The organism is Paenibacillus sp. FSL H8-0282 (assembly GCF_037963825.1).
Classification (GTDB): domain Bacteria; phylum Bacillota; class Bacilli; order Paenibacillales; family Paenibacillaceae; genus Paenibacillus_AQ; species Paenibacillus_AQ odorifer.
The window spans coordinates 57,672-115,342 of sequence record NZ_CP150146.1 but is presented as its reverse complement, the minus strand read 5'-3'; the positions used below and the strand labels follow the sequence as shown (position 1 = coordinate 115,342).

Sequence of the window (57,671 nt, the reverse complement as noted above, 5' to 3'; positions counted from 1 at the left end):
TAAAAATGTGGGGAATCTCTGCACAATATCATCTATGGCGTAGCAAAGCATTTCCACAATAAATTAACCTTATTTGACATAATAAAAAGGTCCCAATTCCTGTATTTAGGAGCTGGGACTTTTTCCCATTACGGATAACTTAAGAGTATTTGCAAAATCATAAAAGCTCTGTTACAATAAGTCCTGTGCTATTAGTAACAATTTTGTAATCAATTGAAACGATTCCTACATAACTAAATGTATTTATCGTAAGTGTAACTGTCGAAACGTCATTCTCTTGGTGCTTAACACGCCTAATTCCTTTGCACCGGGAAGTGGGGGAACCATATTTTGGGTGAATTGATCTCGCTTTACAGGGATCATAGGGAATCTTCTACCGAACCCTTAAGCTAACCTCGCAGGCCTTGGAAGGAGTACATCTTTTGAAAAGACATAATTTAAGAAAAAAATGCGTCGCTGCGGCGCTAGGACTTGTAATGGCATTATCTATTGGTGGAGGAAGCGCCTTTGCCGACTCTAAGATGGACACTGTAATCTCAAAGACTATTGGAGTTGCCTATAAAACCGGAGGTACAAGCACTGCCGGATTTGATTGCTCTGGATTTACAAAATATGTATTCAAGAATGTGGGTCTTACTTTACCTCGTACATCAAAAGCTCAATATAGCGTTGGAACTGCTGTATCCAAAAGCAATCTGCGTTCTGGTGATCTAGTGTTCTTTAACACACTTGGCAATGGAGTATCCCATGTCGGCATTTATGTTGGAAACGGAAAATTCGCACAATCGTCCTCTTCGCGTGGAGTGACCATCACTTCACTCAGTCAGGCCTACTGGGCCAATCGTTATGTTGGCGCTAAAAGAGTAATGAGTACTTCAGCTTATCAAGCTGTAGCCTTCGATTGAAACCTTCCTCACAACTATAACCTCATAATTACAACTATATGAACCTGAATCTGATTATGCCCGTAATCAAATTCGGGTTTTTCTTTTTCCATAATATATTTTTACACTATTAGAGCCCGATTGAAACACGTTTATTTGATAAAAATTGCAATTATATTAAAAATTAGGTCATTATTAACGCTTACATATGCCTTTCTACCGTAAAAATGCCAATTTTTCTGCATTAATATGTTAAAAACGATTGCCAAGCGGCTTTCTGTTTGTTACAATTAGCGCAGTGAGATTTTAGTAACATTTTTGTAATCATTAAGTTGTTATTTACAAAGGTTTTGTCATGTATTGATTACAAGCTAATCCTAATCAACAGTATGAGCCGAGTTTCCTAACTATTAGGAAAACGGGGGAACCAACTTTGGGTGAATTGACCTCCATTATATAGAGGGGTCATAGGGGACCTTCAACCGAACCCTTAAGCTAACCTCGTAGGCATTTGGAAGGGGTATACACTTTTGAAGAAGAAGTTAGCAGCAGCAGTACTAAGCTTTTCCATCATCCTCACCATCGGAGCAGGAAGCGCTTTCGCAGATTCCAAAATGGATAAAGTGATTGACAAGGCCATCGGTACTAAATACGTATCCGGCGGTATATCCACTAACGGATTTGATTGCTCCGGATTTACAATGTATGTGTTTGATAAGATTGGCATTAACCTTCCACACCAATCAGGTTCCCAATATCAAATGGGCACAGCAATCTCCCGTGATGATATAAGAGCCGGAGATCTTGTATTCTTCAATACAAGTGGCAAAGGTGTCTCCCATGTCGGCATTTATGTCGGTGAAGGTAAGTTCGCACACGCTTCTACCTCACGCGGTGTTACGATTAGCTCTCTGAGTGATAGCTACTACGTGAAACGCTACGTTGGTGCTAAGCGCATTATGAGCACAGACGCTTACCAATCGGTTGCTGCTGAATCGGAAGACAATGATGATGTTCAATAAGTAACGTACATAGGCTCTTTTCCAAGGTAACTCTTGGAGGAGAGCTTGTTTTTTTGTCTTATTACTTATTTACCCCTCTCATAATTTGTAAAACATTCCTCTCATATAAAGTTTCTGAGTCGAACCTCCCCCATTTTGTATATAATTAGTAATATAGCAATGTCCTCGTGAAAGGAGATCGTTGACCTTATGATAAATCCCTCGGTAACTTTTCATGTTGTTCCTATGGAGGCAATTCACGGAGAAGCTATTTGTAAGTGGAGCTATACGCCCCCATATAATATTTATGGCTGGATGCCGTGGGAGCAGATGCAGGCTCTTGGCATCGAGTTTGGCGATCCGCAGCTCCGGGAGGAACAATATATCTCCATATTAAATGAACAAGAGATTTTGTGCGGATTCGCACAGTTGTTCCCGATGGAAGGAGTCGTTCGTTTAGGAGTTGGGATGCGCCCCGATCTATGCGGCCATGGTTTAGGCAAACTATTCGTAGATGCCATCGTCCAGACAGCCTTGAATCGTTATCCTGATCGTGAGATAGATCTAGAAGTCCTGACCTGGAACCAACGCGCCATTCGAACTTATCAAAAATGTGGATTTACGATTACAGATACGTATGAACGCCGCACACCTACAGGAGACAAACCTTTTTATTGCATGGTCTATGACAAATGATATTAAATACCATATATTTCATGAGAATGATTGTATTCTCGTTCATTTTTTTGTCACAAACCCTATGATAACGCTTCACCATAAGCTATAATGTAGGGAGCAGCTTACATAGAAGGGACGAATTGGGATGCAGAAATGGATCATGAGCGGTTTGTTTTTTGCCGCCTGTGCCTTTGCGGTAGTACTCATGTTTACACTTCCGGGTAAAGAAGAGGTAGCGGAAGAAAATAAGCCCACGATGCCGGTAGTTCAACTGGACGCAGCAAAGGCAGAAGCAACCGTGAAAGCCAGCTGTATCACCTGTCACGGCGATCAGCTTCAAGGTGGAGTTGGACCAAGTCTTCAGAATGAAGGTGGCCAGCATGACGCTGAGGAAATCTATAGCATCGTCACTAAAGGACGTGGCCAAATGCCTTCCTTTAAGGAGAAACTAGCGCCTGAAGAGATCGCCAACGTCGCACTCTGGCTCTCAGAGAAAAAGTAACCCACCCAAGCAACTAAAAACGCCCGTGTATGAGATAGGTGACTATCTCTGCACGGGCGTTTATTTTATGATTTCGGCTAAACTAGTGATTTTTTTCAAAGGCTTCATTAAATTGATGCGCCTCTCGAAGATCTAGAGCCGTAATCCCATCTTCTTCATTAGATTCAAGTCGCAGTGTAACTGTTTTATAATCAATCGTAATATGTGGATGATGATCGAAGGCTTCTGAAATCGTGGCTACTTCATCAACAAACGCAATGCCCTTCATATATTGGCTGAACATATATTTTCGTACCATAACGTTATCTTCCAGCTTCCAGCCCTCTAGCTTGGTGATCTCCTCACGCAGTTCCTCTTCCGTAAATAACAATTCGTTTCCTCCCTTACAAAAAATTGCAGTAAAGTGCGCAGTTCCCTTTACTTGTCTTAGGCTTTAAACAAAACATCCCTTAGCTTCTGAGGTCCAAGGGATGTGCCAGGATAAAGGCGATATTTTCGATTTAATGTATTCACAAATCCCAGCGATTATAACTCGGCTTTATCAATTTTAACACGGGCTACTGACTACGGGCAAATTACGTACAGACTTCTCCTCCGCCTAAATTAAAACCACTGAAGCCAAATCCTCTTCGCCAACTAAAATATTAATGCGGTGCGTGTCCTTATCGTAAATAATTACGCCGCTCCCCACCTCAATCATAGGTTCATTACCCAGCGCGAAGAAAAGATCCTCAGCCAATGCTTCCCATACCTCCAGCTTTGATTCTTGGGGTAGTTCCTGCCACTCGTCCGGATCCATCTCAAAAAATAAATATCCATCGGAAATTCGTCCGACGGCTTCGGTCAAATCTGTTAGAATTTCACCGTAATCTCTACCATGCTTTACACCCACGTATATCACTCCGTTTTCTTCACAGATGAATAATTACTTACCTTATCCATTATAGCCGAAAAAATGACTTCACAAAAAACCGAATGATGTCGATAAATAAGAATATACGTTAATTCGGTTTCGCACAGAGTGCCCTGCCGCTGTTTCAAGGATGATATACGCGGCATTGTCGGAACACATCTTAAATCTCACGGACGAGGTGCAAAATGGAAATTTCAACAATAATTGGTTTAATTTTTGGTTTGGTTGCTGTAATCTGGGGCATGATCCTCAAGCACGCTCCACTTCATGCTTTGGCCACACCTGCTGCTTACGTTATTATCTTGGTGGGTACGGCAGCGTCTATTTTCATGGCCTTTCCTTTCAACGAGGTCAAAAAGATTCCAAGTCTGTTCAAAATGATCTTTATCAAAAAGAAATTAATCAGTAAACCCGAATTAATCACTATGTTTATGGAATGGGCTTCTATCACACGGCGTGAAGGTCTGTTGGCTCTAGAATCAAAGGTCGATGAAATAGAAGATAACTTCCTCAGGAATGGCATGCGGATGATCATTGATGGAAATGATCAGGATTTTGTCCGCGATGTCCTCATGGAGGATATCCACGCCACAGAGGATAGACATAAAGCAGGAGCGCTCATTTTCTCACAGGCAGGTATGTATGCTCCTACCCTTGGGGTGCTCGGGGCGGTTATCGGCCTCATCGCCGCTCTGGCTGATATGAGTGATATGAACAAATTGGCTGCGGCAATCGGGGCTGCCTTCATCGCCACTTTGCTTGGTATCTTTACAGGTTACGTATTATGGCATCCTATTGCTAATAAGCTGAAACGTCTCTCCAAACAAGAAATCGAAGTTCGAATGATGATGGTCGAAGGTCTTTTGTCCATACAGTCCGGTGTATCTACTATTGCCATCAATCAGAAGCTTGCTGTATTCCTAACACCTTCGCAACGCGTTAAGTTAAATGAGAAGGACGGTGGATCAGGTGAGCAAAAAGACTAGACACGAAGAGCATGAAGAACATGCCGATGAATCGTGGCTGTTACCTTATTCCGATCTCATGACTCTTCTGGTGGCTCTGTTCATCGTTATGTATTCTATGAGCGCAACGGATGCCAAGAAATTTGAAGAGATGAGTCAAGCCTTCAGTTCCGCACTTAATGGCGGTACAGGTATTCTTGAAGAGCGGGCAGCAATGCCTAGTAAGACTCAAGAAGATCTAGGGAAAAATGATAAGATGGGTAGCTCTACTTCCAAGAAAGCTGAAGAAGCAGAAATGGCAAAGCTACGACAAAAGGAACAAGAGGATTTAGAGAAGCTTAAGAAACAATTCGATCAATATATTAAGAGCAACGGTCTAACTGATCTGCTCAGTACGAAGCTTAATCAATCTCAGCTAATGATTACGATCAGTGATAACGCATTGTTCGCCTCTGGCCAAGCCATTGTTAAGGATGATTCGCGGCAATTAGCTAAATCCATCTCAACGATGCTGCAGCAATTCCCGGATTATGATGTAGTAGTGCAAGGGCACACCGACGATATTCCGATTTCTAATAGCAACTATTCATCCAACTGGGATCTGAGTGCGGATCGGGCACTTCAGTTTATGAAGATTTTGCTGCAGAACACGAATCTAAATCCGCGCAAATTTAGTGCGATTGGATACGGCGAGTATCATCCTATTTCGGATAATGACACAGCTACCGGTCGAAGCAAGAATCGCCGGGTAGAGGTTTCCATTATTCGCAAATATCAAGAATCCAAAGAGTTTACAGGGATTGTTCCCTCTGCTGAATAAGTGATGTCGTAAGGTAATAAAAAGAGCTGTCCAAAGGTCTTAGACCCCGGACAGCTCTTTTTTGTTGCGAGTACTACATTCTATATGGACCTGTAACATTGTAATAACATTCCTACAGTAATTCGTAGTTCAGCGTAGCTCCAAGCTCTTTCTTCTCATCAGCAGACAGCTCCCGCCATTCTCCCGTTTGCAATGCCCCCAGGCGAATATTCATAATCCGAATGCGTTGCAGCTTTCGAACCTCATAGCCAAAAGCGCTGCACATACGACGAATCTGGCGATTTTTGCCCTCTGTCAAAATAATACGGAAGACACGCTCCGTAATACGCGTGACCTCACAGGGCAGCGTCTTCTCACCTAATATTTTCACACCGCTCGACATGCCGGTAATAAATGAAGGCGTAATGGGTCTGTCCACGGTAACCACATATTCTTTTTCATGCCGGCCTTCCGCCCGCAAAATTTTATTAACGATATCACCATCATTAGTAAGCAAGATTAATCCTTCCGAATCCTTATCGAGACGACCAATCGGGAATATACGCTCATGATGACCTACAAAATCGACAATATTCCCCTTGATATGCTGTTCTGTGGTTGATGTAATCCCAACCGGCTTGTTTAGAGCAATGTAGACCGTCTGGCTCGAGGTTTCAAGCGCTATACCATCTATTCGCACATCATCGCCCGGAACAGCCTGACTGCCCAGCACAGCAGGCTCTCCGTTGATCGTAACTCTGCCGGCATCCACAAGCTTGTCTGCTTCTCGGCGTGAACAGTACCCTGTCTCACTGATGAATTTATTAATTCTCACGTTGTTCTTCACTCCGTTCATCCTTAATGTTGAGCCAAGGTGTAACCCCTCCAGCTGCAGGCAGCTTAATCATAACGGTTGTCCCCCGGCCAACTTCACTTTGTATTTCCAAATGACCCTTATGAGCCTGAATAATACGCTGGCTAATCATTAACCCAAGACCAGTCCCCGATTCCTTATTCGTGAAGAACGGTTCACCCAGCTTAGGCAGCACGTCCTCTGGAATCCCTTCACCCTGATCTTTAATTACAATAAAGACGCAATCCACAGAGTTCCAAACTTCCATCGAAATGACTCCACCCTCGGGCATAGCCTCAATTGCATTTTTAACAATATTAATAAATACCTGCTTCAGCTGGTTCTCTTCACAATGTACAGTAGCAGGTTGTTCAGAGAATTTCGTACTAAATTGAATATCATGTAGATGAGCCAGACTATCCAATAGAGAAACTACATCACCTAATATGTAGCGAAGATCTTTCTCCTGAAAATGAACGGCTTGTGGCTTAGCCAGAATTAAAAATTCACTGACGATAAGATTAATCCGCTCCAGCTCGGATAACATCAGCTCTATATGAAGCGGAACCAAGAGCTCCTTCTCCTGTTGAAGCTGTAGAAATCCTTTTAATGTGGTAAGAGGATTACGAATCTCATGAGCTACTCCTGCGGCCAATTGGCCGACTGTAGTTAGTTTCTCAGAGCGTCTAAGCAGCTCCTCCATTCGATTGCGTTCCGTCATATCACGAGAAACGTGAATAAAGGAATGGGGATAACCCTCTTCATCTCGAATTATCGAGGTACTAACGCTAACTTCAACTAATGATCCGTCCCGTTTAAGTCTCACTGTCTCGATCGGCGGCAGAACTGCACCATTTCTTAACGCGTCAAGCCGCTCTTCCTCTTGCTTAAGCGCTGTCGCGGGTACAAGATATGGCATATTGCCTATCACTTCTGTTGCACTCCATCCGTACAGCTCCTCAAAGGCTCTGTTAGTGCTAGTGATTCGTCCCTCCATATCCAACGTATGAATCGCATCCGACGTACCGTTAATTACGGATTCCAAATGCTCCTTAACTGCCCGGTTCTCTTCCAGCGTCTGCTTAAGACGATTGGTGCGTTGCATAAGATGAGAAGTCATAGCGTTAATCCGCAAGGCTAATTGACCTAGCTCATCACGAGAGGTTACGCTTAATGGAGGTTCGAACTTACCTCGCGCTACATCATTGACTTTAGCAAGTATAGCCTGAATTGGACGGGTAACAAAACCTGAAAGTATGTAACTACATAGCAAAAATAATGCCAGCAACAACAGAGACGTAGTCAAATAATTGGTTAATTGTTCATGAACTACGGATGAAATCACAGAATAATCCAAAACTACACCGATTACATAAGGTTCCATTTTAGCAGTCTGGATAGGAATGAAGCTTTTGAGTACTCTTTTTCCATGTACTCTCGTCTCCAGTGTAACTGGCTTCTGCTTCTGCTGAGCTAATAGAATGGCCGCTTTATCTTGCTCCACATTACCATAAGTATAGGTACCGAACTTAATTGGGCGGTTGCCAAGTTTCTTTTTAAATGCATCGCTTCCATCGCCCGCCATACTCGCTAAACCAAATGTTGTTGGATTAAATCCTGTAAGCTCTAAAATCCCAGGATTAACTTCTTTGGTTCGCTCTACAATTTGATCGGGATTGGTGATTTTGACATATTCACTAGCCGCAGTATTGAGCATAACAGGATTAATGATGTAGTTGCTTGCTTCATCATGATAATAACCCCACTTCTCAATGAAATCGGGATTGTAGGTTGAATATTCAAATGGGCCTGACCAAAAATGATCCAATGCCTGACCTTGCCCCACAGTGACTTCCTGATTATCAAATAACTCCAAAAGGGCAAGGTACCAGTACCCCCAACCTTGAGTGGACATTCCAATATCAATAGGATTTGATGCCCTTGTCACCACGATATCATTATCAGTCTTTACCAGAATTGAAATATTAGACACGCCCAACTTGGAAGTTAGAGCCTTTAGTTGAGCGTTGGTTATATTCTTATAATCCGGACCCAATTCCTTAGAGGCAAAAATGGCAGCCATTCTTAAGTTATGCGCAATTTGATATTCTACATAGTTAGAGCTATAGTTACTTTGTTCTACAGAAACAGCCATTTGCATAGCGGTGATCTGCATATTATTTACGTTTTCATTTCTTAGATTATTCTGAGCGGCATAAAGGTTAAATGTCAGGTTCAATGCTAAAATTAGCAGTACCGCTCCAAAAATAATAGCAGATAGTTTTGTCTTTATGGACAAACTGTTATTCACCTCTTATCCACTGGTAAATCCTTGCGGAGCCTATAATAAACATCATACCTTTTGCCCCCTCATTTGAAAAGGACATTTAAAACAAGCCTATTAATTCACGAAATATTGAAATTCAAAAGGTGTTTCTCTACAATATATAAGAAACCATCCACATCTTATGCACATATAAACAAATTATTAAAGTCCGATGTGTACAAAAATGTGTATAAGTAGGCTGTTATCCACAGAGTTATGCACATTTTGTTAAGAACGAATATTTGTTCGTTGTACAATGGTTACAGAAGAAGGGAAGATGATCTTGAATATTAAAGCCAATGAATCGCCAGAAGATATACAAGCGGTTCATGAATATTGGATGAGGCAGGCGATCGCAGAAGCACGTAAAGCTGAGGCATTAGGTGAGGTTCCTATTGGCGCTGTCATTGTTCGACATGGTGAAATTATAGGACGTGGATACAATTTACGAGAAACGACAATGGATTCGACAGCCCATGCAGAGATGGTAGCCATTCGCGAGGCCAGCAATGTCATGAATTCTTGGCGTCTGCTGGATTGCCAGCTGTACGTCACCCTAGAACCTTGTCCGATGTGTGCAGGAGCAATAGTGCAGTCCAGAGTGCCTCTCACGGTATATGGAACGCCTGACCCTAAAGCTGGATGTGCCGGGACCCTCATGAACTTGCTTGAAGAGCCGCGATTTAATCATAGAACTGAGGTAATACAGGATGTTTTACAAGAAGAATGTGCAGATCTACTCACCTCCTTCTTTCGCCGTTTACGTAAAAAGCCAATTAAACAAAAGGAGGACTCCTAAATGACCCTTACTCTATATCATACCTCTCAAGGGATCTATATTTCTCCACTTGAGCTTAAGGATGCACAGAGCCTGCTGGAGCTTCGTTTAAATAACCGGGTAACCCACGAACCGTTTGAGCCAAAACGTGATGAGCACTTCTTTACCCTGGACAGTCAGCAACAGATCATCAATCAGCGTATTGAGGACGCCCTACAGGACAGAGCTTATATGTTCGGCATTTATCTGCTGGATGGACAGCTAATCGGTCAGATCACATTGTCCAACGTCTCACGAGGTGTAGCACAATATGCTGATTTAGGATATTTAATGGATCATCGGATGCAAGGACAAGGTTATATGACAGCAGCGGTCGGATTAGTCCTTGGCTATGCTTTCCGAGCCTTAGGTCTACATAGAGTTCAGGCAGCTATTTTATTGCATAATGAAGCTTCCCGAAGAGTCCTGGAGAAGAGTGGGTTTAAACCTGAAGGGGTTGCCCGTCAGTATCTTAAAATAAATGGACAGTGGCAGGATCACCAAACCTACGCAATCTTAACTGAAGATGTGCTGACAGAGGAACAGAAATAGGATTCTGCATTGTCGCAGGAATCAGTGCTACTTTTTTTCCTAAAAAAAGACCCGCATGGGCGTATAATATACGCCTCATGCGGGTCTTTATCTTGCGAACTGGGATTAATAAGTTCCCAAACCACCGAATTCTTCTCCAAGTTGATCCATTGTAATTACATCATCACCTTGAGGGATACCAATCTTGAATACCGGCTTTTCGTTGATCTTGCTGTATTGGCCCGTTCCATTTACTGAGAAGGCCACTTTTGTGCCATCTTCCGGATCATTTACTTTAACATCCATCAATAAATCCTGATACACAGCGTATCCGTCCTTATTGATCGCAGTATTATAGTGGAACTGGTTGATGGTAAGGTACTTATCAAGATCAGCTAAGCCCTTATCCAATTCAGTTCTAGCTTCACCTGATGTCAGTTCTTCTTTAGCCTTAGCTAGATCTGCATCTTTAATCTGCAGCATATCCTTGTATTCTTCCTTGCTTACGATATCAATAATTTTAGGCAGGGCATTATTCACCAAGATAGTGATTGCTTCTTTAACATTATCGTTAGTCACTTGGAACTGAACGACTTGTTTAGCTTCCACACCTTCTGGTAAATTAGCATCTTTGGGATCAATCTCGTTAAAATATTTTTCTTCGTCATATTCAGCTAGGACAGTGTCCACCACTTCATTAGACAGCTTCTGCATTTTTTGAGTATCCATCGTACTTGGGTTAAATTCTGCACCCTCCTGCTCTGCCAACGCCTTCAGATCAACCTCTACAAACTTATTGAGGATCGTCTCAGGAATCGGTACGAAAGGAATAGATGGAATCTTAACATACAACTTCTCGGCAGTCATTACCATAGGAACATTAAAGCTCATGCTCATATCGCCTTTCAGATTCAGAACCATAGTTAGTTCTGTCTGCATTGGCTCTGCTTGATATACCCCATCAATGGTAATATCAGCATTCTTAAGCATACTAAGTACCTGTGTAGTCATTGCAGCAGATTCAGCGTCAGAGGTCTCGATCGTAAGATCGTTGATCGTGAATTTACTCTTCATCTCATAAGATGACATTGTAGTCGCTTTAGTAGCGGCTGATTTTAAGGCCTCTTTTGGCGCCTCCTGTTTACTTGCACATCCCGGCAGAATTACTGCTGCTGTAAGCAGCAATGCAGCGGCCGACAAACCCCACTTTTTGTTCATTATTGTTCTCCTCTCCCATTGTAAAAGAAATCTCTCCCCCTCCTATGATAAACCATTTGTAAAAATCAAGAAACACTTCTTTAAAATTCTTAACGTTTTTATTTGTTAACCTTGTGGATTATGGTGGTCAACATGGTTCGCTTGTTTCACCTTTTTAGAACCTGAAAGCGGTTCTGGACCTGAAGGAGCATGGTCTTTTCTCCGCTCACCACTTGTTGGCTCTGCCCCAGGAACAGGGATACTTTTTGGTTTCGACATTTTCATTCCTCCTAAGGATTGGTCAAGTTCTGAAGAGCCTGAGCACATTCATGAATTTGCCGTGAGTATTGCTGTGCCAGCTGCTGTACGGCATCGCTACGCTCATCAATATGGAGACCGCTCTGTTCCACATCCAGCAGATCCACTGCCACTTCTCTGCTATCTACATACTTGCAGCGAAAATCCAGTGAATAGCCTTGATGACCTGCCGCATTAAAATGAATCAGCAAGCTATTCGGATCCCCATTATCCGCCAGCACACTGAAACTATCCCCATCATCCATCAACGCCGGCAAACGCTCCTGCCAGGCTGAGACAAGCTTATGCTGATCAACTTCTAATGATCTATCCATGATTATGATCATCCTCCTTCTCTAATACATTGCGGAGAAATGAAGCTTTTTATTCTCAATAGAACTGGGTCTACCAAACAAAACAAAAAAACCGTCCCCCAGAGGGAACGGTTTCTATCTAATTATTCTTTAAGTTCATAAAGGAATGGCGGAGAGGATGGGATTCGAACCCATGTGGGCTTGCACCCTAACGGTTTTCAAGACCGCCCCGTTATGACCGCTTCGGTACCTCTCCAAATGCATTTAAATTTCACATGCATTAGGATTGTACCATACAATGCAAAGAAAAAGCAACTATATCTTTAAATAGTTTTTGGTTGTATCGATTTTACATTGCGCATATAAGGTTGTAGGCATTCTGGAATCAGAACACTGCCATCCTCTTGCTGATAATTCTCAAGAATTGCAGCAACCGTACGTCCAACAGCCAAAGCAGAGCCGTTCAGCGTATGAACAAATTCAGGCTTCGATTTTGGATCCTTACGGAAACGAATATTTGCCCGGCGTGCTTGGAAGTCTTCTGTATTTGAGCAAGAGGAGATCTCACGGTACATCCCACTCTCAGGCAACCACACTTCCAAATCATACGTCTTAGCCGATGTAAAGCCCATATCAGCCGTACATAACCCAAGTACACGATAAGGCAGTCCTAACAGCTGCAGCACACTTTCAGCGTCTGCTGTCATTTTTTCTAATTCCTCATAAGAGGATTCAGGGGTGGTGAGCTTCACCAACTCTACCTTGTTGAATTGATGCTGGCGAATCAAACCGCGAGTATCACGGCCCGCCGAGCCCGCCTCAGAACGGAAACAAGAGCTGTAAGCTACATGGTATTTAGGCAGGTCAGCTGCCGTTAAAATCTCTTCGCGATAGTAGTTCGTTACCGGTACTTCAGCTGTAGGAATCAAATAGTATTCGGTATCCCGCAGCTTGAACAGATCCTCTTCGAATTTAGGCAGTTGTCCTGTACCATACAAGCTGTCTTTGTTCACAATGTAAGGCGGCAGCATTTCCTCATAGTTATGCTCACCACTGTGAAGATCCATCATAAAGTTAATCAGCGCCCGTTCGAGACGTGCTCCGAGTCCTTTATAGAAAACAAACCGGGATCCTGTAACCTTTGCTGCAGCTTCAAAATCAATAATATCAAGCTGCTGCGCAAGCTCCCAATGTGATTTCGGAGTGAATCCGAACTCTTTGGGCTCCGACCAGCGGCGTAATTCAACGTTATCATCCTCAGACTTCCCTACTGGAACTGAATCATGAGGAATATTAGGGATATTCATAGTAAGATCAGCAATCTGAGCTTCCAGTTCACGTACTTCATCATCAAGCTCTTTAATTCGGTCAGACACTGTACGCATTTCTGTAATTAGATCATCTGCTGGTTCGCCGTTCTTTTTCTTTTTCGCTACTTCACCTGAAACTGTATTACGACGGTTCTTAAGACCTTCGGTTTCTTGCAGTAATTCACGTCGACGCAAATCAAGTTGTGGAAAATCAGCAATTAAGTCCAGTGATTTGCCCCGTTTTTCTAAAGCCTCTTCCACTCTTGCGTAATCACTACGTAGTATTTTTACATCTAACACAAAGTTTCCCTCCTGAAAACAGCCTAAACTCTTTCAAAATGCTGATTACAGCTTTGAAAGAGTCAGGATGTTCTTTATATGCAATTTTGTTGTTGGACTTCCCTATTCGCCTCTACCATATCGGCAAAATATTGGTGCAGTCTGAAATCATCGGTCAGTTCTGGATGAAAAGAACACACCAGCAAGTTGCCTTCGCGCGCGGTTACAATCTCATCATTATAGACTGTAAGCACATCAACTCCCGGTCCTACCTCGTTGATAAGCGGTGCACGTATAAACACAGCACGAACCGGCTCATCAATGCCTTTAACCTCCAGATCACATTCAAAGCTTTCCCGTTGGCGGCCGAATGCATTCCGGGCTACGATAATATCCATTAGCTCCAAATGCCCCGGTTCACCACCGGCAATTTTTTTGGCCAGCACGATCATACCCGCACATGTGCCAAAAATAGGCTTACCCTGATCAGAAAAATCACGGATGGCTTCTATGAAGCCATATTTCCGCATTAGCTTTCCAATCGTTGTACTTTCTCCGCCGGGGATAATCAGGCCTTCAACCTCTTCTAGCTGCTCCACACGCTTGATAGGCACGCCTTCTGCACCGGTCTTCTCTATACTAACAATATGCTCCGTAACAGCGCCTTGCAGCGCCAATACTCCTATCTTCATCCTACAACCTTCTCTCTATTAACGGCCACGCTCCGACATACGTTCAGCCGGGGTGAGAGTTGCAATATCAATCCCCTTCATTGGTGCACCAAGGTTCTTGGATACTTCAGCAATCAGTTTGTAATCAGTATAGTGTGTAGTGGCTTCAACAATCGCACGCGCAAATTTCTCAGGATTGTCCGATTTAAAAATACCCGAGCCTACGAATACACCATCAGCACCCAAATGCATCATAAGAGCAGCATCTGCAGGAGTAGCTACACCCCCAGCGGCAAAGTTAACAACCGGCAGTTTGCCAAGCTCATGTACTTCGAGCAACAGCTCGTAGGAAACTCCCAGGTTCTTTGCTTCATTATATAGCTCGTCCTTGGACAAATTCGTTACTTTACGGATTTGACTGTTGATAAAGCGCATGTGACGCACGGCCTCAACAATGTTGCCTGTTCCTGGTTCACCTTTTGTACGGATCATGGAGGCACCTTCGTTAATACGTCTCAGTGCTTCTCCCAAGTCCTTCGCTCCACATACAAAAGGAACGGTGAACTCATGTTTATCAATATGGAATACTTCATCAGCAGGAGTAAGAACTTCACTCTCATCCAAGTAATCAACACCCAAAGATTCTAGAACTTTCGCTTCTACATAATGGCCGATACGAGCCTTAGCCATAACAGGGATACTTACCACCTTGAGAACCTCTTCTACAATTGTAGGATCGGCCATCCGTGCTACACCGCCAGCTGCACGAATGTCAGAAGGTACGCGTTCCAGAGCCATAACAGCAACTGCACCAGCAGCCTCAGCAATTTTTGCTTGCTCTGCATTCATGACGTCCATAATGACGCCGCCTTTTTGCATTTCTGCCATGCCTCTTTTAACTCGCGATGTACCTGTTTCCATGTCCTAACCCCCCGAATGATCTATCTTAATCTAACTTGTAATTTTACCCCAATGAAGGGAAATCTACAACCCATTTACTCGGATTTACTGCTGATTTCGACACCAAACTGCATTAGAACAAGTTCTTGATCCCTGAAAATAAATCACCGAAGAAATCGCCAATCGCTCTAAGGAACAACTTGAACCAGCCAGCTTTCTCAGCTTCCTCTACAGTGATCAGATTAACTGTTTTCTCCTGTGCTGCTTGCATGCCTTCAGCCTTGTAGGAATAGGTAACTTTACCTACTTTAGAGGACTGAGCTATAGGAGCAACCAAAGTTGCAGGGTCATTTGTTACAACAGTTGTAGTAACTTCAGGAGAAACAGTTCCCTTAGGAACAATGAAAGAAACTCCTTCATCAGTAACTATAGAAACATCTTTATTCTTTCCTTTCAGTACCGGAACTGTTTCCGTGCCAGCAATAACAGCCTTCGGAGCTACAACCTGTTTAATTTCAAAGTTGTTAAATCCGTAGTCGAGCACTTTTTTAGTTTCTGTGAATCGATGTGCCTCTGAGTTAGCACCCATAACAACACTGATTAGACGCATTCCATCACGCACAGCAGTACCGGTAAAGCAGTTACCTGCATTTGTGGTATGGCCAGTCTTCAGTCCATCTAGACCTGGATAAGCATATGCCTTAAAGTTGGGAATACTTTTGTTAGCTTCCAGCATCCAGTTGTAGTTAATGATCGGCGCTGTATCCCGATCACGGAATTTATAAGACTGAATCGTTGTAAATTCAGTGAAGTCCGGGTGGTCAGTAACTATAAATTTAGCAAGAGTAGCTGCATCTCTAGCTGACATTACAGTCTCTTTATCAAGATCAGGACGGAATTTCTTCGGCATGTCTGCCCGATCAAGTCCGGTTGAGTTAATAAAATAGGTATTTTTCATGCCCATTTTCTGTGCAGTCTGATTCATTAGTTCTACGAATTGTTCTTCTGAACCCGATACCAATTCTGCCAAAGCAACCGTGGCATCATTCGCCGATCCTACAGCCATCGCTATGTATAGCTCTTTAACCGTATGTTCATCTCCAGCCGCCAGAAAAATTCGTGATCCGACCTGTTTGGAAGCATTCTCTTGAATGATAACCTTTTGATCCCAAGAGATGTCTCCTTTTTTCACGGCATCAGATACAAGATATTCAGTCATCATCTTGGTCATACTCGCAGGTGGGAGTGGTGTATCTGGATTTAGAGCCATAAGTACTTGGCCTGTAGTTGGTTCTATTAGAATAGCAGAACTCAATTCCAAGTTAAGAGATTCCACAGAAGGGATCTTAACTGCGTTGGTCTTGGGTGCAGTTTCAGTAGCAGTTGCGGCACCTTCGGTTGTAACCGGAGTTTTGCCCGCTTCAGCCAATGCTGGAATTACAGGGTTCATTAACATATTTAAAAGCAGACCTACAGTCGCTGTCTTAATTACAATTTGCTTACCATTAAATTTTAGTTTGTGCTTCAATGATTACGACTCTCCTTTAAATCTCATATCAATAGCTTGTTCTATTCTAACACAGGGGTACCCGCAAAAAAAGACAGACAGGACGAAATAGTCCTGTCTGTCCAAAAAATAATACGGTTAGTCCATTATACGGAATAGTTTGGAGCTTCTTTTGTAATTTGCACATCATGCGGGTGGCTCTCACGAAGTCCAGCACTTGTGATACGAATGAAAGAAGTATCGTTACGCAGTTCTTCCAATGACTTTGTACCGCAATAGCCCATACCTGAGCGCAATCCGCCGATCAATTGATGAACAGTGTCCGAAAGAGGCCCTTTAAAAGCAATACGTCCCTCAATTCCTTCAGGAACGAGCTTTTTATCATCATCTTGGAAATAACGGTCTTTACTGCCTTGTTTCATGGCACTCATGCTGCCCATACCACGATATACTTTAAATTTACGGCCTTGATAAAGCTCAGATTCCCCTGGGCTTTCTTCTGTACCCGCAAACATACTTCCCATCATTACAGCATGAGCACCCGCTGCGATAGCCTTAGTGATCTCCCCAGAATACTTAATACCGCCATCAGCGATAATAGGAATTCCGTACTCACGAGCAACTGTGGCACAATCATAAATGGCTGTAACCTGTGGTACGCCGATACCAGCGATAACGCGTGTTGTACAGATCGATCCTGGTCCAATACCTACTTTAACTACAGATGCACCAGCTTCAATAAGTTCACGGGTTGCTTCGCCTGTAGCTACGTTACCAGCAACAATCGTAAGATCAGGATACAACTCACGAATTTGGCGAACCGCTTCAATAATATTAATGTGGTGACCATGTGCAGAATCGACTACAATCAGATCCACACCAGCTTTTACTAATGCTGCAGTACGTTCGAAGGTGTCTTTAGAGATACCAACAGCTGCTCCAACAAGTAGACGGCCATGTGCATCTTTGGCTCCGTTAGGGAATTGAATAGCTTTTTCAATATCCTTAATGGTGATGAGGCCCTTAAGAATATTATTCTCGTCCACAAGGGGGAGCTTCTCGATCTTATGACGTTGCAGGATACCTTCTGCTTCCTGAAGGGTTGTACCCACAGCAGCTGTTACAAGATTCTCATGTGTCATAACTTCTTTAATTTGAATATTGAAATCATGAATAAAGCGTAAGTCTCTATTAGTCAGAATACCGACAAGTTTATTGTCACTGTCTACAATCGGCACTCCGGAAATGCGATATTTACCCATTAAAAGCTCTGCATCAGATACCATGTGTTCTGCCGTAAGTGAGAATGGATTCGTAATAACTCCGCTCTCGGAACGCTTCACACGATCTACTTCTTCCGCTTGCTGCTCTACAGGCATATTCTTGTGTATAATCCCGATGCCACCCTCACGAGCAATTGCAATGGCCATGGCGGCTTCTGTGACTGTGTCCATACCTGCACTCATAAGTGGAATATTCAACTTCACATTCTTACTTAGAACTGTGGTCAAATCCACTTCTTTAGGCAGTACCTCAGATTTACGCGGAACCAGCAGCACATCATCAAAAGTTAGACCTTCTTTACCAAACTTATCTTTCCACACCTGGGTCATTCCTCCTCGGTTGTTTTAAATTATACCCGCCTACAAACTTTATGAAAGAAGAACCTTTGACTCCAGTCCATTCACGACAGACAATTCTGTACATCTGGGGGCTGAACAAGTGTAGATCTTCAATTAAGGTTTGAGATGCTTATCCAAAAATATATTATTGCCATCTTAGCAAAGGGCATTTGGACTGTCAAGAACATTACATCATCAGAGTAGGTATTCAAAAAACGGCCGCCGAGTAAGCGAATTATTGGACGTTAGTCCGTGCTGGGCGGACAATTTAGTGTGTAAAAAATTCACAATGCATCTCTGTTCACCTTTTAAGCCACGCTTATCTCCATCTTAGTATCTCAAAATATAGCCTAATGAATTCTTTATTTACATAACAAAAAGACCACTGTCGATTACTCAACAGTGGTCTTGTGTGCTTGGCAACGTCCTACTCTCCCAGGACCCTTCGGTCCAAGTACCATCGGCGCTGGAGGGCTTAACGGTCGTGTTCGGGATGGGTACGCGTGGAACCCCTCCGCTATCGCCACCAAACATGCGTCTGTGAAACAGACGCTGCCGCGTGAAATTCGGTTCATCACCAGAAGTGACAATGAATTTCTAAGCGTGTTACAGGCTTGATCGCCTGAAAACTGAATCCGAAACGAATCTGCATTCTACGTATAGGATAAGCCCTCGACCGATTAGTATTGGTCAGCTCCATGCATTGCTGCACTTCCACCTCCAACCTATCTACCTCGTCGTCTTCAAGGGGTCTTACTAATTGGGAAATCTCATCTTGAGGGGGGCTTCACGCTTAGATGCTTTCAGCGCTTATCCCGTCCGTACGTAGCTACCCAGCCATGCTCCTGGCGGAACAACTGGTGCACCAGCGGTACGTCCATCCCGGTCCTCTCGTACTAAGGACAGCTCCTCTCAAATTTCCTGCGCCCACGACAGATAGGGACCGAACTGTCTCACGACGTTCTGAACCCAGCTCGCGTACCGCTTTAATGGGCGAACAGCCCAACCCTTGGGACCTACTTCAGCCCCAGGATGCGATGAGCCGACATCGAGGTGCCAAACCTCCCCGTCGATGTGGACTCTTGGGGGAGATAAGCCTGTTATCCCCAGGGTAGCTTTTATCCGTTGAGCGATGGCCCTTCCATGCGGTACCACCGGATCACTAAGTCCGACTTTCGTCCCTGCTCGACTTGTAGGTCTCGCAGTCAAGCTCCCTTATGCCTTTGCACTCTGCGAATGATTTCCAACCATTCTGAGGGAACCTTGGAACGCCTCCGTTACTCTTTAGGAGGCGACCGCCCCAGTCAAACTGCCCGCCTGACACGGTCCCCGTACCCGGTAAGGGTACTAGGTTAGAACCTAGATACGATCAGGGTGGTATCCCAACGGCGCCTCCACCGAAGCTTGCGCTCCGATTTCTACGGCTCCCACCTATCCTGTACAGATCGTACCCAAATTCAATATCAAGCTGCAGTAAAGCTCCATGGGGTCTTTCCGTCTTGTCGCGGGTAACCTGCATCTTCACAGGTATTAAAATTTCACCGGATCTCTCGTTGAGACAGCGCCCAAGTCGTTACGCCATTCGTGCGGGTCAGAATTTACCTGACAAGGAATTTCGCTACCTTAGGACCGTTATAGTTACGGCCGCCGTTTACTGGGGCTTCGGTTCATAGCTTCGGGTTACCCCTAACCACTCCCCTTAACCTTCCAGCACCGGGCAGGCGTCAGCCCGTATACTTCGCCTTGCGGCTTCGCACAGACCTGTGTTTTTGCTAAACAGTCGCTTGGGCCTTTTCACTGCGGCCCCCTCGTGCTATTCACACTACCGGGGCACCCCTTCTCCCGAAGTTACGGGGTCATTTTGCCGAGTTCCTTAACGAGAGTTCTTCCGCGCGCCTTAGAATTCTCTTCTCGCCTACCTGTGTCGGTTTGCGGTACGGGCACCTTCTCCTGGCTAGAGGCTTTTCTTGGCAGTGTGAGATCATGACCTTCGCTACTATAATTTTCGCTCCCCATCACAGCCCAGCCTTAATGATGTGCGGATTTGCCTACACATCAGCCTCACTGCTTAGACGGACATCCATCAGTCCGCGTCACTACCCTCCTGCGTCACCCCATCGCTCATAGCGGATTACGGTGGTACAGTAATTTCAAACTGTTGTCCTTCGACTACGCCTTTCGGCCTCGCCTTAGGTCCCGACTTACCCTGAGCGGACGAGCCTTCCTCAGGAAACCTTGGGCTTTCGGCGGATCAGATTCTCACTGATCTTTTCGTTACTCATACCGGCATTCTCACTTGTGTAGTGTCCAGCGCTCTTTTCAGTACACCTTCAACCCCTACACAACGCTCCCCTACCCCAGATGCAAAGCATCTAGCCATAGCTTCGGTGGTGTGTTTAGCCCCGTTACATTTTCGGCGCAGAGTCACTCGACCAGTGAGCTATTACGCACTCTTTCAATGGTGGCTGCTTCTAAGCCAACATCCTGGTTGTCTGTGCAACTCCACATCCTTTCCCACTTAACACACACTTGGGGACCTTAGCTGATGGTCTGGGCTGTTTCCCTTTTGACAATGGATCTTAGCACTCACTGTCTGACTCCCGGCAATAAGTATATGGCATTCGGAGTTTGACTGAGCTTGGTAATCCTTGCGGACCCCGCACCCAATCAGTGCTCTACCTCCACTACTCTTATACCGAGGCTAGCCCTAAAGCTATTTCGGGGAGAACCAGCTATCTCCGAGTTCGATTGGAATTTCTCCGCTACCCCCACCTCATCCCCGCACTTTTCAACGTACGTGGGTTCGGGCCTCCAGTGCGTGTTACCGCACCTTCACCCTGGACAGGGGTAGATCACACGGTTTCGGGTCTACGTCCACATACTAATTCGCCCTATTCAGACTCGCTTTCGCTGCGGCTCCACCTTCTCGGCTTAACCTTGCATGTTAAACGTAACTCGCCGGTTCATTCTACAAAAGGCACGCCATCACCCATTAATAGGGCTCTGACTTTTTGTAAGCACACGGTTTCAGGTTCTATTTCACTCCCCTTCCGGGGTGCTTTTCACCTTTCCCTCACGGTACTGTTTCACTATCGGTCGCCAGGTAGTATTTAGCCTTAGCAGATGGTCCTGCTGGATTCATACGGGGTTTCACGTGCCCCGCACTACTCGGGATCCGTCTCGGAGAGAATACAGTTTAGGCTACAGGGCTTTTACCTCTATCGCGGGCCTTTCCAGACCTCTTCACCTACCATATTCCTTTGTAACTCCATGTGAGACGTCCCACAACCCCTAAGAGCAAGCTCTTAGGTTTAGGCTGTTCCGCGTTCGCTCGCCGCTACTGACGGAATCACTATTGTTTTCTCTTCCTCAGGGTACTTAGATGTTTCAGTTCCCCTGGTCTGCCTCTACATTTCCTATGTATTCAGAAATGAGTAACTGCGAATTACCACAGCTGGGTTTCCCCATTCGGACACCCCCGGATCAAAGCTTGCTTACAGCTCCCCGAGGCAGTTTCGTTGTTCGCCACGTCCTTCGTCGGCTCCTGGCGCCTAGGCATCCTCCGTGTGCTCTTATTAGCTTAACCTTGATTTTTCCGTCGGAAAATATCATACGATGACATTCTCTTTGGAATCATCTCACTAATAACATTTACTTGTTTGCACAAGTTGCTAAAAGATGTTCTAAAACGCAAATTCGTTTCGGTATCCAGTTTTCAAGGATCAAGTCTTACTGAGAGCTTAAACTCTCAAAACTGAGCAACGAGTGAGTAACAGGCCTAAACCTGAGTTTTGGAAGCTGAGCTTCCGATTTGAATGTTCTCATTGCAGAGAACGATTCTCCATAGAAAGGAGGTGATCCAGCCGCACCTTCCGATACGGCTACCTTGTTACGACTTCACCCCAATCATCTACCCCACCTTCGGCGGCTGGCTCCCTTGCGGGTTACCCCACCGACTTCGGGTGTTGTAAACTCTCGTGGTGTGACGGGCGGTGTGTACAAGACCCGGGAACGTATTCACCGCGGCATGCTGATCCGCGATTACTAGCAATTCCGACTTCATGCAGGCGAGTTGCAGCCTGCAATCCGAACTGAGACCGGCTTTGATGGGATTGGCTCCACCTCGCGGCTTCGCTTCCCGTTGTACCGGCCATTGTAGTACGTGTGTAGCCCAGGTCATAAGGGGCATGATGATTTGACGTCATCCCCACCTTCCTCCGGTTTGTCACCGGCAGTCACTCTAGAGTGCCCAGCATTACCTGCTGGCAACTAAAGTTAAGGGTTGCGCTCGTTGCGGGACTTAACCCAACATCTCACGACACGAGCTGACGACAACCATGCACCACCTGTCTCCTCTGTCCCGAAGGCCGCCACTATCTCTAGTGGATTCAGAGGGATGTCAAGACCTGGTAAGGTTCTTCGCGTTGCTTCGAATTAAACCACATACTCCACTGCTTGTGCGGGTCCCCGTCAATTCCTTTGAGTTTCAGTCTTGCGACCGTACTCCCCAGGCGGAGTGCTTACTGTGTTAACTTCGGCACCAAGGGTATCGAAACCCCTAACACCTAGCACTCATCGTTTACGGCGTGGACTACCAGGGTATCTAATCCTGTTTGCTCCCCACGCTTTCGCGCCTCAGCGTCAGTTACAGCCCAGAAAGTCGCCTTCGCCACTGGTGTTCCTCCACATATCTACGCATTTCACCGCTACACGTGGAATTCCACTTTCCTCTTCTGTACTCAAGCCACCCAGTTTCCAGTGCGACCTCAGGTTGAGCCCAAGGTTTAAACACCAGACTTAAATAGCCGCCTGCGCGCGCTTTACGCCCAATAATTCCGGACAACGCTTGCCCCCTACGTATTACCGCGGCTGCTGGCACGTAGTTAGCCGGGGCTTTCTTCTCAGGTACCGTCACTCCGGTAGCAGTTACTCTACCGGACGTTCTTCCCTGGCAACAGAGCTTTACGATCCGAAAACCTTCATCACTCACGCGGCGTTGCTCCGTCAGGCTTTCGCCCATTGCGGAAGATTCCCTACTGCTGCCTCCCGTAGGAGTCTGGGCCGTGTCTCAGTCCCAGTGTGGCCGTTCACCCTCTCAGGTCGGCTACGCATCGTCGCCTTGGTGGGCCGTTACCCCACCAACTAGCTAATGCGCCGCAGGCCCATCCCTCAGTGACAGATTGCTCCGTCTTTCATTCTTCTCTCAGGAGAAAAAAGAAATTATCCGGTATTAGCTACCGTTTCCGGTAGTTATCCCAGTCTGAAGGGCAGGTTGCCTACGTGTTACTCACCCGTCCGCCGCTAAGTTATTTTGAAAGCAAGCTTTCAAAATAACTCCGCTCGACTTGCATGTATTAGGCACGCCGCCAGCGTTCGTCCTGAGCCAGGATCAAACTCTCCAATTAGTATTGAAAAGAGCGATATGCTCATTTTGAAACATCTGACGAGAAAATTAATTCTCTAATTTTGGATTTCACTTACGTGATTTCCTACTCACTCGTTGTTCAGTTTTCAAAGATCAAGTTCTCGTTGGCGCCGTTTAATGTCTCAGCAGCAACTCTTATACTATATCATGTTCGGCTATTTAATGTCAAGCTCTTTTTTTAACTTCTTTTTCGAGCTCGGCATGTGTACTTCTTGGCCGGACTTAGAATATATCATGTATGGAGATGCATTGCAAGAGTTTTTTTGAAACTAATATTAAATCTCTACATTCTATAGGAGCGATGAAGTGAAAGCACTGCTTCTAATCAACAGTAGCTGAGAGAACTGCCCTTAGACAGCTCCCTTAAGCCCTGTGTTCTATAGATACTATTCAGTACGGTTACGCATATGTGGAAACAGCAATACATCGCGAATCGATGCAGAATTGGTAAGCAGCATGATCAAACGGTCTACGCCGATTCCCAGTCCGCCAGTAGGCGGCATACCATATTCCAGGGCGCGGATGAAATCATCATCCATCTCATGAGCTTCGTCATTACCTTGCTCTTTCTCCTGGATCTGTGCCTCAAAGCGTTGACGTTGGTCAATCGGATCATTCAATTCACTAAATGCATTAGCGTGCTCACGACCCACAATAAACAGCTCAAAACGATCGGTAAAGCGTGGATCCTCATCGTTTTTCTTCGCAAGTGGTGAAATTTCAACAGGGTGTCCCATTACAAAGGTTGGCTGAATTAGAGTTTCCTCTACAAATTGCTCGAAGAAAGCGTTAAGGATATGGCCGAACGTCATATGTTTCTCAACAGGCACACGATGTTCTTTTGCCAAAGCTTGTGCTTCGTCATCTGTCATGTGAACGCTGAAATCAACACCGGTTACTTCTTTAACAGCATCAACCATAGTTACACGACGCCATCCTGGAGACAGATTTACCTCTTTGCCTTGGTAATCCAGCAGTTGTGTACCTAATACCTCTTGGGCAATATGTGCAATCATATTCTCCGTGAGATTCATGATGTCCTTGTAGTCAGCATATGCTTCGTACAACTCAATCATAGTGAACTCTGGATTATGACGAGTCGACATTCCCTCGTTACGGTAGACACGGCCGATTTCATACACTTTTTCCAAACCGCCAACGATAAGGCGTTTCAAGTGAAGCTCGATAGCAATCCGCATATACAGCTGCATTTCAAGTGTGTTGTGGTAAGTAATAAACGGACGCGCAGCTGCTCCACCGGCGATCGTATGAAGTGTAGGTGTTTCAACTTCAAGATAACCAAGTGAATCCAAATAACGACGCATCGATTGAATAATTCTTGAACGGGCAATAAAGGTCTGTTGAACTTCCGGATTAATAATCAAATCAACATAGCGCTGGCGATAACGCAGTTCTACATCTTTAAGACCATGATATTTTTCAGGAAGTGGCAGCAGGGACTTGGACAAGACTTCGAGATTATGCACTTTGATGGAGGTCTCGCCTGTTTTGGTTTTGAATACTGTTCCACGAACGCCGATAATATCTCCCAGATCGAGAACATTAAACGCCGCGTATTGAGTTTCAGGAATGCTGTCTTGACGAACATAAAGCTGAATTCTTCCGCTAAGGTCCTGGATATGCGCAAAGCTGGCTTTACCCATAACGCGTTTTGCCATAATACGCCCAGCAATGCTCACTTCAACAGAAAGCTCGTCCAATTCCTCTTTGGAAAGTCCATCATACTTAGCTACGATATCGCCAGCGTTAGCTGTGCGCTCGTATTTTTTGCCAAAAGGATCAATACCAAGTCCTCTTAGCTCGTCCAGTTTGGCACGGCGGATCTGCAAAAGCTCACTAAGTTCGTTCTCTGCATTGTCCACATTGTTCATTTCCTCGGTCATGCGATTCATCCCCTTATAACTCAGTAATATCATATACACAAGAAGAAACGGCTCCGTCTCCATAGTTAGAGGACAGTCCCGTTCCAGCTCAAAATATAAGCAGTTTGTTTTACCTATCGTTTCTGGATGATTTGAAAAAAGCTTCCCTAAGGAAGCTTTCCCAAACATGTTCCCTTATCTACCTATGTACAGTGAAGTGACTAATACATATGGCAGCACATCTATTTACAGACATTAAGGTCTGTATATTACTTCATTCTGATATCGAGAATTTTATATTGAATAACTCCTGCAGGTGTAGAAACATCAACTACCGTACCTATTTTTTTTCCGATAATAGCTTTGCCTACCGGACTTTCGTTGGAAATCTTGTTATTCAGTGGATCAGATTCTGCTGTACCTACGATCGTATACTCCATAGTGTCCCCATATTCCAAATCCTCGACACTTACAGTAACACCAATACTTACTACGTCAGTAACGATCTCGTCGCTATTGATGATACGCGCGTTGCGAAGCATCTTCTCCAAAGTGAGAACGCGTCCTTCGATAAAAGCTTGCTCATTCTTCGCGTCTTCATACTCCGAGTTCTCACTGATATCTCCGTAGCCAATCGCTACCTTAATCCGTTCAGCAACCTCACGGCGTTTTACGGATTTGAGGGTCTCCAGCTCATCTTCCAGACGTTTTAGCCCGTCCGGCGTAAGGATGACTTCTTTATCGCTCATCTCAACCGATTCTCCTGTCGTATACAATTATTGAAAACACCATACTATATGCTAATCTAGAAGGATAAGAACCCTCCCTGCTGCATTGCTCTTACTGTAACGGCGATTTTATACTGTGAAATTATATTGGAACCGCTACAAAATGTCAATGACACCACATATAAAGTCAGATGTGTTCAAATATCAGCAGAAAAAAGGCGATTATACAGCAGAAGAAGACATTTCAATGCCCTTGCTCTCTTCTTCATACTTTAATTGAACGACAAAATCATTCAATATCCTCACCATTCCATCGCGTTTTGTTTCTGTCATAAGGACATCCTTCACTCTAGCGGCAGCCTTCAAGCCTTTTAAATACCAAGCCATATGCTTACGCATCTCACGGACAGCTACAGCTTCTCCCTTAAGAGCTACCAGACGATCCATATGAAGAATAGCAACCTTAATCTTCTCATCCAAACCAGGTTCAGGCATAAGCTCGCCGGTGCTCAAATATTGAATGGTACGATACAACATCCAAGGATTACCGAGTGCTCCACGCCCGATCATTACACCATCGCAGCCAGTCTGATCCAACATAGCCCGAGCATCTTCAGGTGTATTAACATCCCCGTTGCCAATAACGGGAATGGAAACTGCTTCTTTTGCCATCTTGATGTAGTTCCAGTCCGCATGGCCTGTGTAAAGCTGCTCGCGGGTACGACCGTGTACGCTGACAGCCTTACCCCCGGCACGTTCAACCGCACGCGCATTATCTTCGACAAAAATATGCTCGCTATCCCAGCCAATCCGCATTTTCACGGTTACCGGTTTATCGACAACATCGACAACCGCAGAGACCATTTCATAGATTTTGTCGGGATTCAAAAGCCAGCGGGCTCCCGCATCACATTTAGTCACTTTTGGCACTGGGCATCCCATATTGATATCGATAATATCAGCATTGGTTTCTTTATCAACGACTTTAGCTGCTTGTACCAGTGATGCTCTATCCCCGCCAAAAATCTGCAAACTAAGCGGTTTCTCCCGTTCATCTACAAACAACATTTCGCGAGTACGTGTATTTCCGTGAATAATGGCCTTATCGCTTACCATTTCCGCACAGACCAGACCTGTACCAAATTCCTTAGCGATCAGACGAAAAGCCGGATTGCACACGCCAGCCATAGGTGCCAGAACAACCTGATTTTTCATCTCAATATCGCCAATCTTCAGCATTCGTATCACTTCCTGCCTTTTAATTCTTGGAAATTATGAGTTGGGATCCACAAGCTCTTCTGTTGTAACCCCTAGAACATTCGCAATTTTATCTAAAATTTGATCTTCTAATCGTCTGTTACCCCTCTCGACTGCACCAAGCACAGCCAAGGAAATTCCGGCAAGATCCGCAAGATCCTGTTGAGTATACCCTTTTAGCTTACGGAATGCCCTGACCCTCCGTCCCAAACGCTTGTTGTCCACAACCGAATTCCTTCCTTCCCGTCTATGTCTTGAAGCGCTGCTGTAATCAGCTTGCGAAGTCCGGAAGATTGTTCATTCTGTGGAACGATGTCACTGAGCGGAAACAATACAAAAGCACGCTCTAACATGCGTGGATGCGGTAACGTTAAATGTGGTGTATCGAGCATCTGACCCTCAACCCACAACAAATCCAAATCTACCGTTCTCGGTCCATAGCGGATATCCCGGATACGACCCAACTGCGTTTCAATCCCCAACATCACTTCCAGCAAGGACTCGGGCGCAAGTGTCGTTCGCAAAGCTGCTGCCATATTGAGAAACTGCGGCTGATCTAAATAACCAACTGGCTCTGTCTCGTAAACTTTGGAGCAGCGGACCACCGATATTTCATCATGAGCGTCCAGTCTGTTCAAAGCCTCTGACAGTGTGCCCTCGCGGTCACCCAAATTAGCCCCTAAAGCAATATAAGCCTCTGATTCTTCAGAGGTGGAATGTATATTCATGGACCTTGTTCTCACTTTCTAGTTCTGCGCAGCTCTACAGTCACTCCCTGAAAATGAATGTCGAAAGGCGGATGAGGTTTAGTTACCTTAACCGTTACTGCATTGATAACAGTATAAGTGTCCAGTACGGAGGATGCAATATATTCTGCCAAAGCTTCAATCAACTTAAAAGACTTTATTTCGACAATATTTTTGACTAATTCATGAACTTCAGCATAATTCACAGTTTGATTCAAATCATCATTCAAGCCCGCACCCTGCAAATCAAGCTCAAGCTCTAAATCAATGTAAAAACGTTGTCCCAGCTTACGCTCTTCCTCAAATACACCGTGGTATCCGTAATATTCCATGCGATGCATTGTCATTTTATCCATGATTAATCCGCCCTTTTTCGTAAAATATAGCTATTCACGCACCACTGGAGGTGCAGCATACAACATCGCATCACACATCTTAACCGTTCGTTTAATTAGAGATACATCATGTACACGGACGATCTGGCAACCCTGAGCAATACCAAAAGCTACTGTAGCTGCGGTGCCTTCCACAACATCATCAGACGGCAAATCAAGTACCGTGCGGATGAATTTTTTGCGGGACGTCGCCAGTAACAACGGATAGCCTAACTCAGTCAACCCGTCTAAAAGCATCATTGCCTGCAGGTTTTCATTATAATCTTTAGCAAAGCCGATACCTGGATCCAATATGATATTGGCCGGCTTAACACCTGCGGCTAACGCAAGATCAATACTTTCCTTAAGGTCAGCCGACATATCCGCACTCAGATTCGTATAATTACGGTCCTGCCGGTTATGCATCAAAATAATAGGACAGTCAGCAGCAGCGGCCACTGCCGCCATTTCCGGATCAGCCTTACAACCCCATATATCATTAATGATATGGGCACCCGCAGCCATAGCTTGGCGGGCTACTTCAGCTTTATAGGTATCGATGGATAACGGAAGATGAGGTGCCGCCTTATGAATACTCTCGATCACAGGCAATACACGGGCTAACTCCTCTTCAAGTCCCACCGGTTGATGACCAGGACGAGTAGATTCACCGCCGATATCAATAATATCAGCACCCTCTGCAGCCATACGCAGCGCATGCTCAACGGCTTTGTCCGGATGATCCCAAAGTCCTCCATCTGAAAAAGAATCAGGGGTAACATTAAGGATGCCCATAATCAATGTTCGATTTCCTAACTCCAAGTCTGTATTTCCACAACGGTATGTCCGCTTAAAGAGGACTGGTCTCATTTCGCAATCGCCGTCCTATCTCTATATAATGAAATCAAGCCAGCAGTAATTGTTCCACACTGGCCAGTACCTATAGTAAATCTTGCATCTCCGTGCCACACCCCGGTAACAGGAACAATTTCTTGTACGGAATTGGTAAGAAACACTTCATCAGCAGCTTTCAACTGCTCCCAGTGATATGTTCCTTCTTCAACACTAAGGCCTACACTAAGAGCCAGCTCCAGCACCATTTCCCGGGTAATTCCCGGAAGAATGCCTGTGGTGAGATCTGGGGTATAGAGCCTGTTGTTTTTAATAAAAAAGATGTTGCTGACAATGCCCTCCGCAATAAATTCTTCTGCCGTCAGCATTAGTCCTTCAGCACCATTTGCCGCAGAAGCATACCCTCTAAGCTCACGCTTAGCCAGAATGTTATTCATATAATGCAGCGACTTGAATCGCACAGTTCCCTCAGGAGTATTACGCCGCAAGGACAACAGCTGCAGCTCTTTGCCTTCACTGTAAAGATTATCTGATACTTTCGGCAGCGCTTTGATGTACAACAAATGATTGGGCTTTTGATAATCACCAGCAGGTAATCCGAGAATATCCTCACCGGCTGTTACGGTATAGCGTATATAAGCTTCTTTTAATTCATTTTTGTCCATAACGCGCTTAATCCAGTCAAGCAGATGTGCCGCTTCTGCCTCAAATGGAATGCCCAGTTCCTTGCACCCCTCTGCCATACGCTTCAAATGACGCTCCAGCAAAAAGGGAACTCCCCCATAGGTCCGAAAGGTTTCGAACAAGCCAATGCCGTACAAAAAGCCGTGATCCAAGGCAGAAACCACGGCTTCTCTGGCGTCAATGACACCATTGTTAAATCCTATATATTTCATGCCGTTTCTCCGGCTCTCCGTTTCAAGAAGTTACGCAGCATCGTATGACCATGATCCGTAATAATAGATTCCGGGTGGAACTGTACACCTTCAATAGGGTATTCTTTATGGCGCAATGCCATAATCTCCCCTTCTTCAGTCTCAGCCGTAATCTCCAAGCAATCTGGGAGACTCTCCCGCTCTACAATCAGTGAATGATATCGGGTAGCTGTAAAAGGAGACTCCAGACCTTCAAAAACTGAGGTCCCGTTATGGTAAATAGGCGATGTCTTCCCATGCATCAAACGCTCAGCACGGATGACATTGCCACCAAATGCTTGTCCAATCGCTTGATGTCCAAGGCATACGCCGAAGATCGGAATGATCCCCTTGAAATGATGCAACAATTCCAGACTAATTCCCGCTTCATTTGGTGTACATGGGCCTGGTGAAATTAGAATATGGTCAGGTGCCAGCTTTTCAATCTCTTCGATGGTAATTTCATCATTGCGGTGCACTTTAACCTCTTCCCCAAGCTCACCTAAATACTGTACGAGGTTATACGTAAAGGAATCATAATTATCGATGACCAAGATCACAGTGCTACTCCCCCTTCGGCTCCGCTGGTAGCTGGCAATTCCTGCTGCAGTTCACTACAGAGTACTGCCTTCACTACCGCTTTGGCTTTATTATGGCATTCACGGTATTCACGGTAGGGATCAGAATCGATCACTATGCCGGCACCTGTCTGAATATATCCGACCCCGTCTTTTACAGCCAGCGTTCTTATAATAATATTTAATTCCATATTGCCGTTATAGTCAATGAAACCCATCGAACCTGTATAGGGTCCACGTCGAACCGGCTCCAGTTCTTCGATAATCTCCATTGTCCTTACCTTGGGAGCCCCTGTGATGGTTCCCCCCGGGAATAAAGCTGCGATAACCGCATAAACGTCTTTATCCGGCGCAATCTGGCCCTCTACCTGCGAAACGAGATGCATCACATGAGAGTATCGCTCCACCGTCATCAGCTCCGGAACGCTGACGGAACCGTATGCAGCGACACGCCCGATGTCGTTGCGTTCCAGATCGACAAGCATGATATGCTCGGCGATCTCTTTTTCGCTCCCGCGAAGCTCCGCCTCCATGGCGGCATCCTCCGCGGGAGTGAGTCCCCGGCGCCGGGTGCCGGCGATGGGCCGGGCGCTCACTTTGTCCCCGTGCAGCTTGACGAGCAGCTCCGGTGAAGCGCTGGACAGCGCGAAGCCGGGCGACCGCAAGAGCCCCATGTACGGGGACGGGTTGAGCTTGCGCAGCCACTCGTAAACATCCTCCGGCGAGGACTTCAGCTGCGCCTCCTGGCGCAGCGAGAGATTCACTTGGAAGACATCGCCTTGGCGGATGTATTCCTGAACGTCCACCACTGCCTGCTGAAACTTCTCAGGCGAAAAAGCCGAAGCCATGCCCGGCCACTCTCCTGATGAAACTGTAAGGGCCTCAATGCTGCCCACAGCCTCATCATCCAATCCTGCAGCTGAAGATATCAGCTGCCACTGCTCTACCATTTGTCCAGCCTGTTCTATACTGCCAAGATAGAGATTTTGCAGATCCTCCAGCCCACAGTCTGCTGGAACTGGAACGTGGACAGCACAATACAGCACATGCTCTTCGTGATCATAAATCCATATCTCGTCAAACCTCATAAAAAGATAATCAGGAAAACCAGGATCATCTTGGGCAAGAGACGGCAATCGTTCCAAAGAACGAACCACATCATAACCAAGGAATCCAATACATCCACCAGAGAAAGGAGGAACATCTTCATCCTTTAACTTAGGCGACGTAAAATCCGACATCCATTGCTGCAGTAGCTCCAGCGGTTGTCCATGCAGTGTTGTTGCCTCAGGTGTCCTCTCCTCGTCCACTGATGCTGATTCCAAAGATTCAGTAGGGAAGCTAAATACTTCCGCGTTATCCTCCTTGCCTTTCAATATCGAAACAGGATTTAAGCCCAAGTACGTATAACGGCCACCCTTACCACTTTCTAAAACTACAGAATACTGGGAAGCTAACTCCCAGGCTTGCTCCCAGGCCGCGGGTAATTCGTTGGTGCACCGGGGTGATTTTATAATCAAGGGAAACATGCTCCAGTCTTCAGCAGCCCATTGTTCCCACTCGTTCCAGGTTGTTATGATTTCCAAAGCCATCCTCCTAAAAGTTTTATGAAGCCATTACTTCGTAGAAATCACTTCGCAATAAAACTTGCTTCGTAAGCATTTGCTTAAGTTTTGTCTAGCATCATCTTACAGTTTAATCATCGAGACAAAACTCGCTTCGTAAGCATTTGCTTAGTTTTATGAAGCCATTACTTCGTAGACATCACTTCGCAATAAAACTCGCTTCGTAAGCATTTGCTTAGTTTTGTCCAGACTTTAATTATTTTAAATCGTCAGTAGTATATTGCCTGTCAGTATACTGTACTTAAGGCATTATTGAAAAGCCCTCAGCGATAGGAAATTATTATGATTTTTTCGTTTTCTGCAAAAACCAGAGCTTTTTTCAACAATAATAAAATTACCACGTCTAGCCTGCCATATATGCAAAGTACCAAATGCCTTTTAAATCAACGAAAAGAGTCTCCATCACCACCAAAAAAGTGGTATGAAGACTCTTATAGATTTACGTTATTGCAAACAATTACGCTTCGAAATTGTAAAGTGGTGTGCTCAGGTAACGTTCGCCGTTACTTGGGATAATGACTACTACTTTTTTGCCAGGGCCTAAATCTTTAGCTACTTTAAGAGCGGCAAATACAGCAGCACCTGAAGAAATACCAGACAAGACGCCTTCTTCTTTAGCTACACGACGTGCAGTTTCGAAAGCTTCATCATTCTCAACGTGGATGATTTCATCATAGATATCTTGGTTCAGAATCTCAGGGATGAAGTTAGCTCCGATACCCTGGATTTTGTGAGGACCTGGTTTGCCTCCAGCCAAGATTGGGGAAGCAGCAGGTTCTACAGCATAGATCTTAATATCAGGATATTGGCTTTTCAGCACTTCACCCGCACCAGTGATCGTTCCGCCTGTTCCGATACCTGCAATAAAAGCATCCAAAGGACCGCCGATGGATTCAATAGCGTCAATAATTTCAGGTCCAGTAGTCTCACGGTGAATCTTCACGTTCGCTTTATTCTTGAATTGCTCGGATGGGAAATAGCTTGGGTTTTCTTTCAGAATTTCGTCTGCTTTCTTAACCGCACCATTCATACCTTCCGATCCTGGGGTCAGCACCAATTCCGCTCCATATGCGCGAAGGAGATTACGGCGCTCCAAGCTCATTGTTTCCGGCATTACGATAACTGCTTTATAACCTTTAGCAGCAGCTACAAGTGCCAGGCCGATACCAGTGTTACCACTAGTAGCTTCTACAATCGTACCTCCCGGTTTCAGTAGACCTTCACGCTCAGCTTCTTCCACGATGCTGATTGCAATCCGGTCTTTTACGCTTGATCCCGGGTTCTGATATTCCAATTTCAAATAAATATCTGCGGAGCCTTCCTGTGCCAGACGATTCAAACGAACGAGCGGAGTACCTCCGATCAATTCTGTTACGTTGTTAACGACTTTAGCCATGAGCAAAAACCTCCTTAGAATGATAAATGCGATATAAGAACGTAAATTATGACTTTATGCTTCTGTGTATGGAGTTTAAATTGTTGACCACCGTCAGTTATTTCCGACTAAAACGGTAGGGTTTACGTTAATATCATATTATCAATCTTGCAGGCTGTTGTCAATATTTATTGATACCTCATATTTATTGCGTAAATCGCTTTCCACCTGCTGCAAGGGAGGGGCTTGCTCCAAAGCCAGCTCTTGACGTACAAGCGCCCGAATTTCTTTCTGATCCGGCATTTCTGGAGAGTGAATACTCTCCAAGCGGATAATGGCGAAGTCTTCCCCTGTCTCGATTGGACCGGCTATATCACCCACATCCAATCCAGCGGCAGTCTTTAACATTCCCTCTGGCCAAAAAGGGTCATCTTCCTCTACTTTGCCTAAGCTGCCTCCGTGCTGCCGACTCTCATCATCAATAGACACTTCCCTAGCCAAATCAGCGAAATCCTCACCCTGTTCCAAGCGATCCATTACCTGCTGGCCTTTCTCATAGGATGAGACCTTGATCATAGAAAGCTGCATTTCCTTTTTTGGAATGAAGCGCTCGGCATTTTGCTCTAAATAAGCATCTATATCGGCATCACTGATTGTAATGCCCACCGTGGCTATCGCTTGTAAGGACAGACGATAAGCTGTCTCTGCGAACACTTCCTGACGAGATAATCCGAGCTGAGATTGCATTTGAGCATAATATTGCGCTTCTGATTCGTACCCAACTATAGTGCGTGCCAGTTCCTGCTTAACCTCATCGTCTGTCACGGTAATTCCTAATGCCTTAGCTTCCATGTTCACGACAATATGGTTAAGCATACTGATTAACACTTCTTCTCCATGCTTTTTTTTGAGCTCATCCATCCACTGCTGATCCGTTATCGGTTGTCCGCCTGCAGTCGCTACATCCGGTGATTCATTGTCTGTTGTATCTCCTTTAAGAAGGGCCATGGCGCGCAAACTCCAGAATAATAGACCCCCGAGCATTAAAGTTGCTACAGCTAGAATAATAACCGTATTGCGAAGTGCACGTTCCTGTCTCGTCATCATCCCAATACCCTACGAATTCGCTTGTTCTAAAATGACCTGTAAATCGTCCTTATTGAAAACATAAGCCTCATTGCAAAAATGGCATACGACTTCAGCCTGTTCATCTTCTGCAATTAATCTCTCCAGTTCATCCCGTCCTAAGCTAACCAATGTCTGCTCTACCCGCTCACGCGAACACTGACAAGCAAAGTTAATATCCAGTTCATCCATAACCACTGCATCCGGCAACAGGTAGCGCAGCATTTCTTCTGGCTCCAGCCCCTGATCGAGAAGCGCTGTTACAGAAGGCATCGCCCCTACAGCTTTTTCAATCTCTGTGATCTCCGCATCAGTCAGACCAGGAAGAAGCTGAACAATAAATCCTCCAGCCACAATTACTGACTCATCGGTATCTACCAGTACACCTAGGCCGACCGCAGCTGGAGTTTGCTCAGAAACCGCAAAATAATAGGTAAAATCATCGCCAAGCTCCCCGGAGATAATAGGAATACTACCTCTGTACGGCTCTTTCATACCTAAATCTTTTATAACATCAATGAACCCTTCAGTTCCCACCGCTCCAGCTACATCCAGCTTCCCCATGCTATTGCTCGGTAAATGAATATGAGGATTATGCACATAACCACGCACTTCTCCCAATGCATTGGATTCTGCAACGATTTGTCCGATCGGTCCATTCCCTTTAACCATAATACTCAGCTTCTCACTACCCTTGAGCATAGCGCCCATCATGGCTGCAGCGGTAACTGTACGTCCCATTGCGGCTGTAGCCGTTGGATACGTATCGTGTCTGCGTCTTAGTTCTTCAACCAATTCAGTTGTGCGGACAGCAAACGCTCTCACTTTACCATTAAGAGCCGTGCCGCGGATTAGTCGATCCTTCTTTTTTTCCATTGGGTGCATAGCCCTCCTATCTCTTCGCCTTTTAGGCTTCTTTATCTTTATTGGTTACGATCGTAAATAATTCTTAATCCTTCTAGCGTTAACATAGGATTTACTTCATCGATACAGTCCGTTTCACCCGCAATTAGCGAGGCAAGGCCTCCGGTCGAAATAACCTTCAGTTCGGGAGCGTTCATCTCGACTTTAATTCGTTTAACAATGCCCTCAACCTGACCCGCATAGCCAAAAATAATCCCGGCCTGCATCGCGTGCACCGTATTACGCCCGATGACCTTTTTAGGCTTCTCCAATTCAATTCGCGGCAGCTTAGATGCCCGCTGGTATAATGCCTCCGTTGAAATGCCTAGACCGGGGACAATCGCGCCACCAAGATAATTAGCACCTGCATCAATGCAATCAAAAGTCGTAGCCGTACCAAAATCAACAACGACAAGTGGACATTTGTATTGTTCAATCGCAGCAACTGCATTAACAATCCGGTCTGCGCCAATTTCACGCGGATTCTCATAACGTAAGTTAAGCCCCGTCTTAATCCCTGGTCCAACAATCAATGGGTCTTTCCCTATATATTTAATACACATATCCTCAATAGTCTTAACTAGTGGCGGAACAACCGAAGATATAATTACACCTTCAACGTCTTTGACAGATATACCTGACATGTGAAAAAGATTGTGTATCATTACTCCATATTCATCCACGGTCGATTGACGCGCAGTGCTTAGCCGAAAATGATGCAGCAATTCGCGTTTTCTATATACACCGAGAACAATATTGGTATTACCGATATCGACAGCAAGCATCATGACAAAGGCCCTTCCTTCTTGGCATTAAGGTCTAGACTGATATCCAGACTGGAGAAGGAGTACGTAAGGCGCCCGACAGAAATCACATCCACACCCGTTTCAGCAATCCCGCGTAAGGTTTCTAACGATACATTGCCAGAAGCCTCTGTCTTAACATGCGGAGCTTTCGATTTAATCCTAGCCACAGCTTGCTTCATCATATCGTTAGACATGTTATCGAGCATTATAATATCAGCACCTGCTGCCAGCGCCTCTTCGACTTGCTCTAAATTCTCGGTCTCCACTTCGATGCTCATCGTATGCGGGATGTTCTTCCGGGCACGACCTACAGCCTGCCGAATACCACCCGCGCCTTTGATATGATTATCCTTGATCATAACTGAATCATATAAGCCAAAACGGTGATTATAGCCTCCACCAATACGAACAGCATATTTCTCTAGCATCCGGTGACCTGGTGTAGTCTTACGTGTGTCTACTAGACGAGTCGGTAATCCCTCCAGCACCTGCACGAAAGAAGCTGTACGTGATGCCACACCCGAAAGACGCTGCATCAAGTTAAGCGCAAGCCGCTCACCTGTTAGAATTGCATGTGTGCTGCCCTCAACCTCAATAATTACTGTCCCTTTAGTTACAGCTTGGCCTTCTTCGACAAGGGCTGTAAAACTAAGTGCCGGATCCACAATTTCAAAGACCAGCTCTGCAATTGGAATGCCACAAATTATACCGTCTTCCTTGGCATGAATAATCCCTTTGGACTCATGGCCCACTGGAATCGTCATCTGCGTGGTTACATCTCCGGAACCAACATCTTCCCGCAACCAGGCCTTGATGGATTGTACTAGCTCTTCATTGTAACCATTAAACATCATCGCTTAATTCCTCCACTATTCCCAGTTCGCGAATTTGAAGCAGGTGCTTACGCCACTGATCATCATCCCGCTGCGGATAATCCTCACGGTAATGCGCCCCACGGCTCTCTTCCCGTGCCAGAGCAGACTCTGTCACAAGCAAACAGCAGGTCAGCATATTAGCAAATTCATATTCCTCACGTTTGGACAATGCTGATCCAAATATTGGAAGCTGTCGTTTTAATTCATCTAGTCCTTTAAGTAACATCTCTTCGTTACGACGTAGTCCGGCATATCGAACCATTACCTTCTGTAGCTTCAAACGACGTTCCACAATAGCTTGAGTTGGCGAATCTACACGTCCCTCGTTACTGTTAACCGATAAAACATCACGGTCCAGCGGGGAAAGCTCATGAATCCGATCAATAATACGCTGTCCGAATACAATGGCCTCAGATAATGAATTACTAGCTAAACGGTTAGCGCCATGCAGGCCTGTGGAGGAAACCTCTCCGCAAGCAAACAGACGTGGGATGGTGCTCTCTCCATTCAGATCGGTCTTAATCCCCCCCATCATATAATGCGCAGCGGGAGCCACTGGAATCCAATCACTTGTAATATCCAGTCCATAGCCCATACATGTCTCATATATTGTGGGAAACCGATGCTTCACCATCTCTGGAGATTCATGTGTAATATCCAAATAAACGAACGTTGATTTAGTATGTTCCATTTCACTTACAATAGCTCGTGCTACAATATCCCGCGGAGCTAGCTCAAGCAGGTCATGATAACGTTCCATGAACCGTTCTCCATTAATATTGCGCAAGACTGCTCCTTCCCCACGCACAGCTTCGGAGATTAAAAATCTAGGAGCTCCCGGGTAACTAAGTGCTGTAGGATGAAATTGAATAAATTCCATATCTCGTATATGAGCCCCAGCGCGATAGGCGATCGCTACACCATCTCCTGTAGCTACTTCTGGGTTGGTAGTGTATCGATATAATTGTCCTGCTCCACCAGAGCACAAAATGGTCGCATCCCCTTGCAGGAACAACCTTCCACCACCGGGCCGTTGCAATAATGCGCCTACACATTCTCCACCTTCAGTGATGAGATCGATAACATAATGATCATCCCAGACCTCAATATTCTCATGTTCGGCTACCTGTTCCGCCAATGCACGAACAATCTCATAACCTGTAGCATCCCCATTAGCATGCAAAATACGGCGGTGGCTGTGTGCACCTTCCTGAGTCAAAGCCAGTACCCCATCTTCCTTATCAAACAGAGTTCCTAAGCGAATTAACTCATGAACGCCTTCCGGCCCTTCATTAACAAGTGCATCGACAGCTGTTGAGGAGCAAAGACCTGCTCCGGCCATTAAGGTATCCTGCCGGTGGTAAGCAGGGGAATCATCCTCAGCTATAACAGCTGCGATCCCCCCCTGTGCATAGCGAGTATTACTTTCCATTACTGATTTTTTTGTGATCATTATGACACGCCGATCTTCACTGGCTTTAATAGCTGTGAATAACCCGGCAATCCCTGAACCAATAACAATACAATCTGTCTTTACCGTAGGAATATCCCGAAGATCAAAATCAACCAAATATTGTGGAATCATGACCGCTTTTCACCTGTTTCAACGAAAGAGTAGCGCATGCTACCGGACTTGTAGCATGCGCTCTAGGGATGTTCTGGCTTTGTCGGCGACAGCAGGCGGTACATAGATTTGTGGCTTCATCGTCTCCAGGCATTTCACCAGTTTTTTTAGATTATTAACTTTCATATTAGGACAAACAAGAAATTTGGTAGCAAAATGGAATTCTTTATCTGGACTATCCTTACGAAGCTGATATCCGGTACCATCTTCCGTTCCAACGATAAATTGCTTACGATCCGATTTCCGGCAATACTCCAGAATTGATGTAGTGCTGCCTACATAGTCACCCATGGCGACTACTTCAGGACGACACTCTGGATGAACTACAAATTCCGCATCTGGATATTTTGCTCTCATTTCTACTACATCTTTGACGGTCAACATGTCGTGAGTGTTGCAATAGCCTTCCCAAATAATCAGCTTCTTGCCCGTCTGATCTTGTACATATTGACCAAGATTCTTATCTGGGACCCAAATAATCTCTTCGGCATCAAGGGATTCGATTACTTTCACAGCATTAGCAGAGGTACAACAAATATCGGTTTCTGCTTTAATCTCGGCGGACGAGTTGATATAAGTGACTACTTTAGCATTTGGATGTTGAGCTTTTAGCTTACGCAAACCGTCTACATTGACCATATCTGCCATTGGACAGCCTGCACGTTCATCAGGAATAAGGACGGTTTTGTTCGGGGCTAGAATTTTTGCACTTTCCCCCATGAAATGAACACCGCAGAATACAATAACTTCCGCATCTGTCTCTGCAGCTTTCTGAGCGAGTAAAAAAGAGTCGCCCCGGAAATCGGCAACCTCCTGAATTTCATCACGTTGATAATAATGAGCTAAAATGATTGCGTTTCGTTCCTTTTTAAGCTGTTCAAGACGTTTACGAAGTTCTCGATTCTGTTCCTGCTTGCGCTCAAGCGCCAGAGCTTCCACCGATTGTTCTCCCCCTTAAATCCTCGCGGCTTTTCGCCGACATGATGTTATCAAATGGCATGCGCCATCATGGTGAAAAAATGAACATGCTGATATAAATAGTAAGTAATATTAATCACTAATGTACACAACGTTCCAGCCCCTGTCAATGTAACTGGACAGGCTTTAAGGCATAGAATCCCTTAAAAATTAAAATAAAAAATCCGGAGAACAGTTACGTTCTCCGGATAAATTTACATCATATGAATGGTGGACCCAATTAGGTAAGGCTAGTGCCCCCACCTTTATTGTCATCGTCAGAACCGTCATTACCCTCAGAATCAGGGTTATTCGGGATATCCTTCGATAGGTCAGGAAGTGTGGACTGTTCATCCTCAGGCTTGCCTTGAATGCGAACTCGCACATCACCGATATTGTCGATGACAGGCTCGCCAACTTCATGGGCAACACCTTCGCCACCCTCTGGTTTACCATCCTCGGAAAGGAATCCTTGTTCAATCAGTTGTGTGATCTGATCAAGCTCAAGTGTTTCTTTCTCAAGTAATGTATTGGCAATCAAGTGCATTTCTTTGGAGTGTTTGATCAACAGATCTTTACAACGTTCGTAACTCGAAGTAATAAAGTTCTGCATTTCCTGATCAATCTCATAAGCAATGGAGTCACTGTAATTCTGTTCATGCCCAATATCACGACCCAAGAATACTTGACCTTGAGAAGATCCGAACTGCATAGGTCCAAGCTTATCGCTCATACCGTACTCCATAATCATGGCACGCACGATGCGCGTAGCCTGTTGGAAGTCACTGTATGCACCCGTACCGATCTCACCAATAAACAATTCTTCAGCAACACGTCCACCAAGTAATCCAGTAACCTTATCCAAAAGCTCCTGCTTGGTAACGATCATCCGATCTTCCTTCGGAAGCATAATAACATATCCGCCTGCACGTCCGCGTGGGATAATAGTAACTTTATGCACCATATCAGCGTGCTCAAGGAAGTAACCTGCAATAGTATGGCCTGCTTCATGATAAGCTACAATACGTTTCTCGCGGTCACTGATCACACGGCTGCGTTTCTCAGTACCTACGATAACACGGTCAATAGCTTCATCCACTTCAATCATGGAAATATCTTTACGGTTACGACGTGCAGCTAGCAAAGCTGCCTCATTCAGCAGATTCTCCAGATCAGCACCTGTGAATCCGGTTGTGCGTTTAGCAACAACATCCAGTCTTACATCTTTCGTAAGCGGTTTGTTACGAGCGTGAACCTTAAGTACAGCTTCACGGCCTTTCACATCAGGACGGTCAACCGTAATTTGACGGTCAAAACGTCCTGGACGAAGCAATGCCGGATCAAGTATATCAGCGCGGTTAGTCGCCGCTACAATAATAATGCCTTCGTTACCACCGAATCCATCCATCTCAACCAGCAATTGGTTAAGCGTCTGTTCACGCTCGTCATGTCCGCCACCAAGACCGGCGCCACGCTGACGACCCACAGCATCAATTTCATCAATGAAGATAATACATGGAGCATTCTTCTTAGCATTCTCGAACAAATCACGTACCCGAGAAGCACCGACACCCACGAACATTTCCACAAAGTCAGAACCGGAAATACTAAAGAAAGGAACGCCAGCTTCACCTGCTACCGCACGGGCAAGCAATGTTTTACCTGTTCCCGGAGGACCTACAAGCAATACGCCCTTAGGAATACGTGCGCCAACAGCTGCAAATTTGCGTGGATCTTTTAGGAACTCAACGACTTCGACAAGCTCTTGCTTCTCTTCGTCCGCCCCTGCTACATCCTCAAAGCTGATTTTCTTCTTCTCTTCATTATATAACCGAGCCTTGCTCTTGCCGAAATTCATGACTTTACCGCCGCCACCTTGCGCCTGGTTAAACAGGAAGAAGAACAAGATGAACATAATTACCAGTGGGATAATTGAAGAAAGGAATGTCAGCCAAATGCTGGTACCTTCCATTTTCTTCTGAGTTAATTCAATCCCATTAACATCACTGGCTTGAATCAGTTCATTGATAGCGGCATCTGTAGGAGGAATATATGTGGAGAAGCTTTTCGATTTAGTATCGGCAGGCAGCTCTCTATACTCGCCTGTGACCAGAAAGGCATTACCCTCAAACTGAACCGTCAAATCCTTCACATTGTTGTTCTTGATCTCCTGCCGTAACTCGTCGTATCTAGGGAAATCGGCGGCTTCATTTCCATTGCTCACAAACTGGACAATACCCACCACGACTAAAAATAAAATCAAATAAAAACCAGAATTCCGGATGAACCGATTCATCCCCTACCTCCTCTCACAACACTCAAGTTATTGTACCATAGCCTCTTGGGACACCTCAAATAAAGGAAGTTGTGGGTATCCGATCCGTATGATCGAGGCAGTCCTTAGTTCAATTGGAATAAATCTCAGGTTTCAGTACTCCAACATATGGGAGGTTCCGATACCGCTCGGCATAATCCAATCCGTAGCCTACTACAAATTCGTCAGGTAACACGAAGCCTGTGTAGCTGGCTTCAAGATTAACAGTGCGGCCTGATGGTTTATCAAACAAGGTAACCACAGAGATAGTAGCAGCATTCCGGTTGCGGAGCAACTCAATTAAATAGCTGAGTGTAAGACCACTGTCAATAATATCTTCAACGATCAAGATATCGCGGCCTTCTACCGATACATCCAAATCCTTAATAATTTTGACTACTCCAGAGGACTTGGTGGATGCTCCATAGCTGGACACTGCCATGAAATCCATCTCAACAGGTACTGTAATGGCTTTAACCAAATCTGCCATAAATATAAACGCACCTTTTAGTACACAAATTACTAAAGGGGTACGACCTGCGTATTCTTCGCTCAGTGTTCGACCGAGCTCCTTAATTTTCTGCTGAAGTTCCTCTTCGGTGATCAATACTTCTTGAATATCGTTTTGCAACTTGCGAAACCTCCTAAGTTATACTATGAAAGACTTACTTCGACCATTACGTGACTTCGTGGTCATCCAGCTCTGCCAGAGACAATAGAAGTACGGAGGTCGTGTGCCGCCCTACTGCGGCATGCATCGAGCGTCTTACGCCCGGAATCCAGACGATATTGCCCAAACCATCACAAACGAGGGGAATCAATGACCGTTCGGAAGCAGGTATTTTATCATCAATATAAATATCTTTTACCTTTTTGCTTCCGTTTAATCCCATGATCCTTATGGTATCTCCAGGCAATCGGGATCGTATCGTCAGTGGAAAGACCAGTTCATCACGGTCAAACCAAGCCGACATCTTCCCATAATCCTCCCCCTGTACAAAAAAGTTTTCTCTCTCCAGTACCGCCATCGACATCACCTTACCTATTTCCTCCAATTTAAGCTCAGAGTCCGGTAAAAACAGACGATATGTATAGCTTGCCTGTGGCGTCGTGGGCTTGGACGAGAACAAGATACTATCATATTGCCGCACACAAGTCAGGCCTCCACCCAAATCCAAGCTCCAGGTGGTGGGATAGCTCTGCAGCGTTCCCCGACGTACAGCTTCAATCTTGGGGAAATCAAGGGCAGATAAATCCGCCGACAGATAATTTAATATTAGTTTAATCAAACGCCGTTGTAAAGCGGAGGGTATGGCAGCAAATGAAGCTCTGTTAAAGGTGTATTTCCCATCCCCTTCCGAAACTAGCTCTTCAAAGCATTTTGCCGCAGACGTCTCCATATACTCATCTTCAGCTCCCGCAATTTCCGCAAGCTGTACGAGGGATTGCCTCACTCTGCCATTATACTTTTCCAGAAAAGGAAGAACTTCCAAACGAATGGCATTCCGCTTGTATTTCGTCAGCAGATTGGTGGCATCCTCAGCATAAGTGAAACCTTCATTTTGGCATAACCCTAAAAGTGCTGTTTTGTTAATACGTAGGAATGGGCGAATGAGTTCCACCTTTTTTTCTGTTCTTTTCCACTTGATACCCGACAGTCCAGATAAGCCACTTCCGCGTAATAGACGCATAATTACAGTTTCTGCCTGATCATCAGCATGATGAGCCAGAGCAACAGAACGCGCCCCATATCGGTGCGCCGTATCAATCAGAAATTCGTACCGCTTCTCACGTGCAGTACCCTCAGGACCAAGTCCACTCTCTTTAGCCAAGGAGGGAATATCGAATTCCGCAAACTCAAAGGGCAGTCCCAATTCTTCAGCCATACCACGTACGAGCTCTGCCTCTTCCTTCGACTCCGGCCTAAATCCATGATTCACATGAGCACATATTAAGGTAAGCGGTATAAATTTTAAAGATATTTCATGTAAAACATGCAAAAGAGCCACAGAATCCGGGCCGCCGGAAACTGCGACTACAATGGTGTCATGGGGCGCCCACAGCTCATGCTCGGCTGCTGACTCCAATACAGACTCCACCAGTCCATTCATTTGCTCCATATGCGCCCCCCTCTCTCTCCAACTATATGTATGAGTTCAAAAACGGAATACCCAATAAATCGTAAAGGCGAGCAAAAACAAAGACAATGCGAATGCATTTTTTAACCACCGGGGGGTGTCCATACTATCCGGGCGCTTTCTGCGCGAGTTATAAATATGGTTTCGCCAGACCTCAGTAGCATCCGCAGAGCCTGAGAACCCCCCTTTTAACGCCATACAAATCCAGGAGGATAGTTTCTTATTGGGTAAATTTCTAGCCAGCTTAAATAATTCGTCCACACTTCTCGTCTGCGGCAGCTGTAAGGCTGCCTTTTTGAGCCCTTCTTCATTGAGCAAACGAAGACACAGCACAGCAAATGCGAAAAGATCGTAACCCTCATCGCTGATTCGACTGCCCGCATTCCAGAAACCACGATCATGCCATTCGGTAAACTGCTTCACGCTACGACCAATAGGGCTTGTGCCCCCAAAGTCGATCAGTTCCACTTCACCGTATTTAGATACCATGACGTTCTCGGGCTTCAAATCACCGAACACAAATCCACATTCATGCAGTGTGCGCAGCTTTTCAAGCAGACCAAGACCTACCAGGCCTAACCAATCGGGACCGTTTTTCGATAAAAAATGATGCAGCGGTTTGCCTTCAACATACCTCATCACATAGAAGGGGATATTATCCCCATTCGCAAAATCATCCGCTTCCAAAAAATAAGAAGACAATGGATTCTCACGACGAGCCCGATGTTCATTCCGCTTTCGTCGCGATTGCAGCGAGGTCAGTACATTGATCTCCGATTGAAGTTCAAGTGTATCGTATCCGATTTTTAGCGCGTACCTTTCCCGTCTGCCTTCTCTTTGCACAAGATATACGGTTCCGTTCGCGCCCCTTCCCAGCATCCGCTCAACGACATAACGGTTACCCCGCCATTTGCCGTTAATTAAGGTACCAGTAGGATAGGACGGATTAGACGACATACCCACCAATCATCCCTTCTCTTTCGTCGTGGTCATCGCTTAGTCGGCGTCCACGATGTTCATCCAGTGTATCATAACGATAATGTTCAAGCACCTTGAAAATAGCTGGGCCAGTCGGTGTTGCGCCTCTCATGTGTAATTTAGAGAATAGCGTACGAATACCTGACATGTCATGCGTCCAATCTAGATCAAGCTTGGCATCTTCACTGCTGTTATTTCCGGGAAAATGAAACACAGCGATCTCACTCTTGCCTTCCCGTGCTTCTAAACTGAGTGCCAAATCGCGGATTGCATCTTCCACAGCACCCAGTTTAGGCTTCATACTGGCACTGGCATCGATAAGAAGTGCAATGCGCAGCGGCGTTGTTTCTGTCAGTTCATCTACAACTGTAACAACCTGTGAACGTTGAACAGGAGGCAGCTGATCCAGTGAGCCGTCGCCTAGTATCTTTTTTACCTCTTTATTAACCGCCTGCTGGATCGTCTGAACCACGGTCTTGCGTGTCATCATCTGAATCGTCTGCGCCAGTTGTGGTGTTCCGACTATTCGGCTAAGGCCTCCCCCGGCCTTGGCAATGTCGGCAATCTCCCGGCTGCCGATTTCACCGATCGTACCATAATCAACTACACCGACCACATTTACGGTGATTCCCTCCTGCAGGGCATGCGCCGCTGCCAACACCGGACTTTCTCCTACATTCGAACAACCGTCAGTAATGAGCATAATTTGCTTCATAACCCTCAACTCCCCCTTTGTTTGAACCTCTGTTTCTAGCATATCCAGAAATGAGAGATTTCAAACGGTTGATGTTAAGTGGGGAGTCTAGATCAAAACAGAGGGGGTTAGTGAATAGGGGAACTGCGAGAAATGTTTGGGCTTTCGATCGCTGTTGTCCTCAGATTCCTTGATTAGAACCGCCTCTCGCGGTTGGAATCCGAGGACAAAGGCGAACGCTCCGCTTCTACAGCTCCAAACTTTCTCTCCGTTCCATACCTTCACTAGTAAACAGTTTAGATCTACAGATTCCGTCCCAAGTCAGCCGACCATTGAAACGAGAATAGTACAGGCCGGCGAGTTACACATCACGGACTCGCCTCGACTGCCTCCAGTAGCACGACGTCTTACGCGTGCTACAAACTCACAAGCAACACGACGCTTCGCGCGTGCCCCCCAAGCAGCACGATATCTTACGCGTGCCTTAAACTATACAAGCAACACGACGCTTCGCGCGTGCCCAACATTAAAACCTACTAAACCTAAACCTAAAATAACTAACTTACCGTACGCGGGCGCTCCATACGACCGATGCCCGGCATATGCAGGCTGGACCATTCCGGATGAAAATGATCAAGACGGCTGACGACAATAGTCATGTCATCAAGGATCTCATTGCCCTGATAACGGATCACTTTCTCCAACAGGCTGTCCGCTAAATCCTGAGGATCATCACCCTCAAGCTCTTGGATCATCCGTTTCATCCATATCTCCTTATTAACGGCATATCCAGGCGCATCATAAATACCATCGGTCATCATAATTAAAATATCGCCGGGGCGAAGCTGCATACTGATTAAATCCACATCAATATCTTTAATGATTCCTATCGGCAGATTGCTAGAGGTTATTGGAATGACCTCACTCCCCCTCCGGATGAAGCTTGGTGCTGAAGCAATCTTCATAAACGTTGTCTGCGCAGAATATTGATCGATTAAAGCCATGTCGACAGTAGCATAGAATTCATCAGGGGAGCGTAATAAAAGAATTGAGTTGACCGACTTTACAGCCAGCTTCTCATCCATTCCGGATTGCAGCAGCTTTTCTAACATGCCGAGTGCGGCACTGCTCTCCATCCTTGCCCGTTCACCATTCCCCATTCCATCACTGATGGAAACTGCAAAGGTTCCATTTCCAAGCTCTACGGTGCTGAAGCTATCGCCAGATAGCATATCTCCACCTTTAGAAACAACTGCCACACCCGTGTTTACCTCAAAGGCTTTGGCTGAACCAAAGGTAACCATCGAGAGTCCTTCCCGGGGATGAACCGCCGTCTCACTCATGACAGCAATATTCTCATCCAGAATGTCGGAGAGGAGTGGGGCAATCATTTTACGGCATTCATCAAAACCGCGATTATAAGCGTGCACTACTTCTATTTCTACGCGTCCTGGGTCCAGACTTAAAATTTCAATGCCATGAATAGACAGTCCCAATTTCTCAAGAGCCTCGCGGATTTGCGCTTCCTGCCGATACATGGCCTGTCCCTCACGCTTAATTTCCTTGGCCAAGTCTTCCATAACCTGTGACACGCCTGACAACTGCTCGGCAACAAATTGGCGACTATCGTATATTTGTCTTTTCCACCGCATATCATGTTGGTAGAGATCATATTGTCCCTTCATGACCTCAAGCACTTCACCGGTTTTGCCACAAATACGGCTCCATTCCGGTGGCAGCTGAGCAGCCGTAATATCAGGGCATTCCTCAACAGTTGTCATCATATCTGTCATGTATCTATATGTCTGATAGAATTTTGCATCCCAGCAGTGGGTACGGCGAATGCAGCCAGCGCAGGCTCCTTCTGTGACCGTATTCATAAAATCTTCCATTTCACGATCCGATTTGCCCACTTCTCCGGCACGTGGAATCTGTCCAAAGCTACTGGAGAGCTGTTGGAATACCTGTGAGAATTGAGTGACCCGTTCTGCAGTCAGATCCCTGACCCTGCGGGCATATTCATGTTGAGATCGGCTATGATCTGACGTGCCCGGTACATATTTTGCAATCGCCGATATCATCGCCTTAGGCGTTATTAGAAACAGCACTATTGCTGCGCAGGTCTCCCATGTTGAGGCCATCATATCACCCGGACCCGTAAAATAGACGGAAAGGATCGTTGATCCTAGCAGCATGCCAATAGATACCGCACCCTTTCGCCCACCCTGCATCATTCCCGCTAGCATTCCGGAGAAAGCAAGCAGACTCATCTGATAGATAGCACTGATATCGGCCAGGCTGAGGATCAACCCCGTCACCACCCCAACAGCTGCACCGAGCGGAGCGCCCCCCGCCATGGCAAAGAGCAGAATTAAATAACGAGACAATATATGCTCTAATGACAAACCATTAAGGGTCCAGCCCACAAGGCCTGTCATTACGGAGGCTAACAAAATAATAAGGCATAAAACCTCCTCGTTCCTCAGCGATCTGCTCTTTTGTTTGTAAGTTAGTAGAGGAAGTGCCTGAATGAACACAAGGGTAAGAACAAACCCAAGTAAAGCATCCAGAGTTGTCATCATAAAGGGGTACCAGGAAAGAGACGGTCCGAGAACAATCTTGAACAGGCCAACCATAAACGAGGATACGAATACCATAAGGGGTGCATAAGACAAATCTATTCGTTCGAAACTTTCAAGCCCTCTATAAACAAGAAAAAAGATAATCAGTTCAGCCGTAGTAACCAAGGCACCCGGAAACGGAGTGAAGAGACTGCCAGCTATAATAGCACCTGCTACAGGTAACATAGAGTCTCGACGCATAAACACAATGACGGCAAAATATGCGACAGCAAAAGGGGACAGCTCGTCCAGAATCATAGCTCTACCTAGCAGAAACCCCATAAAGCTTAACAGAAGCATCCACTTCTTCGCTGTAATAAGCTGAATATAACGCTGCTTCTGACCCCAAGCTATAATACGCGTGCCTAAGGCTTGTCTCTGCTTCTTATCTTCGCTTCCCACTCTTGTCCACTCTGGCAAATTCACCACATTGCTTTTACTCATTTCCCTACACCACCCGTTTAAGAATTTATGGTTCTCATTATATAGCGGGTCATTTGAGAAAGTTTGTCAGAAATGGAGGGACAGTCATAAGAAATTTCCGACAAAAAAGCCTTTGTTCATTATTCCTAAAAAAATAGATCGATCCCTTGCGGCGCAGTAGGTTGCTTCTCCTTAAGCTTGTTTCCAGTGCAGTTTTAGGCGCAAGCCTGGCGGTCATTCGCCAGCGATTGCCCTAGAGTTATGTGAGAATGACATGGATGCTGTCGGCAAGTTTATATGACACGACAAAAAAACCGCAAGGGCGAAATGCCCTTGCGGTTATTTATGATGTACAGGTATTGGATTATACGCGTTTGGCTCCACGGCCTCCGCGCTTTCCTTCTGTGTTCTTCTTAATCGAAGATATCCGTTCTTCGCTGTCTTTCAGGAATCGCGACATTTTATCCTCGAATGAAGGTTTACCGGCTGCAGGCTTAAATGGACGCCCACCCCGTTCACGATTGAATCCACCGCCGCCTCCACCACTGCCGCCACCGCCGCCGAAACGGTCTCCGCCGCTAGGACGTTCTGGTCTTGGAGCTCTAGGCGGACGTACTTCCGATGCTGGCTTGTCAACAGCCTGCTTAATGGAAAGTCCGATCTTGCCGTCCTTATCGACGTTGATCACCTTGACGGTTACTACATCACTAATCTTCAGATGATCGTTAACATCCTTGACGTAATTATCGGCGATTTCCGAGATGTGAACGAGACCTGTGACACCTCCTGACAGATCCACAAATGCTCCGAAATGCGTGATGCCTGTCACTTTGCCTTCTAACTTGGTGCCCACTTCAATTGCCATAGAATAAAATGATCCTCCCTTAAAAATATACAGACGAATATTAAGGTCATCCTGTCTGCGGTGATTTGATTATACAGTAAAGAGCAAAGCAAGGCAACAGAGTAAAAGCCTCTTTTAGCCGGTATTATTGCTCTGATTGCTCTGTTCGAATAGGAGTTTCCCCTTGAGGATAGATATTGTACCATTTACGCGCTAATTGGCCAATATACTCATCATCATTAAGTCTGGACACTTCATATTTCAGTTGATTCAAAGATGCTGTGACGCTCTCACTAGTCTTTTGTTTCTTGGCGAGTTGCTCGCCCTTGTCCGTAATTGCCGCACTTTGATTGAAGTAAGTATAACCCGCCCAGCCAAAAAATACTGCCACAAAGAGAATCCACATGACTCTTCTTCTCTTCGCGCCTGCGGCCGAATTTTTGCTGGGATTACTTTTCTCTTCCGCAGTGAATCTGTTCATGCAGCGTACCCCCTAATTCAAAGGTCAGCGTTTCCGCCATTTGGTAATCCATCCAGTAATCTTCACGATCCAGGCGCTATGCTTAAGCCGAGATAACCATGGAGAAATCCACCTTACTGGTAATACCCAAATTGGCTTCGTTAGACGCAGCAGAAGCTTAAGGATGAATAATAGAATACGACCTAGCAGCACTAGCAACCCTATAATAAGGCGCCAAAGCCAGCGAAGAGGTTTACCTATTAGAATCTCCACAAGTCTCCATAGCAATCTGCACATATACTGAACCGATTGAATTAACATTAACACAAAACGCCGCACCGTAACACTGAAGATCAAAAAATAGATCCATATTCCTAGAAATAAACCTAAAAAGACATAAAATCGCAATTGCCCCTGATTTCCGGCATAGAGCATTCTAAAAACAAACAAAGCAGCACAAAGCCAATACAGCAGGTCAAGCATGGCATTCAGCCATTTGGGAAAATTGAACTTGAGCGACAGCACCCGGTAGCTGTCATAGGCCAGTCCCATTGTCACCCCGGCCAATATCATGTAGAACAGCGTCAGCCACTGAACTGCAGGATTCATTTAAATAGCTTACCGAGTAGACCTTTATTTTTGCCCTGCGATCCGGGATCTAGATAAATCAGGGAATGTACATTGCCCTCCAAGGACAACAGTCCATTCTCCAGACTTAAATTTTTGATATGTAAATGATTCCCGCGAATGGTGAGATGGCCGAGTTCTGTACGAAGCAAAAATTCCTCGCTATCAAAGCTCTCCACATTTTGCACGCCCGTCAACTCTAGCTGTTTACGACTGCGCATGTGCAGATCATGCTGTTTATTTACCTTTCCTGGCTCGATCATAGCATGTACCCCTCCTTCTTACCTCTAATCTATGGCAGTAGAAGAAGTTATAGAACATTCCAATCCACTAAAATAAGAGAGATAAAAAAGAAAAAAGAAGGCACAACTCTACAATATGTAAAGTTGTGCCTTCTTATTTACTATTAACTATGTTACTCCTACCAGTCCAAGCCGGTGCTTTTGGCCACAGGCTCTTCCCGAAGTAGGGTATACATACCAGCGGCTTCGTCCTTGCGTGTCGTTTCGACTAGCTTTTCGACTTTGACCGTTACAAGCTTTTGTCCAAATTGCACAGTAATCTCGTCGCCGATCTTAACTGCACTACTTGGTTTAGATTCCCGCCCGTTAATCAGCACCCGGCCTTGTTCGGACACATCCTTGGCCACTGTACGGCGCTTGATTAATCGGGACACTTTCAGGAATTTGTCAAGACGCATTAGTTAACGGCTTCTTTAAGCTTGTTACCAGCTTTGAATGCCGGTACAGTTGATTCTGGAATTTCAATCGTTGTGCCCGTTTGCGGGTTGCGACCAGTACGTCCTGCACGTTTACGAGTTTCGAATGTACCGAAACCGATCAGTTGAACTTTATCGCCTTTTGCCAAAGCTTCTGTGATCTCACCCAAGAATCCGTTCAATACTGCTTCTACATCTTTTTTTGCCAATCCGTTTTTCTCGGAAATGTTGTTTACCAAATCTGTCTTGTTCATAATTTAAAGTTCCTCCTAGGATACGAAAAAATAAATGAAACGAGATTCACCGCCATATTATGGGGCAAGCCGTCATTTCGTCTTTATGATATTCTTGATGTCATCTTAAAATCCTGCCACGAATCGTCGTTTTTTAAAAAAAGAAACAGTTATTTCTCAGAAATCGTCGCAGAATCTATTCTATAGCACTATTAAACTACTCGCCATAATCTAAATCAGAGATGAATGCTACTTTCACAGCATTGCCTCATCTTAAGGTCCGTATACCGTACATAGTCTGAGAAAATCACTATACTTTTCGTTCCTCAGTCTTTGCCTCCTGCCACAACTCTTCCATCTCTTCCAAGCTGCTATCCTCTACACTCATACCCTTGGCTCGCAGACTCTGCTCGATATACTGAAACCGACGCACAAATTTGCGGTTGGTCCGGGTTAAAGCTTCTTCCGGATCTGCGCCAATAAATCGGGCAACATTGGTAACAGCAAATAATAGATCGCCCAGCTCCAGGATTTGATCCTCGGCGGCTGCATCCGTATCGATGGCTTCTTGCAGCTCTTCTATTTCTTCACGAACCTTAGCTAAGCAATCCGTAGCGTTGTCCCAATCAAAGCCCACCTTGGATGCTTTTTTCTGAAGCTTGTACGCCTTCATAAGTGCAGGCAAATCACGCGGAACCCCACTGAGGGCGGATAATTCCTCTGGCTTCACGCCTTTACGCCGCTTCTCCTCTGCCTTCATGCCCTCCCAATTGATCAGAGCTTCTTCAGCATCATTCGCATTCTTGTCACCAAATACATGGGGATGGCGGAAGATAAGCTTATCATTCAGTCCTTCTATGACGTCAAATACGTTAAACGTGCCCAGCTCCTCTTCCATTTGGGAGTGCAGCATGATCTGCAGCAAAAGATCGCCCAGCTCCTCTTTCATATGGTCTGGGTCATCCTCATCAATCGTCTCAAGCACTTCGTAGGTTTCTTCGATTAGATTTTTACGCAAAGATTCATGAGTCTGCTCCCGATCCCACGGACAACCGTCCGGACTGCGCAAAATATCAACAATCTCATGCAAGCGAGCGAAAGTACGATTTCTTAGCTTCTCCTCACGATTCGCAGGTACATAGACCAGAGACAAATTGCCATAACCCTCAAGCCGGTCCAATTCGTATAGAGGAACAGTCACAATGTTTTCTTCGTTCTCCACGCCAAGGGCATGACCCACCACCACTTCATATTCGGGTGGATACAGCTCCATCAGACATAACTTTGTCTCCGAAGCTGTAAAGCTGTCATAAACCTGGCCAATCAGAGTATGCAATTCAGGTTGAAGCTGAGCGCTGCGAATGCCTGAAGCATCTAATAACTGGAAGCCTTCAATAGGGTCGAACCCCAGTCGCACAAACGCCTCGTCCAGAAAACTCTCCCCGCCTAATATTTGCAGTTCTATTCCTTCTTCCGGGCAACGCTGACGCAGCTGTGAAACAGCTGACTCTGCAACCATGGGGTGCCCCGGAACCGCATAGACAATATCTGTACCGTCTGCGGCGGAGCGAGCCTCTTCAATCAATTTTGAAGTAATTGCGGCATAGACCTCAGGAAACGAAGCTAATGTTTCATACAGTCCATCAAAGGATTGCGTGGCGATTTCAAGCTCGGTGAGAGCAGCCATAACTGGATGCTCTTGGGTACGAACGTAGACAACGGATGCTGCCTTCAGTTTTTTTATAATTCCTAGTGTCAGCCGATCAGGATTACCTGACCCGAGACCAACAACTGTTAATGTTGCACTCATATCTGTTCCTCCTTTTAAGCGGGTTAATTATGGAAATAAACGCAGCTTCTTGAACTTGTCCGCCAGAGACGGGCCGATGCCCGGAAGCTGGCGAAGCTCGCTTTCGCTGAGCAGCCGCAGCACCACCGCGCCTACGGCAAAGACAACGCAGCCTGCGAGTACCCCGAGCAGGCTCTGCGCCAAGCTGGCGGTGCGTCCGCCGCCGATGCCAGCGGCCGTAGCCGCGGCGCCAGTGCCCCAGCTGGCAGCTGCGGCGGCAAGAGCCAGGCCCGCTGTGAGCAGCGCGGGCCGTGCCAGGGCATCTGCGAGGCGAAGCCGCAGATGGCCCTGGCGGTACAGCAGCAGCACGTTAAGCGCTGCTGCGAACGAATGCGCGGCCACGCCAGCGATGGCCGCGCCGGTAATGCCCTGCTGCGGAACCAGCAGCAGGTTCAGGGCCGCCTTGAGCAGCGCGGCGGCCAAAAGGTGCAGGGCCGGGGCGCGCACGTAGCCGAGGCCCTGCAGGAGCGCAGCAGAGATGATGCTCACTGTACCGCCAACAGCGGTAAAAGCCAGCCAAGTCATTGTGCTGCTGCCAGCGGTATCGCCGTAAAGAGCCATATTAATCGGCTCAGCAAGCACTGCAAGGCCCGCTGAGGCCGCTAGACCTAACAGCCAGAACCAACGCAGCGACAAGCTGCAGCGGGTCTCAATCAGCTTCATATCTCCCTTGTACTTCGCTTCCGCCAAAGCTGGAATGAACACAACAGACAGTGAGGTGGCAATCATCGTTATAATCTGCACAAGTGGCAAACCCCGATTGTACACACCAAACTGGGCCATCGCAGCTACTTCACTTCCGTCATACGACAGCAGTCGAGGCACAGTGAATACATCTACAAGACCGATAAGAGGCATAGCCAGTGCACCTAGCATTACGGGAATTCCATAAGCCAGCAGTGTACCTGCTTTAATGCCCATAAACCCTTGCTTGGAACCTAGCCCATGTCCTGCATCCAGCGCTCTTACACGCTGACTTTCGACAGCACCAGCTACTTCAGCAGCAGCTTCCTGTTTTACCCTCCGGCGGTGACGTCTCAAGTACAGCAGCATAATTACAAGCCCTGCGGCTCCCCCTCCGGCAGAACCAAGCAGCGCGCCAGCAGCGATACTCTCGGCTCCTGCTCCCTGCGAAGTGAGATATAACAGAAGAATAATCATCACTGTAACCCGTACAGACTGCTCTACAATCTGTGACACGGCAGTAGGAACCATATTATGCAGCCCCTGAAAGTACCCGCGTATGGCCGACATGACAGGGACAACAGCCAGACCCCAGGCGCTTGTCCGCAAGGCAGGCATTACATGTGAGTTACCTACCCATTCGGCAATGATGGGTGCACCTGCATAGGTGATGGCGCCGATAATCAAGCCGCTGATGCCTGTAATTAGCGCGGATAATAGTAGAATCCGGCGGCCTTCTTCATCGCGTCTCCCAGCCGAAGCTTCGGCGACAAATTTGGAGATCGCCGCAGGCAGACCTAGCATAGCTACCGTTAACAGCATTGTATACAAGGGATACACTGTGTTGTATATACCAAATACAGCATCTCCGCCTAGATTTTGCAGCGGAATTTTTTGAAGTGTGCCAATAAGCTTTGAGATAATGGCCGCGGCACTAAGGATAAATGCGCCTTGCAGCAATCGTGATGTTTGTGTATTAGATTTCATATAATACCTGCTTCTACAACTTTGATGGGATGAATTTCTATATTATAACGTATGTATGCCCACAAGTAGAAACGGTTTTGTGTAAACGACAAAACCCCGTTTGCCCTTTGTATATCTTACCAAAAGGAAAGCGGGGTCTAAATTAAGATTACTGCTCCATTTGTTTGCCCAGGAAAGCGGCAGCCGTTTCGGCCATTTTTATTTCCATTTGCGCCATCTTCGCCGAATCATCCTTGCTCACCATCACTACACAACCAATAGGATCTCCACCGGAAATGATCGGTGAGGCTACATATGAGGACACCAAATCCGGATGATCTTTAGCAATTTCATAACTGCCTTCATTGGTTTCTAACACAGTCTTACGGCTGTCCATGACTTTCTCCAGCAGCACTCCTACCTGTTTCTCCAAATAATCTTTTTTGGAGCCGCCTGCAAGGGCAATGAAGGTGTCACGATCAGCAATCATCGTAATGTGTCCAGTACCTTCGAACAATGACTCCGCGTACTCTTTTGCAAAGTCACCCAACTCACCAATCGGAGAATATTTCTTGAGAATGACTTCACCGTCCCGATCGACGAATATTTCCAGTGGGTCTCCTTCTCTAATACGAAGAGTACGTCTAATTTCTTTGGGAATAACCACGCGTCCGAGGTCATCAATACGGCGAACAATTCCAGTAGCTTTCATTTCACATGTGCCCCGCTTTCTTAAGAAGTATGGTCTTACTACTGTCCATTATGGGAAAGGATAATCCCAGTGATTTATCGTAATATCTGACCATAGTATTCATCTCTTCCCAGATCCTTATACATAAGCTGACATGTATTAATATCTGCATCAAGATAAAGGTAGTTCTACAACCGTTTCTGCGAAATAAAAAGCCATCTTCACTTTAAGTGAAGATGGCTTTTCTAAGGTAAGCTTGTCCACATTTACCGATGTTTATTCAGCGGCATCTGTAGCACTTGGAGAAGCACTTGGGGATGCGCTTGGAGCTGTAGTGGCTTCTGTTCCACTATTTGTTCCGGTTTCATCGGCGGCAGCAGAGCTTTTTGGCAGATTGATGTTCTCAATAATGCCTTCCAGATCCTTTTCCATGAACGTTTCTAGGTTCTTGGATACAATTGAGCTCTTAATGCCTTCTTTTTGCTCATCCGTTAACTGGTCAAAAGTCTTGTCTGTACGGGACTCCACCTTGATGATGTGGTAACCGTAAGAAGTTTCTACAGGATCACTGATGGTATTTAGAGGCAAGGTCTGAGCAGCCTTCTTAAACTCCTCCACATAAGTGCCTACAGCTTTATCTTTATATTCTCCGCCTGCCTCTTTAGAGCCAGTATCGTCAGAATATTCCTTAGCGATGGCTGCGAAATCAGCACCGCCATCCAGCTTCGCCTTAACTTCTTTCGCTATTTTAAGCGCTTCTTCGCTGGTACGCTCTTTGTTGTCTGCATCTGTCAGACCAATTAGCACATGACGCAGTGTGGCAACCGTAAAGTCGCCTTTAGTCGCTTCGAATTCTTTGACAACTTCATCATCAGTCACTTTAAGCAGCATATCCTGATAAACTGTCAGCACACGCTCCATATAAGTACGAATATCTTTCTCTGTAACGTCAGCATCTTTCAATGTCTTCTTATAGGTATCGCCCAACTGTTCCTTAATGCTTGCGATTTGAGTATCG

At 45.7% G+C, this 57,671-nt stretch carries 54 protein-coding genes, 1 tRNA gene, 3 rRNA genes and 2 riboswitches (2 of these 60 cut by a window edge); of the genes, 9 read left to right on the top strand and 49 right to left on the bottom strand.

Going from position 1 to position 57,671, the window contains the following annotated elements:
• The 5 genes from NST94_RS00550 to NST94_RS00530 form a co-directional block, all read left to right on the top strand.
• A protein-coding gene (locus NST94_RS00550; RefSeq protein ID WP_076280421.1) for a hypothetical protein crosses the window boundary here: on the top strand, positions 1 to 62 show its final stretch. The gene continues 769 nt to the left of window position 1, outside the view; 62 of the gene's 831 nt are visible here — the last part of the coding sequence; its start codon lies off the left edge, out of view; the stop codon is at positions 60 to 62.
• Positions 63 to 280: 218 nt separating this feature from the next.
• Positions 281 to 419, top strand: a riboswitch (cyclic di-AMP (ydaO/yuaA leader).
• A 57-nt stretch (positions 420 to 476) separates the two neighbouring features.
• Positions 477 to 905 carry a C40 family peptidase gene (locus tag NST94_RS00545; protein WP_076130394.1) on the top strand — a complete coding sequence of 143 codons (429 nt, stop codon included), beginning with the start codon at positions 477 to 479 and terminating at the stop codon, positions 903 to 905.
• A 361-nt stretch (positions 906 to 1,266) separates the two neighbouring features.
• Positions 1,267 to 1,409, top strand: a riboswitch (cyclic di-AMP (ydaO/yuaA leader).
• Positions 1,410 to 1,453: 44 nt separating this feature from the next.
• Positions 1,454 to 1,906 carry a C40 family peptidase gene (locus tag NST94_RS00540; protein WP_232061490.1) on the top strand — a complete coding sequence of 151 codons (453 nt, stop codon included), beginning with the start codon at positions 1,454 to 1,456 and terminating at the stop codon, positions 1,904 to 1,906.
• 189 nt (positions 1,907 to 2,095) lie between these two features.
• Positions 2,096 to 2,581 carry a GNAT family N-acetyltransferase gene (locus NST94_RS00535; RefSeq protein ID WP_076187212.1) on the top strand — a complete coding sequence of 162 codons (486 nt, stop codon included), beginning with the start codon at positions 2,096 to 2,098 and terminating at the stop codon, positions 2,579 to 2,581.
• A 127-nt stretch (positions 2,582 to 2,708) separates the two neighbouring features.
• Positions 2,709 to 3,065, top strand: a complete 357-nt coding sequence (locus tag NST94_RS00530; protein ID WP_036679962.1) for a cytochrome c — start codon at positions 2,709 to 2,711, stop codon at positions 3,063 to 3,065.
• Between the two features lie 82 nt (positions 3,066 to 3,147).
• Here the strand turns inward: NST94_RS00530 and NST94_RS00525 are convergent, their stop codons facing one another.
• Together NST94_RS00525 and NST94_RS00520 are read right to left on the bottom strand one after the other, a co-directional pair.
• The gene (locus tag NST94_RS00525; protein ID WP_076187214.1) at positions 3,148 to 3,435 is read right to left on the bottom strand and encodes a 4a-hydroxytetrahydrobiopterin dehydratase; all 288 of its coding nucleotides are present in this window, start codon (positions 3,433 to 3,435) and stop codon (positions 3,148 to 3,150) included.
• A 228-nt stretch (positions 3,436 to 3,663) separates the two neighbouring features.
• Positions 3,664 to 3,957, bottom strand: coding sequence for a hypothetical protein (locus tag NST94_RS00520; RefSeq protein WP_036679966.1), 294 nt, complete (start codon positions 3,955 to 3,957; stop codon positions 3,664 to 3,666).
• 206 nt (positions 3,958 to 4,163) lie between these two features.
• Here NST94_RS00520 and motA point away from each other — a divergent pair, with 206 nt between their 5' ends.
• On the top strand, positions 4,164 to 4,964 hold the full coding sequence (gene motA, locus NST94_RS00515) for a flagellar motor stator protein MotA (protein WP_036679967.1): 801 nt from the start codon (positions 4,164 to 4,166) through the stop codon (positions 4,962 to 4,964).
• Positions 4,948 to 5,763 (top strand): flagellar motor protein MotB, encoded by an 816-nt coding sequence (motB, locus tag NST94_RS00510; RefSeq protein WP_076130384.1) that lies wholly within the window; start codon positions 4,948 to 4,950, stop codon positions 5,761 to 5,763. Before motA ends, motB begins: the two co-directional genes overlap by 17 nt.
• Before the next feature lie 112 nt (positions 5,764 to 5,875).
• On the opposite strand, the gene rluF is transcribed toward motB, so the two are convergent.
• Together rluF and NST94_RS00500 are read right to left on the bottom strand one after the other, a co-directional pair.
• Positions 5,876 to 6,577, bottom strand: coding sequence for a 23S rRNA pseudouridine(2604) synthase RluF (rluF, locus tag NST94_RS00505; protein ID WP_036679985.1), 702 nt, complete (start codon positions 6,575 to 6,577; stop codon positions 5,876 to 5,878).
• Entirely contained in the window at positions 6,567 to 8,894 is a 2,328-nt protein-coding gene (locus NST94_RS00500; protein ID WP_339281545.1) for an ATP-binding protein, read from the bottom strand. The genes rluF and NST94_RS00500 overlap by 11 nt, the downstream gene beginning before the upstream one ends.
• A gap of 310 nt (positions 8,895 to 9,204) precedes the next feature.
• Here NST94_RS00500 and tadA point away from each other — a divergent pair, with 310 nt between their 5' ends.
• Positions 9,205 to 9,720 (top strand): tRNA adenosine(34) deaminase TadA, encoded by a 516-nt coding sequence (tadA, locus tag NST94_RS00495; protein WP_256716154.1) that lies wholly within the window; start codon positions 9,205 to 9,207, stop codon positions 9,718 to 9,720.
• Positions 9,721 to 10,290 (top strand): GNAT family protein, encoded by a 570-nt coding sequence (locus tag NST94_RS00490; protein WP_339281544.1) that lies wholly within the window; start codon positions 9,721 to 9,723, stop codon positions 10,288 to 10,290.
• Between the two features lie 105 nt (positions 10,291 to 10,395).
• On the opposite strand, the gene NST94_RS00485 is transcribed toward NST94_RS00490, so the two are convergent.
• The 45 genes from NST94_RS00485 to NST94_RS00265 all read right to left on the bottom strand — a co-directional run.
• Entirely contained in the window at positions 10,396 to 11,487 is a 1,092-nt protein-coding gene (locus NST94_RS00485; protein ID WP_076130388.1) for a hypothetical protein, read from the bottom strand.
• A gap of 105 nt (positions 11,488 to 11,592) precedes the next feature.
• On the bottom strand, positions 11,593 to 11,745 hold the full coding sequence (locus NST94_RS00480) for a small acid-soluble spore protein P (RefSeq protein ID WP_036679976.1): 153 nt from the start codon (positions 11,743 to 11,745) through the stop codon (positions 11,593 to 11,595).
• A gap of 11 nt (positions 11,746 to 11,756) precedes the next feature.
• Complete coding sequence (locus NST94_RS00475) at positions 11,757 to 12,098, bottom strand: hypothetical protein (RefSeq protein WP_036679977.1); 342 nt, start codon at positions 12,096 to 12,098, stop codon at positions 11,757 to 11,759.
• 146 nt (positions 12,099 to 12,244) lie between these two features.
• Positions 12,245 to 12,333, bottom strand: a tRNA-Ser gene (locus tag NST94_RS00470).
• Between the two features lie 67 nt (positions 12,334 to 12,400).
• A complete protein-coding gene (gene serS / locus NST94_RS00465) occupies positions 12,401 to 13,687 on the bottom strand; it encodes a serine--tRNA ligase (RefSeq protein WP_038568043.1) in 1,287 nt (428 codons plus the stop codon).
• Positions 13,688 to 13,761: 74 nt separating this feature from the next.
• Complete coding sequence (pdxT, locus tag NST94_RS00460) at positions 13,762 to 14,358, bottom strand: pyridoxal 5'-phosphate synthase glutaminase subunit PdxT (RefSeq protein WP_339281543.1); 597 nt, start codon at positions 14,356 to 14,358, stop codon at positions 13,762 to 13,764.
• An 18-nt stretch (positions 14,359 to 14,376) separates the two neighbouring features.
• Positions 14,377 to 15,258, bottom strand: a complete 882-nt coding sequence (pdxS, locus tag NST94_RS00455; protein ID WP_036679980.1) for a pyridoxal 5'-phosphate synthase lyase subunit PdxS — start codon at positions 15,256 to 15,258, stop codon at positions 14,377 to 14,379.
• Between the two features lie 112 nt (positions 15,259 to 15,370).
• Positions 15,371 to 16,765, bottom strand: coding sequence for a D-alanyl-D-alanine carboxypeptidase family protein (locus tag NST94_RS00450; protein WP_339281542.1), 1,395 nt, complete (start codon positions 16,763 to 16,765; stop codon positions 15,371 to 15,373).
• A gap of 125 nt (positions 16,766 to 16,890) precedes the next feature.
• Positions 16,891 to 18,348, bottom strand: a complete 1,458-nt coding sequence (gene guaB, locus NST94_RS00445; RefSeq protein WP_036679982.1) for an IMP dehydrogenase — start codon at positions 18,346 to 18,348, stop codon at positions 16,891 to 16,893.
• Positions 18,349 to 18,780: 432 nt separating this feature from the next.
• Positions 18,781 to 18,897 (bottom strand): 5S ribosomal RNA (gene rrf / locus NST94_RS00440).
• A gap of 129 nt (positions 18,898 to 19,026) precedes the next feature.
• A 23S ribosomal RNA gene (locus NST94_RS00435) occupies positions 19,027 to 21,952 on the bottom strand.
• A gap of 261 nt (positions 21,953 to 22,213) precedes the next feature.
• A 16S ribosomal RNA gene (locus tag NST94_RS00430) occupies positions 22,214 to 23,771 on the bottom strand.
• The 16S, 23S and 5S rRNA genes sit together here, the layout of an rRNA operon.
• A 406-nt stretch (positions 23,772 to 24,177) precedes the next feature.
• Positions 24,178 to 25,695, bottom strand: coding sequence for a lysine--tRNA ligase (gene lysS / locus NST94_RS00425; RefSeq protein WP_038573979.1), 1,518 nt, complete (start codon positions 25,693 to 25,695; stop codon positions 24,178 to 24,180).
• A 248-nt stretch (positions 25,696 to 25,943) separates the two neighbouring features.
• Entirely contained in the window at positions 25,944 to 26,423 is a 480-nt protein-coding gene (greA, locus tag NST94_RS00420) for a transcription elongation factor GreA (protein ID WP_036678719.1), read from the bottom strand.
• 201 nt (positions 26,424 to 26,624) lie between these two features.
• Positions 26,625 to 27,641, bottom strand: coding sequence for a tRNA dihydrouridine synthase DusB (dusB, locus tag NST94_RS00415; RefSeq protein ID WP_339281541.1), 1,017 nt, complete (start codon positions 27,639 to 27,641; stop codon positions 26,625 to 26,627).
• Between the two features lie 33 nt (positions 27,642 to 27,674).
• A complete protein-coding gene (locus NST94_RS00410) occupies positions 27,675 to 27,884 on the bottom strand; it encodes a helix-turn-helix transcriptional regulator (protein ID WP_076099929.1) in 210 nt (69 codons plus the stop codon).
• Complete coding sequence (gene folK, locus NST94_RS00405) at positions 27,836 to 28,387, bottom strand: 2-amino-4-hydroxy-6-hydroxymethyldihydropteridine diphosphokinase (RefSeq protein WP_076186832.1); 552 nt, start codon at positions 28,385 to 28,387, stop codon at positions 27,836 to 27,838. The genes NST94_RS00410 and folK overlap by 49 nt, the downstream gene beginning before the upstream one ends.
• 11 nt (positions 28,388 to 28,398) lie before the next feature.
• Positions 28,399 to 28,761, bottom strand: a complete 363-nt coding sequence (gene folB / locus NST94_RS00400) for a dihydroneopterin aldolase (protein WP_076138480.1) — start codon at positions 28,759 to 28,761, stop codon at positions 28,399 to 28,401.
• 30 nt (positions 28,762 to 28,791) lie between these two features.
• Positions 28,792 to 29,649 carry a dihydropteroate synthase gene (gene folP / locus NST94_RS00395; protein ID WP_076186830.1) on the bottom strand — a complete coding sequence of 286 codons (858 nt, stop codon included), beginning with the start codon at positions 29,647 to 29,649 and terminating at the stop codon, positions 28,792 to 28,794.
• Positions 29,646 to 30,527 carry an aminotransferase class IV gene (locus NST94_RS00390; RefSeq protein WP_339281540.1) on the bottom strand — a complete coding sequence of 294 codons (882 nt, stop codon included), beginning with the start codon at positions 30,525 to 30,527 and terminating at the stop codon, positions 29,646 to 29,648. The genes folP and NST94_RS00390 overlap by 4 nt, the downstream gene beginning before the upstream one ends.
• Positions 30,524 to 31,105: an aminodeoxychorismate/anthranilate synthase component II gene (gene pabA / locus NST94_RS00385; RefSeq protein WP_036678733.1), complete on the bottom strand. Its 582-nt coding sequence runs from the start codon at positions 31,103 to 31,105 to the stop codon at positions 30,524 to 30,526. Before pabA ends, NST94_RS00390 begins: the two co-directional genes overlap by 4 nt.
• Positions 31,102 to 32,715 (bottom strand): anthranilate synthase component I family protein, encoded by a 1,614-nt coding sequence (locus tag NST94_RS00380; protein ID WP_339281539.1) that lies wholly within the window; start codon positions 32,713 to 32,715, stop codon positions 31,102 to 31,104. The genes pabA and NST94_RS00380 overlap by 4 nt, the downstream gene beginning before the upstream one ends.
• A 490-nt stretch (positions 32,716 to 33,205) precedes the next feature.
• Entirely contained in the window at positions 33,206 to 34,144 is a 939-nt protein-coding gene (gene cysK, locus NST94_RS00375; RefSeq protein WP_036678737.1) for a cysteine synthase A, read from the bottom strand.
• 141 nt (positions 34,145 to 34,285) lie between these two features.
• On the bottom strand, positions 34,286 to 35,230 hold the full coding sequence (locus tag NST94_RS00370; RefSeq protein ID WP_081383501.1) for a peptidylprolyl isomerase: 945 nt from the start codon (positions 35,228 to 35,230) through the stop codon (positions 34,286 to 34,288).
• A 9-nt stretch (positions 35,231 to 35,239) separates the two neighbouring features.
• Complete coding sequence (hslO, locus tag NST94_RS00365; protein ID WP_036678742.1) at positions 35,240 to 36,124, bottom strand: Hsp33 family molecular chaperone HslO; 885 nt, start codon at positions 36,122 to 36,124, stop codon at positions 35,240 to 35,242.
• A 47-nt stretch (positions 36,125 to 36,171) separates the two neighbouring features.
• Positions 36,172 to 36,939: a type III pantothenate kinase gene (locus NST94_RS00360; RefSeq protein WP_036678745.1), complete on the bottom strand. Its 768-nt coding sequence runs from the start codon at positions 36,937 to 36,939 to the stop codon at positions 36,172 to 36,174.
• Positions 36,936 to 37,811: a carboxylating nicotinate-nucleotide diphosphorylase gene (gene nadC, locus NST94_RS00355; protein WP_339281538.1), complete on the bottom strand. Its 876-nt coding sequence runs from the start codon at positions 37,809 to 37,811 to the stop codon at positions 36,936 to 36,938. The genes NST94_RS00360 and nadC overlap by 4 nt, the downstream gene beginning before the upstream one ends.
• Positions 37,801 to 39,417 carry an L-aspartate oxidase gene (gene nadB / locus NST94_RS00350; RefSeq protein ID WP_076130078.1) on the bottom strand — a complete coding sequence of 539 codons (1,617 nt, stop codon included), beginning with the start codon at positions 39,415 to 39,417 and terminating at the stop codon, positions 37,801 to 37,803. The genes nadC and nadB overlap by 11 nt, the downstream gene beginning before the upstream one ends.
• Before the next feature lie 39 nt (positions 39,418 to 39,456).
• Positions 39,457 to 40,395 (bottom strand): quinolinate synthase NadA, encoded by a 939-nt coding sequence (gene nadA, locus NST94_RS00345; protein ID WP_076303347.1) that lies wholly within the window; start codon positions 40,393 to 40,395, stop codon positions 39,457 to 39,459.
• Between the two features lie 259 nt (positions 40,396 to 40,654).
• Complete coding sequence (ftsH, locus tag NST94_RS00340; protein WP_038568034.1) at positions 40,655 to 42,709, bottom strand: ATP-dependent zinc metalloprotease FtsH; 2,055 nt, start codon at positions 42,707 to 42,709, stop codon at positions 40,655 to 40,657.
• A 109-nt stretch (positions 42,710 to 42,818) separates the two neighbouring features.
• The gene (gene hpt / locus NST94_RS00335; RefSeq protein WP_036678757.1) at positions 42,819 to 43,358 is read right to left on the bottom strand and encodes a hypoxanthine phosphoribosyltransferase; all 540 of its coding nucleotides are present in this window, start codon (positions 43,356 to 43,358) and stop codon (positions 42,819 to 42,821) included.
• 46 nt (positions 43,359 to 43,404) lie between these two features.
• Complete coding sequence (tilS, locus tag NST94_RS00330) at positions 43,405 to 44,847, bottom strand: tRNA lysidine(34) synthetase TilS (protein WP_076303348.1); 1,443 nt, start codon at positions 44,845 to 44,847, stop codon at positions 43,405 to 43,407.
• A 36-nt stretch (positions 44,848 to 44,883) separates the two neighbouring features.
• Positions 44,884 to 45,828: a serine/threonine protein kinase gene (locus NST94_RS00325; RefSeq protein WP_094902328.1), complete on the bottom strand. Its 945-nt coding sequence runs from the start codon at positions 45,826 to 45,828 to the stop codon at positions 44,884 to 44,886.
• Positions 45,812 to 46,558, bottom strand: a complete 747-nt coding sequence (locus NST94_RS00320) for a VWA domain-containing protein (RefSeq protein WP_038568031.1) — start codon at positions 46,556 to 46,558, stop codon at positions 45,812 to 45,814. Before NST94_RS00320 ends, NST94_RS00325 begins: the two co-directional genes overlap by 17 nt.
• A gap of 536 nt (positions 46,559 to 47,094) precedes the next feature.
• On the bottom strand, positions 47,095 to 49,602 hold the full coding sequence (spoIIE, locus tag NST94_RS00315) for a stage II sporulation protein E (RefSeq protein ID WP_280753820.1): 2,508 nt from the start codon (positions 49,600 to 49,602) through the stop codon (positions 47,095 to 47,097).
• Positions 49,603 to 49,945: 343 nt separating this feature from the next.
• On the bottom strand, positions 49,946 to 50,446 hold the full coding sequence (locus tag NST94_RS00310) for a S1 domain-containing RNA-binding protein (protein ID WP_036678766.1): 501 nt from the start codon (positions 50,444 to 50,446) through the stop codon (positions 49,946 to 49,948).
• Positions 50,447 to 50,570: 124 nt separating this feature from the next.
• On the bottom strand, positions 50,571 to 50,906 hold the full coding sequence (locus NST94_RS00305; protein ID WP_076130075.1) for a septum formation initiator family protein: 336 nt from the start codon (positions 50,904 to 50,906) through the stop codon (positions 50,571 to 50,573).
• A gap of 24 nt (positions 50,907 to 50,930) precedes the next feature.
• Positions 50,931 to 51,494, bottom strand: a complete 564-nt coding sequence (gene yabQ / locus NST94_RS00300) for a spore cortex biosynthesis protein YabQ (RefSeq protein WP_076186815.1) — start codon at positions 51,492 to 51,494, stop codon at positions 50,931 to 50,933.
• Positions 51,491 to 51,775, bottom strand: a complete 285-nt coding sequence (yabP, locus tag NST94_RS00295; RefSeq protein WP_036678773.1) for a sporulation protein YabP — start codon at positions 51,773 to 51,775, stop codon at positions 51,491 to 51,493. Before yabP ends, yabQ begins: the two co-directional genes overlap by 4 nt.
• Positions 51,776 to 51,933: 158 nt before the next feature.
• The gene (locus NST94_RS00290; protein ID WP_076130073.1) at positions 51,934 to 52,212 is read right to left on the bottom strand and encodes an RNA-binding S4 domain-containing protein; all 279 of its coding nucleotides are present in this window, start codon (positions 52,210 to 52,212) and stop codon (positions 51,934 to 51,936) included.
• Positions 52,212 to 52,484 (bottom strand): HU family DNA-binding protein, encoded by a 273-nt coding sequence (locus NST94_RS00285; RefSeq protein ID WP_036678778.1) that lies wholly within the window; start codon positions 52,482 to 52,484, stop codon positions 52,212 to 52,214. Before NST94_RS00285 ends, NST94_RS00290 begins: the two co-directional genes overlap by 1 nt.
• A gap of 289 nt (positions 52,485 to 52,773) precedes the next feature.
• On the bottom strand, positions 52,774 to 54,273 hold the full coding sequence (gene mazG / locus NST94_RS00280) for a nucleoside triphosphate pyrophosphohydrolase (protein ID WP_280753819.1): 1,500 nt from the start codon (positions 54,271 to 54,273) through the stop codon (positions 52,774 to 52,776).
• Positions 54,274 to 54,300: 27 nt separating this feature from the next.
• Positions 54,301 to 55,983, bottom strand: coding sequence for a polysaccharide biosynthesis protein (locus tag NST94_RS00275; protein WP_076280241.1), 1,683 nt, complete (start codon positions 55,981 to 55,983; stop codon positions 54,301 to 54,303).
• Positions 55,984 to 56,131: 148 nt separating this feature from the next.
• Positions 56,132 to 56,674: a stage V sporulation protein T gene (spoVT, locus tag NST94_RS00270; RefSeq protein ID WP_036678783.1), complete on the bottom strand. Its 543-nt coding sequence runs from the start codon at positions 56,672 to 56,674 to the stop codon at positions 56,132 to 56,134.
• A 255-nt stretch (positions 56,675 to 56,929) separates the two neighbouring features.
• Positions 56,930 to 57,671, bottom strand: partial view of a peptidylprolyl isomerase gene (locus NST94_RS00265; RefSeq protein WP_076307260.1) — the 3' portion only. Its footprint extends 311 nt past the window's final position; the window shows 742 of its 1,053 coding nt (coding positions 312–1,053); its start codon lies off the right edge, out of view; the stop codon is at positions 56,930 to 56,932.

Bases quoted from the DNA above. Each gene is read 5' to 3' on its own strand.
- nadB (WP_076130078.1), bottom strand. From the start codon at position 39,417: ATGATTCCACAATATTTGGTTGATTTTGATCTTCGGGATATTCCTACG.
- NST94_RS00490 (WP_339281544.1), top strand. From the start codon at position 9,721: ATGACCCTTACTCTATATCATACCTCTCAAGGGATCTATATTTCTCCA.
- NST94_RS00360 (WP_036678745.1), bottom strand. From the start codon at position 36,939: ATGATGCTTGCTGTCGATATCGGTAATACCAATATTGTTCTCGGTGTA.
- yabQ (WP_076186815.1), bottom strand. From the start codon at position 51,494: ATGAATCCTGCAGTTCAGTGGCTGACGCTGTTCTACATGATATTGGCC.
- hslO (WP_036678742.1), bottom strand. From the start codon at position 36,124: ATGGAAAAAAAGAAGGATCGACTAATCCGCGGCACGGCTCTTAATGGT.
- ftsH (WP_038568034.1), bottom strand. From the start codon at position 42,709: ATGAATCGGTTCATCCGGAATTCTGGTTTTTATTTGATTTTATTTTTA.
- folP (WP_076186830.1), bottom strand. From the start codon at position 29,649: ATGAGACCAGTCCTCTTTAAGCGGACATACCGTTGTGGAAATACAGAC.
- NST94_RS00545 (WP_076130394.1), top strand. From the start codon at position 477: ATGGCATTATCTATTGGTGGAGGAAGCGCCTTTGCCGACTCTAAGATG.
- mazG (WP_280753819.1), bottom strand. From the start codon at position 54,273: ATGAGTGCAACATTAACAGTTGTTGGTCTCGGGTCAGGTAATCCTGAT.
- pdxT (WP_339281543.1), bottom strand. From the start codon at position 14,358: ATGAAGATAGGAGTATTGGCGCTGCAAGGCGCTGTTACGGAGCATATT.
- NST94_RS00475 (WP_036679977.1), bottom strand. From the start codon at position 12,098: ATGGATAGATCATTAGAAGTTGATCAGCATAAGCTTGTCTCAGCCTGG.
- tilS (WP_076303348.1), bottom strand. From the start codon at position 44,847: ATGGAGCAAATGAATGGACTGGTGGAGTCTGTATTGGAGTCAGCAGCC.
- NST94_RS00275 (WP_076280241.1), bottom strand. From the start codon at position 55,983: ATGAAATCTAATACACAAACATCACGATTGCTGCAAGGCGCATTTATC.
- motA (WP_036679967.1), top strand. From the start codon at position 4,164: ATGGAAATTTCAACAATAATTGGTTTAATTTTTGGTTTGGTTGCTGTA.
- NST94_RS00310 (WP_036678766.1), bottom strand. From the start codon at position 50,446: ATGGCAATTGAAGTGGGCACCAAGTTAGAAGGCAAAGTGACAGGCATC.
- NST94_RS00370 (WP_081383501.1), bottom strand. From the start codon at position 35,230: ATGATGACGAGACAGGAACGTGCACTTCGCAATACGGTTATTATTCTA.
- NST94_RS00320 (WP_038568031.1), bottom strand. From the start codon at position 46,558: ATGAAGCAAATTATGCTCATTACTGACGGTTGTTCGAATGTAGGAGAA.
- NST94_RS00535 (WP_076187212.1), top strand. From the start codon at position 2,096: ATGATAAATCCCTCGGTAACTTTTCATGTTGTTCCTATGGAGGCAATT.
- spoIIE (WP_280753820.1), bottom strand. From the start codon at position 49,602: ATGAGTAAAAGCAATGTGGTGAATTTGCCAGAGTGGACAAGAGTGGGA.
- spoVT (WP_036678783.1), bottom strand. From the start codon at position 56,674: ATGAAAGCTACTGGAATTGTTCGCCGTATTGATGACCTCGGACGCGTG.
- cysK (WP_036678737.1), bottom strand. From the start codon at position 34,144: ATGGCTAAAGTCGTTAACAACGTAACAGAATTGATCGGAGGTACTCCG.
- yabP (WP_036678773.1), bottom strand. From the start codon at position 51,775: ATGATCGAGCCAGGAAAGGTAAATAAACAGCATGATCTGCACATGCGC.
- NST94_RS00485 (WP_076130388.1), bottom strand. From the start codon at position 11,487: ATGAACAAAAAGTGGGGTTTGTCGGCCGCTGCATTGCTGCTTACAGCA.
- NST94_RS00305 (WP_076130075.1), bottom strand. From the start codon at position 50,906: ATGAACAGATTCACTGCGGAAGAGAAAAGTAATCCCAGCAAAAATTCG.
- dusB (WP_339281541.1), bottom strand. From the start codon at position 27,641: ATGCTGAAGATTGGCGATATTGAGATGAAAAATCAGGTTGTTCTGGCA.
- NST94_RS00390 (WP_339281540.1), bottom strand. From the start codon at position 30,527: ATGAAATATATAGGATTTAACAATGGTGTCATTGACGCCAGAGAAGCC.
- folB (WP_076138480.1), bottom strand. From the start codon at position 28,761: ATGGATAAAATGACAATGCATCGCATGGAATATTACGGATACCACGGT.
- NST94_RS00380 (WP_339281539.1), bottom strand. From the start codon at position 32,715: ATGGCTTTGGAAATCATAACAACCTGGAACGAGTGGGAACAATGGGCT.
- pdxS (WP_036679980.1), bottom strand. From the start codon at position 15,258: ATGGAAACAGGTACATCGCGAGTTAAAAGAGGCATGGCAGAAATGCAA.
- NST94_RS00530 (WP_036679962.1), top strand. From the start codon at position 2,709: ATGCAGAAATGGATCATGAGCGGTTTGTTTTTTGCCGCCTGTGCCTTT.
- lysS (WP_038573979.1), bottom strand. From the start codon at position 25,695: ATGACCGAGGAAATGAACAATGTGGACAATGCAGAGAACGAACTTAGT.
- NST94_RS00480 (WP_036679976.1), bottom strand. From the start codon at position 11,745: ATGTCGAAACCAAAAAGTATCCCTGTTCCTGGGGCAGAGCCAACAAGT.
- greA (WP_036678719.1), bottom strand. From the start codon at position 26,423: ATGAGCGATAAAGAAGTCATCCTTACGCCGGACGGGCTAAAACGTCTG.
- NST94_RS00290 (WP_076130073.1), bottom strand. From the start codon at position 52,212: ATGCGTCTTGACAAATTCCTGAAAGTGTCCCGATTAATCAAGCGCCGT.
- folK (WP_076186832.1), bottom strand. From the start codon at position 28,387: ATGAATATACATTCCACCTCTGAAGAATCAGAGGCTTATATTGCTTTA.
- NST94_RS00285 (WP_036678778.1), bottom strand. From the start codon at position 52,484: ATGAACAAGACAGATTTGGTAAACAACATTTCCGAGAAAAACGGATTG.
- nadC (WP_339281538.1), bottom strand. From the start codon at position 37,811: ATGATGTTTAATGGTTACAATGAAGAGCTAGTACAATCCATCAAGGCC.